Raw genomic sequence first — 57,671 nt, forward strand, 5'->3', positions numbered from 1 at the left:
GCCGGTTGTCGCACCTGATGAAAAAAAACTCCGCCGTTTCCTTTTTCAGCACCGTTTTGGCGCGGCTTACGGCTTTCAGGAACCGTTCGAAGGAAACGGGCTTCAGCAGGTAATCGAACACTTCCAGCTCAAAACTTTCCACGGCATAATCGGCGTACGCGGTGGTGAGTATCACCAGCGGCCGCTGCGGCAGGCTGCGCAGTAATTCCAGCCCGGTCATGCGCGGCATTTGTATGTCGAGGAACAGCAGGTCCACCTGTTCGTTATGCAAAAGTTCCACCGCTTTGAAGGCGGAATCGCATTCGCCGGCCAGCTCCAGGAAACTGACATCGGCAATATATTCCTTCAGCCCTTTGCGGGCCATCGGCTCGTCGTCTACCACAAGGCACCGGAGGTTCATACTTGCAAAGTTAAAGTGATGGAATAATCGGTTGGCCCCGGCTGGATTTCTAGGGAATGCCTGCCGTTGTACAGCAGTTCCAGCCGCCGTTTTACATTCGCCAGCCCGATACCGCCGTTTCCTGCCGCGGGCTTTGGCTCGCAGGTGTTGCGCACGCGGAAGCGGAAAGCGCCGTCGCTGCGTTCCATATCGATATGGATCGAATTGGCGGCGTGGTGCGACACGTGTTTGAAGGCGTTTTCCACGAAAGGCACCAGCAGCAGCGGCGCAATGCTGAAATCTTTCACGTCGGGCGCATGCCGGAACACGATATCGTACTGTTCGCCGTGCCGCAGCTTTTGGATGGCCACGTAGCTGCGCAGGTATTGAATTTCCTTCCCGATGTCTACCTGTTCCGTATTGCATTCGTACAGCTGGTAACGCAGCAGCTCGGAAAACTGCATGAGCGTGTCCCGCGCTGTGCGGTTCTCCTTATCGATCAGGAAATAAATGGTATTAAGCGAATTAAAAAGCGAATGCGGGTTGATCTGCGAACGGAGGAACTGCAGCTCGTTCTCCGCGCCGGCCCGCAATGCGCTTTGCAGGCGGTGCAGCGTACGCAGCTGATCGATATAAAATTTGATGCCTGCCGCCGCGCCCACCATAAAAAACAGCGGGATGTACACGTCGTACAGCTGTGCGTTGAGCGTGGCATTGGGCCAGTGGGTGATGGTGGAGGCGTAAGGGCTGAGGATCAGGTTCAGCACCTTGATGACGATAAAACCGGTAACGGCCACCAATGCGGCGAAACTGAAGAAAAATGCGACGTACCGTTTGGTATACAGGTATTTCGGGATCAGTACATAATTGGTGAAATATACGGCCCCGGCGAGGGACAGCACCTTGAGCAGCCCGGCCAGCACGGTAGGCGTAAGGTTCGGGTAATCGTCTATCCGCAGGGCGATCCACACCACGAAAAACGCGGCCCAGAACAGCACATGATGCAGCCGCCAGCTGTAGATCTTTTTCAGGAGGTTCATACCGTAATTTAAATGTACGGCATTTGCCGGATTCCTGTATTACATGAAAAGTTGGTTTGGCTTGACGAACGGGATGCCCGTAAAAACAAAAGGCCGCCGGGGCAGCCTTCTGAATGGGTAACACGAGGTGAGCGTACTAATTACTACTTACTGATTACTCATAAAGCGTTTTGAACAATTCAATGTCATAGAACTTTTCTGCAGTGCCGGAGCGGCCCCATTGGAGAATGCAGGTCATGAACTTGTACCGTGGCAACCCGTCTACGGAGCTGCCTGTGGAGGAAACGGGAGTGGAATAACCATCGGCGAAAAGCGGTTGCACCGGGTTTCTGAAGAGGATCGGCTGGATCACTTCTTTGGTGGCAGCATTGTACAGCTCGAACAGGAAGGAGGTGTTCCTGTCGTGGATGTTGGTCTGAAGCTCGATATAGGGAGAAAACCGGCCGCGTTTGATGACGATCTCGCCCAATGAGGGCTCGTCTTTTTTAAACGGCCTGACAGTTCGGTTGAGGGAATAGAATTTCATGATCACTGAATCGGGGAGGCGGGATTCCGAATAATAATACCTGAATTTCGCCTTGTTGCGGTCTGAAGGTTCCGGCTCGTTTTCATCGCCGCCGCCCGCCATGATCCGCGGCCGGTCGTCCGGCGCGATGGCCAGCAGCTCGAAAGCCGCCTTGCCTGAAACCATTACGGCGGTGTCGAGCGCCACCTTGTCTGTTTCTTCTTCTTTCAACACCAGCCTTTTCATGCCGTTGCTGCTGCCGGTGAACATTTTGCGGGAGAAGTTGTATCCCGGCAGACCGTAGCTCAGGCTGTCTACCAGCACCTGGCCGTCTATTTCGGCGGTGTAAACGGTTGCGCCGTTCGGGGTGTAGAACCATTTGAGCTGCACCTCGAAATATTCCGGATGCGTGATCTGTTCCCCTTCTTTCTGGCAGGAGAGCAGCATGATAAATGCAAGGAGCGTAAAGATCGATTTCTTCATGAGTGTATTTGTTTTTTAAAATCGGGAGCGGCTTACGGGCCGCTCCCGCCAGTTAATTCATCATGACGGGATGTAATTATTTCACGGTCACCCATGATTCAGCGAGCCAGTAGTTGCCGGCGGGATCAACCGCGCCGCCTTTCAGGTCGTTTGAATCGAAGGCGAAGGTGCATTTAACAGGACCGAGGCCGCAGAATTCGGTGCCGCCAACAGCCGGGGCGTTAGCAGGATATAACGGAATTGCGCCGCCGTTGAAATAGTCTGCGAAAGAAGCGGGCGTCGGGTCTACGAGCTCGATGAGCGCTTCGGTAGTGTACACGGTGCTGGAGTGCGGGGTCATGTTCACAAAAGCATTGGCGGAATTGCAGGTAGACACGATGTTGTCGAAGAAGAACGATTTGGTCGTGTCGGTTGAGCAATAGTTTGCATTGCTGTTGCTGAATGCGGCGATAGTGCCGGCATCGTCCAGCCTGATGCCGGTCGGGTAGTTCGCAAAAATGGAATTGCGTACTACAAAACGCGTGTCAACCCTGAAACGCGCAGCGTTCAGCAGCTGGTTGGCAGTGCTAACGGTGCAGTTTTCGGGGCCCATGATGGTGAAGTTAGACAGGAGGGGACGGGTGCGGAAGTTAGAAACCAGGCCGCCGTCGCACTCAATGCCGTTTGAATTGTTCGGAGCGTACACAACGCCGCGGTCGATGATGGCTACGGCAAATTGGATAGCGCCTTTGTAACCATAGTCGAAGTCGAACTGGTCGTCGTTGTTAGCTGCAGACAGTACGTATTTGATGTTTACGTTGCCGCCGAAGATCTCGAGGCCGTCGTCTGCGCCATACAGGATGGCCAGGTGGTCTATGGTAGTGCCGCAGCCAACGCCGCCCAGCGTGATGCCATTCAGCTCGTTGCCTTCTTCGATCACAGCGCCTGCGTATTCAACGCGAACGTACCGGAGAGAACCGGAATTGTCGCTGGCTGCAGCGCCGCCGTACAGGTAATCAACGCCGGCAGGCACGCCGAGGGGATCGATACCTTCGATCTGCGCTTCGCCTGAAGGCGTGCTGACGGGCGCATCGCCCATGATCACGAGGCCACCCCAGTCGCCGGGAGCGGGTACCGCCACGTTGGAAGTAAAGATGATCGGGCAGGAAGTAGTGCCCACAGCGTTGATGCTTGCGTCGCGGGTGATGATCAGTGCGGTGGCGTCAGCAGCGGTGGTTTTTTTGTTGCCTTTGATAACTGTACCGGGCTCGATGGTAAGGGTACCGTTTTTTACCCAGCATTTCTGGTCGAGAATGTAAATCGTGTCGTTGAACAGCGTACGGTTGCCGCTGATAACGGACGGCAGGAAGGCGGTAGCGGTGCCGGTGCAGGGGGTAACAACTGTGCCTGCGCTCAGTCCGCGGTCTTCCTGTGAAGGAGCATTGTCTTTTTTACATGCAGCAAAGAATCCGGCTGCCAGGGCGATCAACAAAACATGTTTTTTCATACGAGTTTTTTAAAGCAGTTAACTTGTCGGGTTTTTATCATGATGAATGAACTGTGGGTTAATCTCCCGGCTACAAGCGGTAGCTCAGGGTAAATGTGAACGAAGTGCCTTTTTTTGTGCGTTTCATGGTCCAGTCTGATGCAGAGTTATAGCCCATTCCTTTCGGGTCGTTTTCGTTGAAGACTTCGGAAGGCGAAGTGGGCGGGTTTCCATCCGGTATTTTGTTGAAATATTCGATGAAGTATTGGTTCAGCAGGTCGCTGATGTTGAAACGAAGCTCCATGCGCTGTTTCAGCAGCCTTGCGCTCAGCTGCAGGTCAATTACGTCGCGCGGGTTTTCGTAGATGTCGTCGTAGTCGTCCATGCCGGCGAACACTACACGGCGCCCAAAACGGTTGTACGTCACGTTCGCGCCGATCACGTCGCCCTGGTAAGAAAGACCGGTGTTGAGGATGTAGGGAGACAAACCCTGCAACGGACGGTTCCTCGTCGCCTGCGAATCGTCCACATCCGGCTGGGGCAGGCCCTGCGCGGCGTTGGACAGTTTTTTGTCGTAATAACGGATGCGGCTGTCCATCCAGCTGAAGTTCGCGCTCAGGAAAAGGTTTTTCCAGAACCCGGAGCGATGGTTGATGAAAGAGAACGAATGCCGGTAATCCACTTCAATGCCTTTGCTCACCGCGTCTTCCAGGTTAAAATAAAAAAGGCCGTAACGGTTGTCCGGGTAACGGTTGCTCACGGATTCAACGGGCTTGTCGTATTTTTTATAAAAAGCGGTGAAGGATATGATCTCCACCGGGCTGGGGTACCATTCAAAACGGATGTCCACATTATCCGCCCGGCTGTATTCCAGCCCATGTATGCCTTTCACTACCTGGCGGAGGCGGATGTCGTAATATTTAAAGGAAGAACGTTCCCTGAAATCGGGCCTTGCCAGCGTTCTGCTATACGCCGCGCGAATGTTGATGGCGGGCGTCAGGTTATAAATGACATTGATGGAAGGCAGCCAATCCTGTTCCTTGTAGGTTACGGTGGAATCCGTCGTTTTTGCGTTAGACGATACCCTGGTGGTGGAATGCACCGTCATGGTATTGTTCTCGTACCGCACGCCGGCTATCACGCGCAATTTTTCCAGCGGCATCAGGTCCAGCATAAGATAAGTAGCGTGCAGGCGCTGTTGGCCGTCATAAAAGTCCGCAGCGTCCAGCCCGTCCGCCGAGATCGGCCGGTAGTACAGGATGCCGGCGGCGAAATTTTCGGGGGTGAATATCTCGTAGTCTTCTTTGCCGTAACCGATGGAATCCACCCGTGTATCGCCGTTGTACGCCGTAGGGGCCAGCGAGACCTGTTTGTATTCCGCGTCGCGGAAGGTGCCCCAGTAACCCGCTTTTATTTTCTGTGTAAGTTCGTTAAGCTTAAAAGGAACGGTGAGGTCGCCGCCGATGTTCTGCTTTTTTTCCTCCAGGTTGTAGGCGAACAGGCCGCCGTCTTTGATGGTGGAACCGTCTATCCTGCTGTAATCGAAACGGCGGCGGGGTTTGCCGGTTTCCGGGTCGGTGCCGTCGAGAATGGCTACAGAATAACGGGTATCGGGCTGTTCTTTGGTAACGTTGGCGAGGTCGGCAAACCAGTTGAATTTAACGCCTTTACTGTTTAACTGGTGCTCGCCTTCAAGCCTGGTCTGGAACAGGTCGCCGGTTTCCAGCATCGACACATATTCCTGCTGCCGGCCGGCGCGGCTTTTATCTTCCGTTTCCTGTACGATATTGTCATGACTGAAGCGGCGGTTAAAAATATTGCGCCAGGCGAGCTTGGTTTTCGGCGACTGGTAAGCAATATTGCCCATTGCGCCTACCGCCGTGGTGAAAATGTATTCCCGCGCGTCTTTTACGATGGTAGGACTGGCGCGGAACCAGGCGTCATAATTTTCGATGTTCTCTTCGTGGCGGTAGATGCCGGAAAGGATGGCGCCAAGCGTTCTGCCGGGCTTCAGCTGGCGGCTGCCGCCCATGGAGAGCTGGTATTGCTGCAGGGGTTTGGCGGTGTATTTGTAAAGACCGTAATTGTTGGGAATGCGCGCGTTCATGGCGTTCATGCCGGCTACATCGTTGCTTTCGCGCATCTGCTGGTATTGCAGCGAGTTCCAGGAACGGTCCAGCCACTGGCGGTCTTTCCCCGGCGCGCCCCAATAGTCGCTGTTCAGGCGGCGGGTGCTGTAAAAATCGTTGCCGGTGCTGTTGTTGTTAAAACCGGTACCTGCCTGCAGCTGGATAAAATTTTCTCTCGGGATGTCTGTCGTGTTCACCTGCACCAGCCCGCCGGTAAATTCGCCCGGCATGTCTGGCGTGGCGGTTTTGTTCACCACCACGTTGTCGATCAGGTTGCTGGGAATGATGTCAAAGGAAAAGTTGCGGCGGTTGGGCTCGGTGCTGGGCAACGAAGAACCGTTCAGCAGCACGTTGTTGTACCGTTCGCTCATGCCGCGCACGACCACAAATTTGTTGTCCTGCACGGTGAGGCCGCTGATGCGTTTGAGCACCTGCGCCACGTTGTTGTCTGGCGTACGGCGGATCTGCTCGGCGCTGATGCCGTCGCTGAGGGCGGAGTTGTTTTTCTGACGGGCATACAGCGCGGAAAGGCTTTCGCGTTTGGCTGTACCTACCACTTCCACACCTTTAAGTGTGCCTTTGGCGACGGACAAAGTGAGGTGAAGCGTGGTCACTTTGCCGGCCTGCACGGCCACTTCCGTCACTTTCTTTTTATTGTAACCAACAGAGGTGATCTCAAGATTGTAAGTTCCGGCGGGAAGCTCGAGCACGTAAGCGCCCGTAACGTCGGTAACGGTGCCGCGGCTGCCGATGCGGATGGTGGCGCCGGGAATGGGCTCGCCGGTCTTTTCGTCTACCAGCACGCCGCTCACTTTGCCAGAAGCGCGTTGCGGCGTTTCCTGTTTTTTACGGACGATGATGGTGCGCCCTTCCACCCGGTAGCTGTAGCTGGTGGAAGACAGCGCCGCGCTGAGTATCTCGATGGCCGTGGCCTGTTTCATATGCAGGTCGATCTTTTTCTGCAGGTTCAGTTCGTCTTTGAAATAATTTACGGCATAACCGCTTTTCGATTCAACAAAAGCAAATACGTCGCGGAGCGGGGCCTGCGAAAAATCAACATCCATTTTTTTCCCGGGCTGCGCATAAGCATGGCCTGTAAACGGTGCTGCAAACACAAAACACACCAGGCAAAACAATGCCGTTGCCCTTTTCAGCAAGGGCTTTTGTAAAAATTGCTTCATTCGGACCATTTAAATTTTAGGGAGGTATTAATTTTTTATTTGTGAACGATAACCAGGGAATCTTTCATGGTGTATCTAAACTGTCCCATTAAAGACAGTATCCTTACGATCTCTTCCGGCTGCTGCTGCCTGAAAGTGGCTTTCACGGGCCTGTCCAGCATCCGTTTGTCTTCCACCTCGAATCGCAGCCCATACGTGTATTGCAGGTCGCGGAATACGTCGCGCAGGGGCGCATCGTCGAAATAGAACTCGCGTTTCGTCCAGCTGCCGGGTTTGCCCGCGTTTACCGCCATGGCCAGACTGTTCCGCTGTTTGTTGAAAATGCCTTTCCTGCCGGCCGCCAGTATCAACGCTTCGCCGGTCGCTTCCAGCTGCATGGCTACTTTTCCGGTTTGCACGCTTACGCTGGATTCCTGTTCGCCGGGATAATTGCGCAGGTTAAAGGAAGTGCCCAATACATTCACCTGCACAGCCCCCATCTGCGCAACGAACGGTTTGCCGGCGTCCTGGTGCACGACAAGGAAAGCTTCTCCTTTCAAAAGGCGCACTTCTCTTTTGCCTGCGTTGAATGTTGCGGGTATTTTCAGTTCCGATGCGCCATTGAGGTAAATGCGGCTCTGATCGGCCAGCGTGATCAGTTTGGTTTCGCCTTCGGCGGTGCTGAAAGTGTTCCAGGAAGCGGCTTCCGCCACCAGTTGCGCGCCGGGCTGCTGCGCGCGGTACGCCCGGTATAAAAACCCTGAAACAACGAGCGCCAGCACCGCACAGGCGGCGCGCCAGGCATACAGGTAACGCAGGGGCGTTCGCCGCGCGCCGGTTACTTTATGGTATGCTTTATCGAGCTCCCGCCGGCTGACGGATACAGGACGAACGTCCGCAAATTCAGACGCAGGATAGATCTCCTCCAGCTGCGCTTCCGTGGCAGATGCCAGGACTTCCAGCAAAAGGTCTTCTTTTTCCGGTTCCAGTTTTCCGGCAGCCATTTGCCGGAGATATTGCCTGATCTGGTGCGTTTCCATACCTATAACACGCATTGGAAGGCGGCAGACAGACAAATTTTATATTACCAAAATGTTAAGCCATGGAAACGCTTACCCGCAAAGGTTTTGCAGCGGCGTAGGCGATGCTCCTCAAACGTATTTGCATGAATGAATTGTGGGTTAACGGAGTTGAGGGGATCAGGAAAAGATCCGCAGCAGCAGGATCACGTACAGCGTACGCACGTCCAGCTTTGTACGGAGCACGGTTTTGATCTCTCGGATGTACCGTTCTACCGTTTTCACCGAAATGCCTTCCTGGTCGGCTATCTGGCGGTAGGTAAGACCAGCGTCCCAATGCAGCCGGAAACATCGTTGTTTCACGGTATGAAGCGTCTGAAGGGTTTGTTCGTAAATATGGAGATATTCTTTCTGCTGAAGTTTGTCTTCCGAATTGTTTTCCTGCCCGAGCTCCGCATCGTTTTCCGGCAGTATGGCGGTTTTCCGGTTTTTGGCGCTCCGGAAATGGGAGATAATGGTATGCCGCACGATGGTAAACAAGTATCCGTCGGGCGATGTGCTGTGATCGACGCGTTCCCAATTGTTCCACAATTTGATGTACACCTCCTGCGCAATATCGTCCACATGCAGGTTGGTATCCAGCACCGTGGACAGGTAAGCCTTTACCCGCGGGTAGGTGGCATTGAAGTACCGGCGGAAAGCAATGTCCTGTTCTGTAGGCGTCATAGTGGTTCAGGTTCAGATGAATGAATGATAACGGGCAAAGCATGCCTGGCCTGGTCTGCCGCGGCGTCATATATCAATTCAACGGGCGCGCGCCTGAGCTGTACCGGAGGGCCGGGAAGGTCCTGGCCGTAAATGATCCTTAGGGCCGCGGCCGTAAGCGGTTCTTCGGCGGTGCCAAGCGCTCCCAATGGCAGGCTGGCCAGCGCCTGCACCTGGTGCTGCGGAACGAGCCCCTTGCTGTAATTCCCTTCGTTGCCCGCGTTGAACAGTTTGTATACCGTTGGTTGTATCTGCCAGGGCCGCTGCTGCATCATAAACGCGGCTTCGTCTTTTCCCATCGTGGCTTCCCCGATCTGGATCACCTGCACATAAGGTTTCAGGTTGTTGATCACCAGTTCCGCGGCCGATACGGTGCCGCGGGTGGTGAGCACGAATATGCGCTGCAAACTGAGCTGTGCGTCCTTCAGTTGATTGTAATCTTTTCCTGCGGGACTGCCGGAGGTATTGAGCACGGCCTGCAACGTGCGCGGTGCTTTTCCCATGTTGCGGTTGCCCGCGTAAATAGCATAGTTGTCGCCCGGGTTGAGATCTGCCGCTATCAGCGCCGCCAGCTTCGCGCTGGACGCTACGCTGCCGCCCGCGTTATAACGCAGGTCGAGTATCAGTTCCGTTACACGTGCTCTCCGCAGTTTTGCAAATGCTGTCAGCAACCGGGAATCGTACGCTTCGTTAAAAGTGCTGTAATAAAGATAACCCGTCACTTTCCCGTTTTGGGTGAAGATGCGGTTGAACATTACCGCGTCTTCCGTTCCGAACCCATCGTTCAGGCTCCGTTCCGCACCCGGCGTCAGCACACCGTTGGCCCATTCCGCGCGCGTGATGCGCAAAGGACCGGCGGCATGACCGTTCATGCGCAAATTCACCGCAGCCATATTCTCCAATGTTACTGCGCCGCCGTCTACCTTAATAAAACAGCTCCCGCGCTGCAGCCCCGCCGCTTCCGCCGCACTGCCTTTGTTCACGAAGGTGCAAACGCCCACCAGTCCGTCTGTAAAGCCAGGTATGCTGATGAACGCATAATGGAACCCATACCGGAAATAAGTGCTGGTGGGAGGGAGCGCGGTGCGTTCGTCGCTGATCCAGGAAAACCGGTCGCTGCCGGAAAGCAGGCTCCGGAAAAACTCGGGAGGGGAAAGGCGGTAATCGGGATGCGGCGGTATCTCGTCCGTCCAGTAATAATATCTTTTCATACTGTCCAGCACCCATTTGTTCACTTTTCCAATGCTGTCTGTCGGCGTGAAGGGCGCATCATTCTTGTTGCAGGCGGAAAGCCCGGGCAGGAGCAGATAACAAGCAATGAGGTAAAAAACAAGCCGCTTCACGGGAGAAAAAATTTAGGTAAAAATTATCCGTTTTTGGAGGATTAACAACTTTAACGTGTTAAGTTAAAATTAAGAGTGGGGGAGGAATGACGGAAGTGGTTGAGGATGAGGGGGCTTTTGATGCGATGTTCATTTACAATATTCCTGTAAGGCTTCTGCGGCCTCCTGGCCCCCGAAATGCCGGGATTGTTGAAAGTTTTTGCAAGCGGACGCGGTTTGGCCGCTTTCCAAAAAAATATACCCGATGTAAAGATAACAATCTGCAACCCGGTAATTTCTTTCAAGCGCCGCGTGCATGTCGATATATGCCTGTCTGAAATGGCCCAGGCGATAATGGGCATCTCCCCGTTCGAAATATACCTGGCTGCCTTCGATATCAAATTCACCCGCCATTTTAATCCGGACAGACGCTGTTTCGCCGGTTACATCGCTATAGTCGCCTAAAGCCCGGCTGTAATACTTTATGGCGGTTTTATAATCACCCAACTGCTTGTAACTGTTACCGGAATTGAAGAGGGCCATCATATTGGAGGTATCTAAAGCCAGTACTTTCTGAAAGTCCGCAATCGCTCCGCGGTGGTCTTTCAGCTCCGATTTGTTTGCGCCGCGGTGGATATATGCGGCGATGTTTTGTCCGTCTTTCGCGATCGCCTTGTCCAATAAAAGATTAGATTCCCGGTATTTTCCCTGTGCTGAAAGTTTTTCGGCTTCCCGCAGATAGTGTCTGGCCGGTTTCAAATCGCATCCGGCAAACAAAACGAGCAGCGCCGGTAGTACGATCAGATAGTTCAGGGCTTTCATGGTACGGGGAATATTAGATAAGTTATATTTTTATTTTCTCCTCCAGCTCCATCACCTTTTCAAATATGCTTTCATAATCGCCATTCAGCTTTGCAAGATCGGCCGTCGTTTTTTTATACGCTTCTTCCGTTTTGCGGAATTTGTCTTTATCGGCGTAAATATCCGGCGCGGCCATTTCGTTTTCCAGCTGCCGGATCTTTTCTTTTAAACCATTGATCTGCTGCTCCAGCTGCTGCATCTGCCGCTGCTGCTTTTGCAATTCTTTCTGCGATTCTTTATCGATGGCGGTTTTGGGCGCCGGAGCGGGTTTGGCCTGCTGCTGAGGTGCGGGCGCGCTCTTCTTTTCTTTTTCCGGTTTGGGTGGTAAAGCTGCCAGCGCCTGGCGTTTTTTCCATTCTTCCCATTCGGCGTAAGTGCCTTTAAATTCCTTGATCTCCCCGTCTACGATCTCCCAGATCTTGTTGGCGGTTTTAGACACGAAATAACGGTCGTGCGATACCAGCACCAGGCTGCCTTCGTATTTGCCCAGCGCGTCGATCAGCATTTCCACGGAATTGATGTCCAGGTGGTTCGTGGGCTCATCCAGCATCAGGAAGTTCGCTTTGCCCACGATCACTTTCGCCAACGCTACGCGCGCTTTTTCACCACCGGAAAGGATGCGGATCTTTTTGAACACATCATCGCCCTGGAAAAGGAAACACCCGAGCAACCCGCGTAATTCCATTTCGGTAAGACCGCTGCCGCAGCCTTTCAACTCTTCGAGGATCTCGTTGTCGAGATGCAGCGATTCCAGCTGGTGCTGCGCGTAAAAGCTGGTCACCACGTTATGCCCCGGCACGCGTTCGCCGGTGATGGGCTCCGTGCCCGCGATCACGCGCAGCAGGGTGGATTTGCCCTTACCGTTCGCGCCGATGAGGGCTATTTTGTCGCCGCGGTTGATCTCCGCGGAAGCGTTCTTTAATATTTCCAGCTGGCCGAATGCTTTACCGACGCCGTTGAGCGTGCAAAGGATCTTGCCGGGCATTTTGTCTACGGAAAAGTTCATCCTGATCTTGGCCGGGCCGCCGTCTACCTGCTCCACGCGTTCCAGTTTGTCCAGCCTTTTGGCGATACTTTGCGCCTGTGCTGCTTTGGAGGCTTTCGCCTTGAACCGCTCGATAAACCTTTCCTGCTGGCGGATGTAATCCTGCTGGTTTTCGTAAGCGCGCTGCTGCAGTTCGCGGCGCATCACTTTTTCTTCTTCATAGTCGGTATAATTGCCGGCGTAATGGTGCAGTTCCTGTTGGTAAAGCTCTACCACCTTGTTCACCATTTTATCGAGGAAAAAACGGTCGTGGCTCACGATGATCACGGCGCCGTTGTAATTGCTGAGGTATTTTTCCAGCCATTCGATAGACGGAAGGTCGAGGTGGTTGGTCGGTTCGTCGAGCATCAGCACGTCCGGCTGCTGCAGGATGAGTTTGGCCAACAGCACGCGCATGCGCCAGCCGCCGGAGAACTCGCTGTAGGGGCGGTCGAGGTCGGCGGTGCTGAAACCGAGCCCTTCCAGCACGGTGGCCGTTTTGTGACGAATGTTATACCCGTCGAGGGTGTCGAACTCATGCAGTTTGTCCGCATATTCATGCAGCAGCGCATCGTCCTGCGAATGTTCCAGTTTGGCGGTCAGCTCTTCCAGCTCCTTTTCCACTTTCAAGGCCTGTTCGAAGGCCGTCATGCCCACGGACAACACGGAATTATCGGTTTCGAAGCTGAGCAGGTCCTGGTTAAAAAAACCGATGGACAGGCTTTTGCTTTTGTTGATGCTGCCTTTCGAAATGGTGTATTCCCCGTTGATGATGCGGAGAAGGGTGGATTTGCCGGTGCCGTTGAGGCCGATGAGGCCGACGCGGTCTCCGGGAACGATGTGCCAGGAAGAATCTTCTATGATGGTCCTTGCGCCAAATTCAAATGTTATGTCCTGCAGGGCGATGAGCATACTAAAATTGCTATTAAACCCGCAAAGATAGTATATTTTTGCACCTGTATCTGTATCAAAATGTATCGAATGAGAATAAAACCTTATTTATGGGCCCTCGCCGTTGGCGTGGCGCTCACCGCCTGCCAGCAGGGCGCGCGGCAGCAAAGCTCCGGAGATTCCGCCCTGGCCGCCGGCGCGCTCGGCGCCCCCTTCAGCGACGAATATTATGATTCATTGAAAACAGCCATGACGGCTTATTACCAGCTGAGCGGCGCATTGATAAAAGGCGATACGCTCGGGGCGGACGTTGCGGCGGCTTCGCTCAAAACCCACCTGGACAGCCTGCCCATCGCCCGCCTGGGCATAGACAGCAGCCGTGCGGCGAACCTGGCGGTAAGCACCGGCAATATTTCCGCCGAGCTGGCCGGGCTCCTGATCGAAAAAGGCGGGCTGGACGCGCGGCGGCTTTCCTTCCAGATGGTGAGCGACCAGCTGTACGACCTGCTGCAAACCACCGGATTTAAAGGACATGCCATTTACCGCCAACATTGCCCCATGGCATTCAATAACCGTGGTGCACACTGGCTGAGCGACACCACCGAAGTGGTGAACCCTTATTTCGGCGACGAAATGCTACATTGCGGTTCCGTAACGGATACCCTGCGATTCCAGTAATTTTACCGCGCAGCGCCGATAAAACGCCCGGGGCCCTGCGGATAGTGTACATTGAAAAACCAGAAGATGAAGTCTCGTGCCTTCCGGATCATACTTTTCGTATGTCCATGGCTGTTAATACAACCCGCCTTCGCCCAGCAAGGCTATACGGTAAGCGGCTACGTGCGCGACAGCACCACGGGCGAATCGCTCATCGGCGCCAGCATTGGCATTAAAGGCACTTCCAGCGGGGTGCAGACCAACGCCTACGGATTTTATGCCATTACCCTGCCCGCCGGTGAACATACGCTCGTTTTTACGTACATCGGTTACCAGACGCTGGAAAGGACCGTAGCGTCGGAATCCGCCCGTAGCGTTACCGCGCTGCTGGTGCCAAGGTCTTTCCAGGCAAAGGAGGTCGTGATCACCGACCGGCGTAAGGACCGCAACGTAAAAAACACCGAAATGAGCAAGGTGGAGGTAGGCGCCGAACAGATGAAAAAACTGCCGGCGCTGATGGGAGAAGTGGACCCGCTGAAAGTGCTCCAGCTGATGCCCGGCGTGCAATCGGCCGGCGAAGGCAACACCGGTTTTTACGTGAGGGGTGGCGGGCCGGACCAAAACCTTATCCTGCTGGACGAAGCGCCCGTCTACAACACAGGGCATCTTTTCGGGTTTTTCTCGGTATTTAACGCCGATGCGATCAAAAACGTCAGTCTCATCAAAGGCGGCATGCCGGCCAGTTACGGCGGCAGGCTCTCGTCTGTGGTAGATGTGACCATGAAAGACGGCAACAACCAGCAATGGCAGGCCGAAGGCGGCGTGGGCATCATCGCGTCGCGGCTGAACATCCAGGGGCCGCTGCAGAAAGACAAGTCCAGCTTTATGCTTTCGGCGCGCCGTACGTATGTAGACCTGCTCACCAAACCTTTCATGGGGAAAAACAGCTCCGGGTATTATTTTTATGATCTCAACGCGAAAGCGAATTACCAGTTTTCGGATAAAGACCGCGTTTTCCTCAGCGCATATCTCGGGCAGGACAAATTTCAATACCAGAACAAAGACAGGACCTTCGAAGCGAACATTCCTTGGGGCAACAGGACGGCCACGCTGCGCTGGAACCATGTGTTCAGCAAAAAACTGTTCGCCAACACTTCACTCATCTACAACGATTACGAATTTACCTTCCGGGCATCCAACGATGGTTTTGCGATCCGGCTCAATTCCGGCATCAGGGACTACAACGGCAAGCTCGACTTCGATTATTTCCTCAGCCTGAAACATCATATCAAATTCGGCGGCAATTACGTGTATCACCGGTTTACGCCCAGCTCCGTATCCGGCACGCAGGATACCACTACGTTCAGACCGGATAATGCGCTGCGTAAGTTCGCGCATGAAGCGGCCCTGTACATCCAGGACGACTGGGAGATCAGTCCGCGTTTGAAAGCCAATATCGGCCTGCGTTACAGCGGCTTCAGGCAGGTAGGGCCGTACACCCGGTTCGTGCGGGACGCGGTGGGCAACAAGCTGGACAGCACCGTGTACGGCAGCGGGAAAGAAGTGCGCAGTTACGGCGGCCCCGAGCCGCGACTGCTGCTGCGTTACGCCTGGAACGACCGGGAATCCGTAAAAGCGTCCGTATCAAAGAACAACCAATACATTCACCTGGTGAACAATGCGGGCAGCACCCTGCCACTGGACATCTGGGTGCCCAGCACCTACCTCGTGAAACCGCAGTACAGCTGGCAATACGCGGCGGGATATTTCCGCAATTTTGCGGACAACAACTGGGAAGCCTCGCTGGAAGCTTATTACAAAGACATGCGCAACCAGGTGGAATACCGCGAAGGGTACACGCCGTCGTTGAAAGATACTGAAGAGGAATTTGTTTTCGGTAAAGGATATGCTTACGGCACGGAATTATTCATTCACAAAATAAAAGGCAAGCTCACCGGCTGGGTCGGTTATACGCTGGCATGGACGTGGCGGCAGTTTCCCGACCTGAACGGCGGCAAACGTTTTCCCGCCAAATACGACCGCCGGCACGATCTTTCCGTGGTGGCGAGTTATGAATACAGTCCCCGGTGGACGTTTTCCACCGTATTTATTTACGGCTCGGGCAATACCACCACCTTACCCGAAAAATTCTATTTCCTCGACGGCGTGCTGATGCAGGAGTACGGCGCCGTAAACAGCTACCGGATGAAGGCTTATCACCGCCTCGACCTGTCCGCAGTTTACACCCCTAAAAAGAAAAATCCCGGCCGAAGGCTCACCAGCAGCTGGGCGTTTTCCATATACAACGTCTACAGCCGCCTGAACCCGTACTTCATTTATTTCGATCAAACCGGCAATGTACTGGACGGCAACCTGGAAATCAAAGCAAAACAGGTATCGCTGTTCCCGATCATTCCTTCCGTTACCTGGAACTTTAAATTCTAAATGTCCCTTCCTTCGGCGAAGGCCGCCAGGTATTTATCGATGTAATCCTGTTTCTTTTTGAGCTTGTATTGCATGATGAACCGCGGGTGCTCGAGGGGAATGATGCGGTCGAAGAATTTTTCCTTTCCGTTGAGGCGGAGGATGAAGTCTGCGTTTTTACCGGTGCCAAGACAATACCCTACGGTGCGGTCTATGCCGAATGCGGTTTGTTTGCGCAGGTTTTCCAGCATAAAATCATACACGGCATCGGTGAGGGCTTTACTGTCGTAATAATTATAGTTCACCACTTTCCCGCCGGGTTTGTCTACCGTAAAACCGAGCGGGCTCATCGCGCCGATGTAAAAATCTTTGTAGAACGCCGCGGGGCCGCCGTATGCGGCGATCATATCGTAAACGTACACGCTGCTTACTTCGTAGCTCGGCGGGCCGGGGAATTTTATGCCGCAGGGGTCTTCCAGTCTTTTCGAATCGGTAAAAGGCACACCGGTAAGCGCCGCGCCGAATCGCCCGGGGTTAATGCCGATGATCATGCGGCGTGCGTGCGTGTCGTTGTAAAACTTTTTATAGAATTGTTTCATTATGTCCACTACCACCGGCTGTTCCGCGAAAGGGTTCATGATATTAATGCCCTGGGGCAGTTTACCGGTGTAATGGAGATGGGTGTTGAAGTGGATGATCTTATCCGCGAATGTTTGCATACTTAAAAATACCGGATATTCCGGAATGCGGTAATTTGGATTTTCAATTTAAAAATGTACTTTAGGCACGGTGTAGATACCTGTGCTTGACCCGGTTGTGTATTCCAAGTTTCTATATTGCTGAATTTTCCGTTCCACGAGAATGTGTTCCTGACCAAACATCCCGGGTATGAAAACTGACAAGGCTTACCTGAATACTTTATGGCAAAATGTTTCCGCAAACGGCGACCAGCGATCGTTCGAGGAGCTTTTCCACAGCTGTTACCAGCGGCTGGTGCGGTTTTCCGTGGAATACGTGCAAAGTCATGAATCCGCCGAAGAGATCGTTTCCGATATTTTCCTGAAACTCTGGGCCGGCAGGGAAACATACAGCGAGGTGCAGAATATCGAAACCTATCTTTTCACCGCCGTCCGCAACCAATCCCTTAATTATCTCCGCAAATTTTCCGCTTTCCGCGTGGTAAGCACCGATCATCCCGAACAGTTCGGCATTGCGCGCAGTCATGACCCTTACAAAGCTTCCGAATGGAAAGAGCTGCTGGCCCGCCTCGACGCGGCCGTTGAAATGCTGCCGCCCAAACGGCGCAAGATTTTCCGGCTGGTGCGGGAAGAAGGTTTCCGGCCGCGCGAAGTGGCGGAGATCATGCATATTTCGCCGCGCACCGTGGAAACCCAGCTTTTTAAAGCGGTGAAAACCCTGCACGCCGTGCTCCGGCCTCACTTGTCCAACCGTCAGAAAACAGCCTCCACGGCGGCTGGCGAGGTATTGTTGCTCTCCCTGATCCTGGCCGCTTCGGCTATTTAAAAAAAAAATTATCGCCGGGTACGTAAAACGGGGCCGTTTAGGTGTCTTGTAATAAACAGGCGCGAACGCCGCTTTTATGCAAACGCAAGACGAACGGTATTTATGGCTGCTTTCCCGGAAACTTTCCGGCAGTATCACCGAAGACGAAAACAAGGAACTGGAATCGCTGGCCGGGGCCGAACCGCGGCTGCGGAAAGAATCCGAGGCCATGCAGGCGTTTTGGGCCCATGGCGCCGGCGGGCAGCACAACGATGGCACCCAGCAGGCCTTTGAGCAGCTCAAAGCCCGCATGTATGCCGAAGACCCGCAGCTATGGCCGGAAGAAGAAAAGCGCAGCGGCGGCGGCAAATGGCGCAGGCTGCTGTTGCGGTCTGCCGCGGCGGCAGTTTTGCTCGGCGGTGCTACATACCTGCTGGCAAAAACGGGCATCTTGCCCTGGCAGGACGGGCTGACGGCGGATTACAACGTTCGCGGCACCCGTTCGCACATCAAACTGGCCGACGGAACTTCCGTTTGGCTGAATTCAGACAGCGAATTAAAATACCCGCGCCGTTTCAAAGGAGGCAGCAGGGAAGTATACCTGAAGGGGGAAGCTTTTTTTGACGTGGCCAAAGACGCGGAAAAACCATTTGTCGTTCATACGGAAACCATGCATGTGAACGTACTGGGCACCAGTTTCAATATCAGGGCCTACCCGGAAGACAGCGTTTGCGAGGCTACGCTCATTACCGGCGAAGTGATGGTGGAACTGAAGAACAGCCCGGAAAAAAAGATCCGGCTGCGGCCCGCGGAAAAGCTCGTAGTGCCCAACCATGGCGATTCCGCGGTGAAATATCCCACCGGCCTCCAGCCTGTGATCATGAAACCGACCTATTCTTTGAAGGCAGACAGCGCCATTATTGAAACCGCCTGGGTAGACAACCGGCTCATTTTCCAGGACGAAACCTTTGCCACGCTTGCTTCCCGGATGGAACGCTGGTACAATGTATCCATCCGATTCGAGAACGCCGCCATCCAGCAATTGCGCTTTACCGGCATTTTCGGAAAGGAACAATTACCGCAGGCCCTCCAGGCATTGCAGCTCACAGAACATTTTAATTACAGCATAACAGACGACACCGTTACTATTTATTAAGTATCACCAAAATCATTAGCCTATAGCGCGGATGAAAAAGAAACGGGAAATGTTGAAGCCATTCCCCGTTCATTAGTCTCAATGGAAACAGTATCTGTTCAAGGAATGCTGCTTCCGGTTTTTTAATCAACTAATTCAGTACAAGTTATGAAAAAAAAGCATTTAGTGCGTGCTTGCAGTCCTCCGCATGCGCTAATAAAGGTATGCCTGATTATGAAACTAGCCTTTAGCCTTCTCCTGCTGTCGTTTTTGCATGTCTCCGGCGCCGTCCGCTCGCAGGAAAAAGTCTCTCTTAACGTTCAGTCTGCCGATCTGCGGAAAGTGCTGATGATGATTGAGGCGCAAACGAAGTACCATTTTCTTTTCAGTGAACGCAAACTCATCACCGAGAAAAAGATCGACCTGTCCGTAAAGGACGAAACTGTGTTCAAAGTACTGGAAACCGTGCTGCCGCTTGCCAATCTCGAGTATAAGCTGCTCGAAGGCAATCTTATCGCGATTACCACCAAAGGCGATCCGGAACAGCCCGTCGTGAAAAAAGACGTGCGCGGTACCGTGACCGACACCACGGGCATGCCATTGCCCGGCGTAACGATCGCCGTGAAAAGCGCGCCCAGCATAGGCACCACCACCGACCTCAACGGCAAGTACGTGCTGGATATCCCCGACGGCGCCACGGTGCTGGTGTACAGCATGATCGGGTACGACCGGCAGGAAATCCCCGTCAACAACCGCGACGTGATCGACGTGCAGCTCGCCATCGCGTCGAGCCAACTGGAAGAGACCGTGATCGTCGGTTTTGGCACGCAGAAAAAAAGGGAAGTGGTGGGCGCAGTTACCACCATCAATCCCAAAGAGCTGAAAGTGCCGTCCAGCAATCTTACCACGGCGCTGGCGGGCCGCCTTGCCGGCGTGATCGCTTACCAGCGCAGCGGCGAGCCGGGGGCGGACAATGCGGATTTTTTCATCCGCGGCGTAACCACTTTCGGGTATAAAAAAGACCCGCTGATCCTGATAGACGGCATCGAAACCACCACCACCGATCTTTCCCGGCTCAACGTAGACGATATCGCGAGTTTTTCCATTCTCAAAGACGCCACGTCCACCGCGCTTTACGGCGCCAGGGGCGCCAACGGCGTGATCCTCATCACCACCAAGGAAGGCGTGGAAGGCAAAGCCCGCGTGTCTGTCAGGATAGAAAACTCCAATTCGGCGCCCACGAAAAACGTAGCGCTGGCAGACCCGGTCACTTACATGCGCCTCGGCAACGAAGCCGTGCTCACCCGCGACCCGCTCGGCCAGCTGCCTTATTCCGAAGCGAAGATCGACAACACCGCCGCGGGCGGCAATCCTTACGTGTACCCGGCCACCAACTGGCGCGAAGAGCTGTTCAAAGAATCTACCATGAACCAGCGCGCCAACTTCAACGTGTCCGGCGGCGGCAAAGTAGCGCGTTATTACCTCGCCGCGGCCGCCAACCGCGATAACGGGAATCTGCGGGTAGACAAACGAAATAATTTCAACAACAACATCCGTCTCAATACGTATTCCCTCCGCACCAATGTTAATATCAACCTCACCAAAAGCACCGAAGTAGGCGTGCGCCTTTCCGGCGTGTTCGACGACTACAACGGCCCGCTCGACGGCGGCACCACCATGTACAAGAGAGTGGTGCAGTCCAACCCCGTGCGGTTCCCGGCGTATTTTCCCACAGACGATGCGCACGAATACGTGCAGCATATCATGTTCGGCAATTTCGGCACGGGGAATTACATCAATCCTTATGCGGACATGGTGAGAGGTTACAAGGAATATACCCGCTCCAAGCTGCAGGCGCAGTTCGAGCTGAAGCAGAACCTCGCTTTCATCACCGAAGGGCTTAACCTGCACGCGCTGTTTAATACTTCGCGTTCGTCTTATTTCGACGTTTCGCGGTTTTACAACCCGTTCTGGTACACCGTGGCGAACTACGACAAATACGTGGACGAATATTCGCTCACCATGCTGAACCCCAATACCGGCACGGAATACCTCAACTACAGCGAAGGCGACAAGATCATCAATTCCACCACCTACCTGCAGGCCACTGCGAATTATAACCGCACGTTCAACGACAAACACAACGTGAGCGGCATGCTGGTGTTCCTGATGAACAACCAGGTGGCGGCCAATGCGGGATCGCTGCAATTATCGTTACCAAGGAGGAATATCGGTTTGTCTGGCCGCCTTACTTACGCCTACGACCAGCGTTATTTCTTCGAGTATGATTTCGGGTACAACGGCACGGAAAGGTTTTACGAAGCCCAGCGTTTCGGTTTCTTCCCGTCTGTGGGCGCTGCGTGGCTGGTTTCCGCCGAGCCGTGGTTCAAACCTTACCAGAACGTGATCAGCAACCTCAAGCTGCGCGCCACTTACGGCCTGGTGGGCAACGATGCTATCGGCGACGAAAAATCCCGCTTCCTGTACCTGGCCGATGTGAATATGGCCGATGGGGGACGCGGCGTTTCTTTCGGAACGGACTTCAACTATTACCGCCCCGGCATCTTCATCAACCGCTACGGCAACAACGACATTACCTGGGAAACCGCCACCAAAACCAACTGGGGCGTGGAAGTAGGGCTGTTCAACAAAATGAACATCCTGCTGGACATCTACACGGAAAAACGGACGAACATCCTGATGAACAGGGCGTCTATCCCCGTTACCATGGGGCTGCTGAGCAACGCGGACGTGCAGGCCAACCTGGGCGAGGCTTCCGGCAAGGGTTTCGACCTGTCGATCGATTACAGTCACAGCTTCAACACCGATCTCTGGCTGCAGGCGCGCGGCAACTTCACTTACGCCACCAGCAAATTCAATGTATACGAAGAGCCCGATTACGTGGAAAAATATCTTTCGCATGTGGGTTATCCTTTGTCGCAGCAATGGGGTTACATCGCGGAGCGCCTTTTCGGCGACGATGCGGACGTGGCCAATTCGCCGTTGCAGGGCTTCGGCGAATACAAAGCAGGCGACATCAAATACCACGACGTGAACGGAGACGGGCAGATCACCACGCGCGACAAAGTGCCGATCGGTTATCCCACCACGCCGGAGATCGTGTATGGTTTCGGCTTTTCAATGGGCTACAAAAACTTCGACGTGTCCGCATTTTTCCAGGGCCTCGCGAGGGAATCGTTCTGGATCGATGCGGATTCCACCGCGCCGTTCGTGAACGAGCGCGCGCTGCTGCAGGTATATGCAGACGATCACTGGTCTGAAAGCGACCGCGATCTGTACGCCATCTGGCCGCGCCTCAGCACACGGCCCATTGCCAACAACCTGCAGCAAAGCACCTGGTTCATGCGCAACGGGGCTTTCCTGCGCCTGAAAACCGTGGAGCTGGGCTACAGCATTCCCCCCGCGGCGCTGCGCAGGTACAAGATCGACCGCATCCGCATTTACGCCAGCGGCATCAACCTGCTAACGTTCAGCAAATTCAAGATGTGGGACGTGGAAATGGGCGGCAATGGCCTGGGATACCCCGTGCAACGGGTCGTCAACATAGGCGCGCAGGTTTCTTTCTGATAAAAAAAGATGTTAAAAGTGCATCTGGTTGAAAACAAAAAACACAGACCGATGAAAATGTTCAAAAAGTGGCTGATCGCATTATTCGGGCCTTTATTATTTTCCTGTAACTATCTCGATATCGTGCCGGACAACGTGGCCACGGTAGATCATATATTCCGCATGCGCAACACCACGGAGCAGTACCTGTTCACGATCTACAGCTACCTGCCCAATTATGCGGACCCGTACAACTATCATGTATTTCTTGGCGGCGACGAATTGTGGGCCAACGATTTTAATACCGGGCAGCCCGTGCCGGCCTGGCAGATCGCAAAAGGTTTCCAGAACGTGGTGAATCCCTATTCCAACTACTGGGGCGGCACCAACGGCGGCCGCGGCATGTTCGTGGCCATCCGCGACTGCAACACCTTTCTCGACAATATCTTCAAGGTGCCGGATATGGACGATTATGAAAAGAACCGCTGGGCGGCGGAAGCCACGTTCCTCAAAGCGTATTTTCATTTTTATCTTTTCCGCATGTACGGTCCCATTCCGCTGATCGATAAAAACCTGCCCGTTACCAGCAATACAGAAACAGTGAAGGTGAGCCAGATGCCCATAGATTCCTGCGTGAATTTCATCGCGCGGCTGCTGGACGAAGCGGTGGTGAACCTGCCGGACAGGATACAGAACGAATCCACCGAAAACGGCCGTCTTACCAAAGCCGCGGCCAGGGCGCTGAAAGCGCGGTTGCTGGTGACCGCGGCCAGCCCGTTGTTCAACGGTAGCCCTGATTACGCGGCATATACCGGGAAAAACGGCGAAAAACTCTTTCCTTCCGCCTACGATGAAAAAAAATGGGAACGCGCCGTGACCGCATGCCGTGAAGCAATAGAAGAATGCCATGCGGCGGGCCACCAGCTGTATTATTTTAATCCGGCGTTCCTGCCGTTCCCCGGCTCGCCCGAAACCATCACGGAAATGAGCATCCGGAACGCGCTGTGCGAAAAGTTCAATACGGAAGCTATCTGGACCAGCACGAACAACCGCGCGTCTGCCTTGCAGCGCGAAAATCTTCCCAGGCTATATTCCACCGACAAACAAAGCGCCACGCTGTCGTCTTTCGGCGTGCCGATGAAAGTGGTGGAACAATTCTATACCAAAAACGGCGTGCCGATCTCGGAAGACGTTTCCTGGAACTACAACGGCCGCTACACCACGCGCACCGCCGTTACCGCGGAAAAGCTGCGCCTCAAGCCCAATTACGTTACCGCCAACCTCAACTTCGACCGCGAGACGCGATATTACGCCAATCTTGGTTTCGACGGCAGCCGCTGGTTCGGCCAGGGCCGTTTTAACGACGACGAGAGCATTTACGTGGAATCCAAGCTGGGGCAGATCGCCAACAACCACGCCTGGGCGTATTCAATGACCGGCTATTGGGCGAAGAAACTGGTGAACCCCCAATCCGTTTCCTCCGCCACGGAAGTAACGATCCAGTCATATCCCTGGCCGGTTATCAGGCTGGCGGACCTTTACCTGCTGTATTCAGAAGCGCTCAACGAATGGCAGGGGCCCGGCGCGGAAACGTTCAAATGGATCGACCTGGTGAGAGCGAGAGCGGGCCTGCAAGGCGTGGAAACATCCTGGCAGCAGTTCTCCAAAAATCCCGGCGCGCCCGCCACCAAAACCGGCCTGCGCAAGATCATCCACCAGGAAAGGCTGATCGAGCTGGCGTTTGAAGGCCAGCGTTTCTGGGACCTGCGGCGCTGGAAAGAAGCCGAAGCGGTGCTGAACCAGCCCGTTACCGGCTGGAATGTATTCGGCAAAACAGCGGCCGATTATTACCAGGTAAAATATCTCTACAACCAGGTATTCCGCAAAAAAGATTACCTGTGGCCGGTTCGCGAGGAAGATCTCATCGAGAACAAAAACCTGGTACAAAGCCCCGGCTGGTAAGCACATCCACTGACATTCAAAAAAGCACAACATGCGAATCGTTTATCTCTCCATAATTGTTTTTCTTTTTGCGTCAGGCTGCAAGGAAGAAAAACTCGGGCCGCTCACCAAAGGCGGAAATGCGCCGGGCCTGGTAACCAATGTGAGCTCGGAATCGCTGCCCGGCAAAGTGCGGCTCCGTTACGACATTCCTCATGATCCCGAATTGCTCTATGTAAAAGCCGTGTACGAAACGCGGCCGGGCAATACGATGGAAACCATCGCCACTTTTTACAACACCGGCATGGTGCTCGAAGGGTTCGGCAATACGGACGAAAGAGAAGTGAAACTGTATTCCGTAAGCCGCTCGGAAGTAAGTTCCGAACCGGTAACCGTAAAGGTGCGCCCGCTTACGCCGCCGGTGCAGTCCGTTTTTGCATCACTGGATTTTAACGGCGACTTCGGCGGCATTACCGCGAGGTTCAAAAACGAAGATTCCGCCAACGTAGCCATCGGCGTGGTATCCAGGGATGCCAACGGTAATCCTGTTCCCGCCGATATGTATTATACCAACCAGGAAGAAGGTGAATTTTCCGTGCGCGGGTTCGACGCTACCGAACAATGGTTCGGCCTGTACGTGCGCGACAGATGGCTGAATTATTCGGATACGGTCTGGAAAAAACTCACGCCCTTGTTTGAGCAGCAGCTGGACAAAAAACTCTTCCGCGCCATGAAACTCCCGACAGACGCAAATACCTTCGGCTCCGGCCCGCTGGCGAACCTCTGGAACGACAAGATCGCGGGAGGCTCCAGTTCCAACAACACCTGGTTCCGCTCCGCCAACGGCTCCGGCGTACCGCATTGGGTAACGTTCGACCTGGGCGTAACCGCTAAGCTCAGCCGGTTTTCAGAAGTTCCGCGCGGCGCAACGGACGAGCTTACGCTGCTGTACAGCGCCGGCGATCCGCAGCTGTACGAGATCTGGGGAACGGATAATTACAATCCCGACGGGAGCTTCAACGGCTGGACCAAACTGATGGACTGCGAAGTGGTCAAACCTTCGGGCCTGCCGGTAGGCGTTAATTCCAACGAAGACCTGCTGCGCGCCGCGGAAGGCCACCAGTTCAAATTTCCCGCGGGCCTGCCTGCCGTGCGGTACCTGCGTATCAAGCTCGTACAAACCTTCGGCAACGCGGATTATTTTTGGATGGCGGAAATGACCTTCTTCGGGGAAATACAGTGATCACATGAAAAACGTAAACATGAAACAATTGATCTATACAGGTCTGTTGCTGGCTGCGGCGATGGTCGCGGCCTGCAATAAGGCCGATGAGGACTATAAAGACTTTGCGCCCGGCGGCGAAAACGTATATCCCGGCAAAGCCACGGAACTGACGGCCAGCCCCGGCAAAAACCGCATCATGCTGCAATGGCTGCTGGCCACCGATCCGCGCATCGTTACATGCAGGATCTACTGGAACCGCGGAAAAGATTCCATGGACGTGAACGTGCAGCGCACCCACGGCGTAGATACCATCAGCGCCGTGCTCGGCAATATGACCGAAGGGCCGTATCTTTTTGAAGTGTATACTTACAATGCACAGGGAAACCGGTCTATCAAAACGGAAATAAACGGCGATGTATACGGCGAATTTTATGAAAGCAACCTGCTGAACCGCACGCTGAAAAAAGCGGAGATCGTGAACGGAAAGGCACGGCTGGAGTGGGACGAAGCAGACCCGCGCTCGCCCGGCGTAAGGCTCACTTTCACCGACGCAGGCGGCACGCCGTACAGCATCCTGGCGCCTTCGTCGGAGAATGTTACCATATTGGACGTGCTGCCGGAAACCGGCACATTGGAATTTAAAACTTTGTATCTTCCTGCGGCTAATGCTATCGACACTTTTGCGGCGCCTGCGGTGAAAGTGAATTTGTAAACGGAACAACAGCGACCATGCAACGCAGAACTTTTCTTTATACGACCGCGCTGGGCGCGCTTGCCGGTGTGGCTGGCATCCCGGCGCTTTCAAATACGCCGCGGCAGGACTATCTTGTGATCAATGCGGGCATCGGCGGCAACAATACGGTCGATCTGCTGAAACGGATCGATAAGGATTGCCTGGCCCATTCGCCCGCGCTCACCGTGCTGATGATCGGCACGAACGACATGAACAGCATGAAATACGTGCCGCTGGAACAATTCGGCGCCAATCTTTCCACGATCATCGAAAAGATCCAGGCGAAAAACAGCCGGGTATTGCTGATGACCATCTGCCCGTTTATCGAACAATTCCTGCTTACCCGCCACAAACGGGAGCATTACGGGGAAGAAGGACCTTCCGGCAGGAGGCTGGCCGTGAACGATACGATCCGTGAACTGGCCGCAAAACACAACACCTCGCTGCTTGACCTGGGCGCGTTGTTCGACAAAGCGGGGAAAGTGGGAACGGGAAAAGATTCGCTGATCCAGAACCCGGAAAACTCCGGGAGAACGGACGGGGTGCATCCCACCGTGGAAGGGTACCGCTTTATCGGCCTTGCCGTGCGCGACTTTATCGTGTACAACGGGCTGCCGCAGCAGCGGATCGTTTGTTTTGGCGACAGCATTACGGCGGGAGACGGCGGCACGGAAAAAAACAGTTACCCGGCCGTGCTGAAAAGATTATTGGCCGGCGCCTGAACATCATCCTAACATTCAACCAACAGATATTATTCATGAAGACGAGCAACATCATCAGTGTCATCCTGCTGTCCTTTTGCCTGCAAACGGCAACGGCGCAGCATAAAGTGGACGTTTGTGTCTTCGGCGGAAGTTCCGCCGGCGTGATCGCCGCATATACGGCAAAAAAGGCGGGGCGTTCCGTACTGCTGGTAGAGCCGGGAAAATACCTCGGCGGGCTTACCACCGGCGGCCTCGGGTATACGGACATTGGCAACAAATACGCCATCCGCGGCCTGTCGCTGGAATTTTACAGGCAAATGGGGCGACACTATGGAAAATTCGAGCAATGGGTATTTGAACCGCATGTGGCGGACAGTATTTACAAGGATTATGTCAAAAAAGGCGGTTTCGAAGTACTGTTCAACCACCGCCTCAGCGGCGCCAGCAAAGAAAACGGCGCGATCAGGGAAATACAGCTCAGCTCCGGCGGCGCCACGGTAACCGTTGCCGCGAAAATGTTCATCGACTGCACCTACGAAGGTGACCTGATGGCAAAAGCAGGCGTAAGTTATACCGTAGGCCGCGAAGGCAACGAAGTGTACAACGAAACCTGGAACGGCGTACAGCTGCTCGACGGCCACCAGTTCCCCGACGGCATCGATCCGTACAAAGTGCCGGGCGACCCGTCCAGCGGGCTGTTGTGGGGCATCAGTCCCGCGCCGCTGGGGCCAAAAGGCAGCGGCAACAAGATGGTGCAGGCGTACAATTACCGCATTTGCCTTACCAGCGATCCCGCCAACATGATCCCCATCACGCAGCCCGACAACTACGATCCATCGCGGTACGAGCTGCTGGTGCGGCTGATGAAGGCCTGGCCTGAAAGAACGAGGCTCAACGATTATTTCATTTGGAGCGGCATGCCGAATAAAAAAACCGACATCAACAACCGGAACGGTTTTTCCACGGACATGATCGGCATGAACTACGATTATCCTGAGGCAAGCTACGAGCAGCGCGAGACGATCGTTCAGCAGCACATCGACTATACAAAAGGATTGTTGTATTTCTGCTCTTCAGACCCGCGCGTGCCGGCGGCTATGCGGGAAGAGATCAAAAAATGGGGCTACCCGAAAGATGAATACGTCAACAACGGTCATTGGAGCCCGCAATTGTACGTGCGCGAAGCACGCCGCATGATCGGCGCCTACGTGATGACGCAGGCCAACTGCACCGGCAAGGAAGTAGTGCCCGACGGCATCGGCATGGCTGCGTATACGATGGATTCCCACAATACGCAACGCATCGTGGTGCGCAAGAACGGGAAAGACATGGTGAAAAACGAAGGGAATGTGGAAGTGCACGGTTTCCCGCCTTACCCGGTTTCTTACAGGGCGCTGATCCCGAAAGAAAATGAATGCAGCAACCTGCTGGTGCCGGTTTGTCTTTCCGCGAGCCACATCGCATACGGTTCCATCCGCATGGAGCCGGTGTTCATGGCTTTGGCGCAGGCTTCCGCCGTGGCGGCGGACCTTGCCATTGATAAAAACATCCCGGTGCAAAAGGTAGACGCCGCGCAGGTGAGCAATAGGCTTGCGGAAAACCCGCTGGCAGACGGCAGGCTGGGAGACATCCTGGTTGACAATGCCGCGGCGGACGTGAAAAAAGAAGGCGAATGGAAAACCGTGAAAGGCCATGGAAGTTACGGGCCGGACATGCTCACCGCGGAAAAAGATGCGAAAGTAACTTTTGCGCCGGCGGTTCGTAAGAAAGGCCGTTACGCGATATACATGTATTATCCGCGCCTGAAGAATAACGCGGCCGTAACGAATGTAAAAGTGACCAGCGGCAAACATGAAGAACTGGTGACCGTAAAAGCAGAAGACGTGAAAGTAGTGGGCCAGACTTCCGGCGAATGGGTGAAACTGGGCACATTCGACATCCGCAAAGGCAATTCCACTTACGTGGAAATATCCGCTGCGAACAATACGGAAGGCGTTGTAGTGGCGGATGCGGTGATATTCGTGCCGGAAAAAAGATAATGCTTTAAAAAAAAATAAAATCATAAGAAGCTCCCGTACACACGGGGGCTTCTTTTTTTGTATTAAAACCCCGCATCCGTTAACCCGATCTTTGCATCCGTTAATCCGGCGGTTCGTCCGGCGTTGATGCGCCGCATCTTTGCTCCGTAATAATTATTCAACCGTATTTTATAACCCATCCCCAAAACACATCCAATGGAAAAGATCAAAACCCCGGAGGCCGTGCAGGCCACCGAAATGATTTTCATGCCGCCCTCAAACGGCTTGCAGCAGCTAATTACAGGCAACAGGATCTCCCCCGAAAGGATCAAAGCGGCGAGAACGCTGCAACAGCAATTCGAAACGAAGCTCGGCAATAAGGGCATCGTAACGGTAGAGCCCGATCCGGAAGTGGGCCGCGAGTTGCTGGAGCCCGTGAAGCAGCTGCTGAAAGACCTTGGCATTGAAAAACTCAGCGAGCTGGAAGGCATCCGGTTCGACAAACCGCAGCGCATCGAAAAAGACAAAATGCTGATCGCGCCCGCAAAAAAGAAAAACAAACCGGTAGACTGGAACGACGTAGTAAAGGATTTCAAAACACAAACCAATCCCACGCACAAAAAAGAGCAATTGCAGCGCTACCTGCCCAATCTCAACGGCGGCGCGGTAAAAACGGCCAGGCTGGTGAACATCAAACCGCAGTCGCTGCCCGCACTGTCGCAACCGCCGCAGGCCGTGAGAATGAAAAAACTCCCCGTCGGCACTTCCGTGATCATTGCCAACGAGCTGGACCTTACCAACACCACGCTGGAAATTCATCCTGATGTGGACACGCTGATTATCATTGCCGAAAAGATCAAATGCGGCAGCAAAGCCCTCATCACCTGGAAAGCGCCCGGCGGCTCCACGCCTCCACGGGCCGACAATCCCGATCTGAACGGCATCGGCTACAGCGGCGTTCAATTAAAACCGGGCACCGGCAACGGGCGCGATGGCGAAAATGGCCTTCCCGGCGGAAACGGCATCAAAGGCGCCGATGGCAGGCGGGCGCCTTCGATCGAGATCTGGGTGAAAGACCTTTCCAACATCCCCAGCATTTCGCTCAACGGCGAAAACGGCATCAAAGGCGGTACCGGTCAGCGCGGCGGTCGCGGTGGCCGTGGCGCGGAAGGCAGGGGCGGCAAATACAACCCGCTGACCAATAACTGCATGAAACGCCACCCTGCCGGCAATGGCGGTCACGGCGGCGACGGAGGCCGCGGCGGTGATGGTGGAAGAGGTGGTAACGGCGGCGACGGAGGCCATATCCTGATCGGCGTGCTGGAAGGATCGGTGGAAAAAACATTGGCTGCAGGCGACTTCAAAATGAGCAACAACGGCGGTTTGCCCGGCCCTGGCGGAAACGGCGGCGAAGGTGGCAACGGCGGAGCGCCCGGTCCCAGCGGCAACGGCACCTATTGCAAAAACGGCAGTCCCGGCAAAGCAGGCGCCAAAGGCCAGCCTGGCTCCACCGGCAAAGACGGCATGCAAAGCGGCGCACAGCAAGCCATCGCTATTTTCCCTTTCAGCGAAAACGTGTGGGACGAACTGCTCACCCGCCCATACATCACGGAAATACAACCCTCCATGGTTTTCCCCGGCGGAAAGATCATTATCAGCGGCACAAAATTCGTGAAAACCGACACGGTAGTAATCCCCGGCATCGGCAACTTTAAACCCGTTGAAAACGCCGATGAGAGCATTACCGTGACCATCCCCGCAAAATCCGCCGGCGGCACGTACAAAGTATACGTAAAACGCGCGTCGGACAATACGGAAAGCAATCATTCCTCCATACGCGTAAAACCCCAGCTGGACACGGTGCCTGACGCACTGGCTTACGGTACCGCCTACACGCTTACCGGAAAAGCCTTTAATCCGGGCGCTGCCGTGCTGGTAGACGGCGAAGCGATCCCCGCCACGAAAGTGACGGCCACGAAGATCACCTTCACCATGCCCGGAACCGGCGGCAACGGCAGTTCCAACGGTTCGCGCGCGATACAGGTGCGCAATGCGGACGGCCTGGTGAGCAATACCCGTTACACGGAAGTAGCCGGCGTACTTGAAATACCTTTTAAATACGGCGTGCACAACTTCGCGTTCGTTAACCCGGACGATGGCGTGCCCGACTGGAAAGCTTACGAACAAACCTTCGGGAAAGCGGAGATCTGGTACGAGTTGATCCTTGGCCACAGAGTTTACACCCTCGGTTATTTCGGGTTTTATAAAAAATACCTGAAAGGCACGAAAAAAGGCGGCCTGGCCACAGGTTTCTGCACGGCTATGAGCAGCCTGGTGGCAGACAAGTTCTGGAAAGGAGAGAATAATGCTTTCACCACCACCAAAGCGCAGGTACATCACCAGCTTACGTCCGTGCACGGTCGCTTGCTGAGCAGGGAAAGCCTGATCCATTTCCACGATCAGAGCAGGGAAGGGCTGCCGTGCATAGAGCGCACCGCGCGGGAGATCGAAACCGTATTCCTGAAAGGCTGCGACCGTCATCATGCGCCGCTGCTGTTCTTTATCCCCGCCGGCGCGCTGTGGGATGCAGGGTATACGGACAAGATCAAGAACACCCACTGCATCATGCCCTACAAATTCGAATACCCGCCCAAACATACTGGCGCCAAACTGTCCGCCAACGGCGAAACCACCATCAACAGCCTCGACGGGGTGAAGATGTATTGCTGGGACTGCAATTATCCCACCAACCCGAAATGCTGGCTGGAATTTAAAAAGAAAGGCGATGTGCTGCACTTCGATTATTATGTGGATGGTGTGGGCAAACGCGTCAGCAGCGCGGACAATATCACGCTCGGCCACATCCGCAACGGCGATTACCTGCTGGCAGACCAGGACCTGCCGTTCAATGGGCCTTTCGGGCTTACGAGCTTCGTGATCGACTTCCTGCTGAGCCCGGCAGACATGCAGATCACCGACGAAAAAGGCAATAAGGTCGGTCTATTCAACAACAAGATCTACGCGGAAGTGCCGGACGCGCATCCCGTATGGCTGGCTCCCGGCGCATACCTGCTTCCCGCGGGCAAAAACTTCACGCGCAAGATCGTCGGCAACGGCAAAGGCGTGTACACGTACAACAGCATTACGCCGGACGGCACTACGGTAGTGCTGGAGAACGTGCAAACGCAGCCCGGCCAGGAAGACACGCTGATCATGAATGCGGACGCCTCGCAGGTACGTTTTGTGCCACAGGTGGAACGCTCGTTCACGCTTACATTTTCCAGGCTGGTAGGGGAGCAGCTGCGTTCCTTGTCTGTAACCGGCATCAGCAGCGGTCCCGGGAAGGAATGCGACATCACGGTAAGCCCGGACCTGGGCATGTTCAGGCTGGGCAACAAAGGATCGATGAAGAATGTACAGGTAAAGGCGTTTTCGATAGACAAAACGGCGTATACACCTGCGAATAAGCAGGTATCGCTGCAGTTGCCGAAAGATCACGACCTGGTGGTATCGGTGGCGGACTGGAAAAAACTGGACGTAAAAGCGGAAACGCTGGCGTTCTGATAACGGGAACGATGATACGAAGAATGGCCGCACGATTGATTTGTGCGGCCTTTTTTTGCGGGTCAACGTACGATGAATGAAACACGCTTTAAGGGGTCTTTCAATTCAAGTATAGCGTGGTTTCCTTTTAACGTTATGTCGATCTATCCAAATTTCCTTTTACCGATGCAAAGATATTGTTGAGGGAAACGGGGGACAAGAGAAGTGGTACTGCGAATTTCTTTTGCGTAGAACTACGCGGGATGTGCGTAGATGCCTCGGTGGTGTGCGCTGGCAAGACGTATGACAGACGAGATAGATGACTATATAAACGTGAGAGAAATTGTTAGTGGGAAAAATATCTGAAAAGAGTTTTTATCTTCACCACATGCGCCTCACCCACCACCAACACTTCCCCGGCATCCCCAGCGCCAGCGGCCTCGCTTACCACGACGGTCACTATTACGTCGTGGGCGACGATGCCACCAAACTGTTCATCCTCAACGCCGATCTCACGCCCGCTGAGCAAATTCCTTTACCCAACGCCGATCAAAAACAAACCCGTATTCCCAAGCCCGTCAAAAATGATTGGGAAAGCCTCAGCACGATCGTCATCAACAATCAAACCGCCTTGCTCGCGCTTGGCTCTGGTTCTCTCAGCCCGCACCGCAATGCGGCTTTGCTGTATTTTCCCGGTACAGGGCACATCGAAATAAAAGACCTCAGCAATTTCTACAAACAGATCGGTGATAATATCGAACTCAACATCGAAGCCGCTACCGAAATAGGAGAGCATCTCCTCATCGGCAACCGCGGCCACCTCGGCAGGCCCGAAAACCTGCTGGTCCGCTGCGAAAAACAGGATATCTGGAACTCACCGGTAAAAACGCACACCACCCAACTCATTCTCCCGAAAGAACCGGCATTCTCCGGCATTTCCGGCCTGGCCTGGCATCCCGAAAAAGATTGGCTTTATTTCACCACCTCCACAGAAGAAACCGCCAGCACGTACGACGACGGCAAGATAGGAGAGAGCCGAATCGGCATTATAAAAAATGCGACCAATGCCCTGCAACAGCCAACGGTCAGCCCGGACGAATGGTTTCTTTTAGAAAAAATCCACCCCGTTTTCAAAGGCCAGAAAATAGAATCCATTTGCCTGCGGGAATTAAACGACGGACTGGAAATCACGCTGGTAGCAGACAACGACGATGGCGGCAGTCACCTTTTCCGGCTGGCGGCGGAGTAGATCGGCTACAATACTTTCACATCCTTAAACATGAACGTATTATCACTGACCCTTAGCTTTTTCCCGGAGGTTGTTTTTACATCTTCGAGTGTGACCGCTTTGGTTTTCACGTAAGGAAACTTCTCCTGGTACGATTCGTCTTTCATTTTGGGATTAAAATCCGAAAAAATAGCAGGGCCGTTATAATCCTTCGGAATATTGGAATCGTCGATCTCCAGGTTTTTAATGGTAATATGTTCGGGCATATAACAAACATACCCAAAATCATGCATGCCCGTATAGCTCCCGGTAATGAGCGATATGCCGGAAAGCTTTTTGGAAGCGGGTTTGAGAACGCAGTTCCGGATGATAAGATTACCCTGCCATGTACTGCCATAATCCGGCCGCAGGTTGATGATGCTTCTGCCGAGGAAAGTGCAGTTTTCTATTGTGAAGGTGCCGGAGCCGATGGCGTTGATGCTCATGTGGCCGAGCGTGGAGTTGCGAACGGTAGCGTTGGCCACTCCCTGGTGAGCGTCGAACCGGGAGAAGGTACACCCGTCATACAAAAGATTTTTGCTGAAATTAGAGCCCATGATGCCCCAATAGGTAGCATCGGTGATATCGTTGGTCTGGCGGCAGTTGATGAACGAAACGTTGAGCGCACGATTGACGGAGATGTCGTAGGTGCCCATAGATACGGGTTTGCCTGCCGCGCCGATGGTGGAATAAGTTTTGTGCCCGGTAAGAACAGTGTTTTTTACTGTCACGTAGGAACAGTTGCCGGCTTCGATGAACCCGCCATAGGGCGCTCCATGGTCTCCCTCGCCGGTAATTTTATGCACAAGCCCGTCTACCGTTACATTTGAACGGCGGATCGAGATATTACGGCTGTAATAGGTGTATTTTGAAGGCGCCTGATTGGCGATAGTGGTAAAGATCCCGCCGGTAATTTTCAGCGGCGTTTCGTCGATAGGGAGCGCCGTGATATCGGTGATCTGGTCAAAATCCCAGATGATGGGCGCATTCATATCCACATTCCCGTTTTTGTCTACCACAAAAATGTCCGTCTGTGACGAGCCGTTGTTTTGGTTCAAACCAAAGCGGATATAATGTTTAACGTTGGTATTGGTAACGGTGATAAGACAGGTGGCGGGAAACGTCTGATCGAGTTTCGCCTGGTTCTTTTTAAGCGATGTGATCCCTTCCGGTTTAAATGGCTTTAGCCCGGAGCTTATCGTAAAAACCGATGCGTTCCTGTTCTCAACGTCGGTATCGTCGATGATAAAGGAGGCTTTTCCGAAATCGGTATCGGTTTTAATGATAGCCGTACGTTTTTTCCCGCTGATATAATAGGTCGCTTTATCATCCGCTTTCACGGTCAGCCCATGGATATTGGCGAATGCATGGGTGGCGGCGATGGCATCCATATCGTCCGTTTTCCCGTCGCCTTTCGCGCCGAAGTCGTTATACCGCACCCGGCCGGTTGCCTTGAATTTACGTACGTTTTCGGGCGGTACATTGATATGTAATTGTTTGTTTTCATCAACACGTACCTGTATTTTCCCTTTTTCAGAGGTGATCGTAACATCGTCCTGGGCCCGACCGGTAATCGTAAAGCCCAGAAAGCAGAGTAGTAGCCAGTATTTCATAAATCGTGGATTGAGTTGGAGACAAAATAATAAATTAATCCCGTGATTCACAGGGTTGATCAATACTTTCCGGTATTCCAGCACCGTTAATGACTGAACTCCTTCCTGATCTTCACCAAAAAATCCCTTACGGGGAAAAATACATTCCTTTTTCCCTGCGTGCGCGTTCCCATCAATCCCTGCTCCACCAATCCCATAAGGTCCGGCCTGGCCGTTTGGTTGCTGACGCCGTAACGGTTCTGTATTTGCTGCACCGAAAAAAATACATCCTGGTCCTGGATAAGCTCCTGCACGATCAGTATCTGCCGCTCATTAAAAGTGGTTTCCCGCAGCAATACCAACGCGTTTTTCTTTTCCTCCGCTTTGCGCGAGAGATATTTTTTCAGGTCCTCCAGCGCGGCGGCCATGGATTTGAGATTGTACAGGACGAAATAAGTAAGATCGTTGTCGTCGGTTTCCGTATGCAGGTATGCCTTTGCGTATTGGGCTTTGGAATGGAGGATGATGCGCGACAATGGCATGTATTCGATCAGCCAGTAACCTTTTCTCACCAGGTACCAGTAAAAGACCGTTCTTGCCGTGCGCCCGTTGCCGTCTGAGAAAGGATGGATGAACCCGAGCATAAAATGCAGGAAAATTCCTTTTACGATGGGATGGATAAAAAATGCCTGTTTGTCCTGGTCGTTCGCAAACCGGCAAAGGTCTTCCATCAGCTGTTCCAGCAGCGGGTATGCGGGTGGAGTGTACACGGTGCGCCCCGTTTGTACGTCTACCACGTTCACCTCGTTGTCTTTCCTGAAGGCGCCTTCTTCTTCCGCCTGGGGTAAGGTATCGTGCGTAATAATGGCGTGCAGCGAACGGATGGAGGCAGGGGTGAAAGCTTCGTCTTTGTTGGCCAGTATCCACTTCATGGCTTCGTAGTTGTTGAGGATCATCTGCTCCGAAATGTTACGGGGTTTCCGGTTATTCTCCAGCATCTCTTTCGCCACTTTCCGGGTGGTCACAGAGCCCTCCAGCTGACTGGAAGCGATCGCCTCTTCCATCAGCGAACTGGCCAGGTATCGCGCGCGGTCTTCCGTGGAAATAATGGTTTCGCCCCGCAAAGCGAGGTCGAAATCATGCAGGTATTGCTGCACAACCGAAGGCGTGCCTAACTGGAACATAAAACCCTCCAGTTTCGAGAACCTGATCCGTTTGTTGCTCACCCGCAACGATTTTACCGCCGTCCAAAGGCGTTTGTCTTCCATGCCCCAGTCTTTGGCGGCGTATTTCCATTTGTCCCAATAAGGATATTTGTTGTCGTTGAGGTCGAGAAAACGCTGGAAAAGCCCGTTCTCCGCCAGTTCATCCAATATGCTGCGGTAATTGTACTTCCCGGAAATGTGAGGCGGCCGTCCAGGTGTTTTCATATTTGCTCCTAATTTCTATAAAATCAGGAGTTATTTGGAACAAAAAACAAAAGGCCGGCGCAAAAACGCCAGCCTTTTCCTTGTACTACTCTTTCTCAGATTGCCGGATCATCCGGTGTAGACGGATTGTTATCCCTTTCTATCAACGGGTACGGGTAAAAATTGCGGTTCCGTTCCTCGTTCGGCTGATTAGGCCCGGGGCGGCCGAAACGGCGGCTGTCTTCCAGCTCCTGGCCGCTGAGGAACATTTCCAGCCTTCTTTGTTTGTAAATGTCGGTCAGCAGCGCCGCCTGCGTCATGGGGCCACTGTACGCAGGTTGCGCGGCGCCAATGCCGTAGATGTCCGTTGTTTTGGTACGCACTGCGTCCAGCGCGGTTTTGGCCTGAACGAACTGGTTCTGCCGCGCATAATTTTCCGCGATGATCAGGTCCATTTCCCCGGGCAGGTATACCGGGTACACCGCGGTGGTATTCAGCGCAAAGGCCTTCAGCGGGTAAGTGGTGGGGCCGGTTTGACTGATGTAAAATCCCACCCGCGGGTCCGATGCGGCGGGCACCGGGGCAAGACCGTTGCGCAGGCCCAGCGTGGAATCGATCGCACCGAATACGTTCACGGTAAAGTTCCATTCGCCGAGCGGATTGGTGGTAACGGTGGAAAACCGGAACTCCGATTTGATCAGCCGGCTGGCAGCGGTAGCATATGTAATGGCTTTGTTGCCCGAAGTGGCGTCGTAGGTGCCGGAGATCATGCTTTGTATGTTGTAATATCTCGCCAGCAAGGCTTTCACCGTATTCTTCGCGTCGATGCCGGGCGGCACTTTGCTCAGGAATTTCGTGCTGGGCGCCGTAGCTGCAAGGTCTGCGTCCGCGCTTTCAAGCATGGAGATCGCCCTTTTCAGCGCCTCCGCGCGGGGGCTGAATGTGGCGTTGTTCTCTGTTTCCAGCGGGATCTGCTCATAAAATTGCGCCAGCGTGCCCATGCTTAAAGCGTAAAAAATGCTGGCATATGCTTTCAGCCCTACTTTGTCGCCCGCTTCGGTGGCAACGTTGAGGTTGTCCAGCACGGTTTCCGCTTCGGTGCGCGTAAGCAGGCATTGCGTCCACATCTGGGTCACCACCGAGTTGATCAGCGTAATGGCGCCTTTGCCGGTTTCCAGCTCTTTTTCGGTGGTGTTGCCGATATTCAGCGTATACAACGCATACACGCCGTAGCTGCCTCCAATGGGCGCACAATACAACGGGCTCTGGCGGCCGATGGTAAAACGCCGCTGCAGGCCGGCGCAAAGGTTCATCAGCGCGTCCGGGCTGCTCGTTACGCTGGGCACGGAAGCCGCGCTGGGATTGATGTATTCTTTATTGCACGATACTACTGGAAACATGCCTGCCAGCAAAAGCAATAAAGCGGTTCGTTTTATCTTTTGATTTTTCATGATGTTGCGTTTTGAGATTAGAAACTGGCCCTGAAAGTGAACTGGTATGTTCTCGGGATCGGCACGTTCCCGAAATCCACGCCTCTCAGCACGGAGCTGTTGCCGCCGGCGTTCGTTTCGGGGTCGTACCCGTCGTAATCGTCAAAGCTCAGCAGGTTGCGGCCTACCAGCGACAGGGATGACGAGCGGATGAACTTGGCGAACTGCGGCAGCTCGTAAGTAAGCGCCACTTCGCGGAGTTTTACGTAAGAAGCGTCTTCCACGCGCCATTCTTCCGTGTTGTAGATGGAGAAAATGTAACCCCGGGGTAATTCTCCTTTGATCTCCCTTTCGGAATAATCGCCGATGCCAACGCCCTGGCGTGTTCTCCTGTCCGCATTAAACACATCCTGTCCCAAAGCACCGTCTATCAAAAAGCTGAAGCTGAGTTTTTTGTACGTAAGCATGCTGTTGAAGCTCAGCAGCCAGTCGGGGTTAGGATCGCCGATCACTTTGCGGAGCAGCACTTTTTTATCGTCGATGGCGGCGATGGGCCGGCCTTCGCTGTCGAGGGCGATGCCTTTGCCGTCCCGCTCAAAATAGTTGCCGTAAAAAACGCCCACCGGCTCGCCCGCGATGATCACAGAGGGCGATCCCGCGGCGTTGGCCAGCGTGATCGGCGTTACCTGGCTGGATGCCGTTACTTTGTTTTTGTTCCGGCTCAGCGATCCGCCTACGTTCCAGCTGAAATTTTTAGTGCTTACCGGCAGGGCGGTGATGCCCAGTTCCCATCCTTTGTTGGTAAGGTCGCCCACGTTCTCGATGCGGGAGCTGCCGCCGGAAGACGGCGCCAGCACACGGTCTACCAGCAATGAATTGCCGACGATCTTTTTGTTGTATGCAGTAAATACCACGCCCAGCCGGTTGTTCAGGAAGGAGAGGTCCGTCCCGAACTCAAATTCGCTGGACCTTTCCGGTTCTACGAATTCATTGCCGAGGCTGGCGTCGAGATTATACGTGGCAAGACCGTTCAGGCTGCCTGACGAGTAGTTGGAAAACCGCTGGTAGGTGCCGATGCCGGTCAGGTTGCCCGCAAGGCCCCACGAAGCCCTCAGGCGCGCAGCGTTGAACCAGTTGCCGCCAAAATCTTTCCAGAAGCCCATCTCGCTGATGTTCCACGACGCGCTTACTTTGGGGTAAAAGTATGTGCGCGTGTCTTTCGGGAAAGAGGTGCTGCCGTCTATGCGCCCTGCGGCGGTCAGGAAAACGATGTTTTTATACCCGAACGTTTCCTGCACGAAACCGCCGAACACCTGGCGCTGGTCGTAGGTGTAACTCGGGTCCAGCCGGGTGGCGGCGCCGTTGATGGTGGTAATGCCGTTCAGCAGGTCGCGGCCCTGGTTAAAAAGACCGGTGATCTTCTGGTACTGGTGATTGAAGCCCGCGGTTGTAAGGGAAGAAAAGTCTCCCAGCTGCGCGTTGTAGGAAACGTTGAAGTCGTTGTTGATCAGGAAAGAATTGACGAGCGCGCTGGATACATAACCGAGGCCTTCCTGCGCGGAAATGTACGGGTATCGTTTGATCAGGTTATTACCTTCCTGGCTGAAGTTGTCGATGCCGAGAATGTAATCGATGCTGAGCCCTTTCGCCGGCGTGAGCTTTACCTGGAAGTCGGTGATGGTCCTGCTTACGGCCTGCGTCAGCTGCATGTCTTCTATCACGCTCAGCGGGTTTACGCGGGTTGGTTCCACGCCTTTGAGATTGCCGGCCGCATCACGCTCCTCGATGTTATAGAGATTGTTCGTGATGTTCACCGAGTTGATAGGGCTCCAGAACACGTTGCCGTTGGGCTTTTCATGCGAAAAGCTGTTGGTGTAGGCCACGCCGCCGCTCAGGGTGATGTAGTCGTTGATCACCTGCTGTATCCTTGTTTTGAAATTGAACCGCCTGAAATCCGTGTTGCGGATAATGCCTTCGTTCTTATAATATCCGCCCGAAAAATAGTATTTCGTTTTTTCCGTGCCGCCGCTGAGCGACAGGTAATTGTCCGTGCCCAGGCCCGTCTGGAAGATCTGGTCCTGGTAATCGTACCGCGTAACGTCCACCAGGTCCGTGGAAAGCGTTCTCACCTGCCCGTCTCCGCGGGTGTAGGTAATCGTATTGCCGGGGCCGTTGCTGATATTGCCCAGGCGCAGGGCGGCGGAGCCGAACTGTTTGCCGTAAGTGGAGATATACACTTTTTTGCGGAGCTGGTTCAGCATGATGCCCGTGCTGAAGTCGATAGACAGCCGCCCGGCCTTGCCAGCTTTCGTGGTGATGAGCACCACGCCATTGCTGGCCCTGGAACCATAGATGGCGGAAGCGGACGCGCCCGGTATCACGTCTATTTTTTCAATATCGTTCGGGTTGATGTCTGCCATGCGGTTGGTGCCCACTTCATTCGGGCCGCCGCCAACATTCAGGTTGGTCACGTTCGTGGTGGCGTTGCTCACGATCACGCCGTCTATCACATACAGCGGTTCCGATGAGCCTTTGATGGTGCTTGTTCCGCGCATCCTGACGGAAATGCCGCCGGACGGGTCGCCGGAGGTTTGCGTGATCTGCGCGCCGGGCACTTTGCCCTGCAATGCCGCGCCGATATTGCCCGAGCCGGTGTTGACCAGCTGTTTGGAACTGACCGAATTGACGGTGTTGCCCAGCTGTTTCCTCGACTGCCGCAGGGAAGAACCGATCACCACGATCTCGTCCATGTTCAGCACGTCTTCTTCCATCACCGCGTCTGCGGAAACGGTTGCACCGCTGACGGAAATGTTTTTGTGGACGGTTTTGAAACCGATACCGGTGAACTCCAGCGTATAGTTGCCCGGCTGGATGTTAGCGTTAAAACTATACTGCCCGTTGGCGTCGGAACTGGCGCCGGTGCTTGAATTGCGGAGCTGCACGGTAACGCCGGGCACGGGTGAACCGTCGTTTCCCGTTACCTTTCCGCTGATGCGCACCTGCGCCAGCGCCAGCGTGGCTGCCAGCTGCAACAGCAGGAGCAGCGGAAGCGTTTTCCATCTTCCATGTTGCTTTTTGAGTGGATTTGTCATAACGAATAAATTTTGGCGTTCTGAAAAAGAAAGTAAAAATCAACGTACAGGGGGAGCGGAACAAGGCGTGCCACAGGTTTGCGGCAGCCGTTGCTTATTATTCACATCGTTTTTGTCGGCGTTATCTAATGCATTCTTACAGCACTTCCATACCCGCGGCGCGGTAAGGTTTCAAAAGCATATCGTCAGGGTCGAGCTCCGTAATGAGTGTATCTATATCCGTTGCGTCGCAAACTTTCAGCCGCTGGGAAGTGTTCACTTTTTCTGAAATAGACAGGGAAACCACCCTGGATGAGGATTCCACCATTGCTTTTTTGATCTGCACCACGTCGAGATCGTTGTCTGTAAGCCCGGCATGGATGTCGATGGCATTGGTGCCCAGGAAACACAGATCGGCCTTTACCTGGCGTATCTGCGCGATAGCCGCGCCGCCTACGGTGATCCTGGAATTTTTGGAGAGCCTGTCGCCGATCAGTATCACGTCTATATGCGGATGCTCCACGTATTCGAAAGCCGCGGGAAGACTGCCGGTGAAAAAAGTGGCGCGCAGGTTTTCGGGCAGCATCCTGGCCATTTCAAGAATGGTGGTGCCGCCGGTGGTGAATACGAACATGCCGTCCTGTATGAGGTGAACGGCTTTGCGGGCAATCGCTTTTTTTTCGGCGAGTGAATAAATGTCGGTACTGTTGAAAGAATTGTGGAACGAGCGCGACAATGCGCCGCCATGCACTTTGATGATCCTGCCGGCTTCTGCCAGCTCGTTGAGGTCGCGGCGGATCGTGTCTTCAGACACGCCGAGCTTTTCCACCAGGTAAGTGGTCAGCACTTTGTTGTGAACGTTGACTTCGTGGAGGATAAAGTTCTGTCGTTCTTCCTTCAGCATATAGCAGGCTTATGTGCATGAATATACGGAAAAAATACAGAATCCGGCAAAAAAATGCATTATCCTGTTCTGGTTCAGGCAAAATCCTGCAACACATATGCATGTTTTTGCATTTATTGGAAAAGATTATCTTTCCCACCGCCGTGGGGCGTCAGTCAGATTACCTTATTTCACCATCCGTAAATCCCGGCAATTGTGATATCATTTTTGTAATTTCGCATGCATTTTATTTACGAACAGGATTTATGATCAATATTACATTCCCGGATGGCGCAGTCAGGCAGTACGAGCAAGGTATTACGGCACTGGACATTGCCAAATCCATCAGCGAAGGCCTCGCCCGCAAAGTATTGGCGGCAAAAGTAAACGGACAAGTGATCGACGCTACGCGCCCCATCACTCAAGACGGCACCCTCCAGCTTCTTACCTGGACGGACGCAGACGGTAAAGCCACCATGTGGCACTCTTCCGCCCACCTGATGGCCGAGGCGCTGGAAGCCCTGTACCCGGGAGTGAAGTTTGGCTACGGCCCCCCGCTCGAGAACGGCGGTTTTTTCTACGACGTGGACCTCGACGGCCGCGCCATCTCCGACGAGGAGCTGCGCAAGCTGGAAGCCAAAATGACCGAACTGGCGAAGCTGAACAGTGTGTACGTCCGCAAAGACGTGCCCAAGGCCGAGGCCATCAAATATTTCACTGAAAAAGGCGATCCTTACAAGATAGACCTCCTCCAGAAGCTGGAAGACGGCTCCATCACCTTTTATACCCAGGGCAATTTCACCGATCTCTGCCGCGGGCCGCACATCCCGAGCACCGGTTTCATCAAGGCGGTAAAACTTACGAATATCGCCGGGGCGTACTGGATGGGCAACGAAAACAATAAAATGCTCACCCGCATTTACGGCATTACGTTCCCTTCCCAGAAAGAGCTGGACGAATACCTGGCCCTCATCGAAGAAGCCAAAAAACGCGACCACCGCAAGCTGGGCAAAGAACTGGAACTGTTCGCCTTTTCCGAAAAAGTAGGCCTGGGCCTGCCGCTGTGGCTGCCCAAAGGCGCCATGCTGCGCGAGCGCCTGCAGAATTTCCTGCAAAAAGCGCAGATCGAAAGCGGGTACCTGCCCGTGATAACCCCGCATATCGGGGGCAAACAGCTGTACGTCACCAGCGGGCACTACGAAAAATACGGTAAAGACAGCTTCCAGCCGATCCATACGCCGGAAGAAGGAGAGGTGTTCATGCTTAAGCCGATGAACTGCCCGCATCACTGCGAGATCTACAAAACTTCCCCCAAATCGTATAAAGACCTCCCCGTCCGTTTCGCGGAGTTCGGCACCGTGTACCGCTACGAGCAGCACGGCGAATTGCACGGGCTTACCCGTGTGCGCGGCTTTACGCAGGACGATGCGCACCTGTTCTGCCGGCCGGACCAGGTAAAGGAAGAGTTCGAAAAAGTGATCGACCTGGTGCTGTACGTGTTCGAAAGCCTCAGCTTTACCGATTACACGGCACAGATTTCGCTGAGAGACCAGGAAGACCGCAGCAAATACATCGGTTCCGAGGAAAACTGGAAAATAGCCGAACAGGCCATTATCGATTCCGCGGCGGAAAAAGGACTGAAAACCGTGGTGGAATACGGCGAGGCGGCGTTTTACGGCCCCAAGCTGGACTTCATGGTGAAAGACGCGCTCGGCCGTAAATGGCAGCTGGGAACGATCCAGGTGGATTACAACCTGCCGGAGCGTTTTGAACTGGAATATATCGGGGCGGACAATAAACCGCACCGCCCGGTGATGATCCACCGCGCGCCGTTCGGCAGCATGGAGCGGTTCATAGCCGTTCTGATCGAGCATTGCGCCGGGAAATTCCCGCTTTGGCTCACGCCCACGCAGGTGAAAATCCTGCCGATCAGCGACAAGTTCCTGCCCTATACAGAAAAAGTGGCAGAATTGCTAAAAAAAGCGGAAATTCGCGCTGAAATTGATGACAGGAACGAAAAGATCGGTAAAAAGATCCGTGAGGCGGAACTGGCGAAAATTCCATACATGCTGGTGGTAGGAGAAAAAGAAGAAGCCGAAGGAAAAGTATCCGTGCGCAGGCAGGCGAAAGGCGACCTGGGCGCGATGAGCATAGCGGATTTCACCAACATCGTGAACGAGGAAGTGATCAATCGCAAACCTTTTGAATGATCCGCTTGTTTTTCATAAAACAATTTTAACCATTGCAATGGCTTGCCGGTTTAAAGTAAAACAGTCCACCGTCAGCGCCATTATTTTTATCTAACAATTCAACATTTTAATGCAACAAGGACCAAGACCAAACTTTAACCGGGGCAGAAACCCCAATTTCAGAAGAGAACAACAACAGGAGCATCGTACCAACCGTATGATCCGTGTACCCGAGGTGAGGCTGGTGGGCGATAACGTGGAACCCGGCGTTTACAGGACCGACGAAGCGTTGCGCATGGCGGAAGACCAGGCGCTGGACCTGGTGGAAATTTCCCCGAATGCAGCCCCTCCCGTTTGCCGGATCATCGACTATAATAAATTCCTTTACGAGAAAAAGAAGAAGGAAAAGGAAATGAAGGCCAACGCTCACAAGAGCGAGGTGAAAGAGATCCGTTTTACGCCTAATACAGACGATCACGACTTTGATTTCAAAGCCAAACACGCCGAAAAATTCCTCAAAGAAGGTAATAAGGTAAAAACATACGTGCAGTTCAAAGGCCGCGCCATCATGTTCAAGGAACGCGGTGAGCTGATCCTCCTGAAATTCGCAGAACGCCTTGCGGAAGTAGGCGCCCTCGAAGGGATGCCGCTGATGGAAGGCAAACGTATGATCGCGATCTTCGCGCCCAAATCCGCCAAAAAGAAACCGGCAGGCCCCAAAGAGCCCAAGGAAGTCGGAGAGCGCCCCGAACGCCCGGAAGGACAGGCTCCGGCCCCACGCCCCCAGCAGTCCGGCGACCAGCCGCAGGCGGCGCCCGTACGCAGGCCCATCGAGATCAAATACGCGAAACCGCCCGCACCGAAAGCCCCCGCAGCCGACGATAAACCCGCCGGCGAAGGCAACAACTAAGCGTAAGTGTTATTTCGAAATAGATTTGAAAAGCCCCGGACGTTTTCGGGGCTTTTCTCATGTGACGTTTCCAGTTATTTTCCCGTCTTTTTCAACGCCCCCAATTCTTTCAGCGTTTTGATCCCGCGGCTCCTGATGCCCGGCGTAGCGCCTTCCCGCAAGTGATCTTCTATCAGCATCACGATCTCGTTCCGTATGTCCGGGTAAATTTTAGCCAGGCGGCCGAGTATAGCCATGGAAAAGGCTTTCACGGCAACCGTCTCTTTCGGGTCTTCCAAAAATTGAAAACAGAAATGCATCACCGGCCCCTGCAGCGTTTCCGGCACGGGCATATCGCGTAATATGCGCACGACGTTGCGTTTTACGGCAACCGGTATGCCGGGGTGGCCCATTCTGTCCACCATCACGGCCAGGTGCGGCTGTATCAGCTCAGGGTGTTTGTCGCTCACATAGCTTAAGATCCACGCGGCGCGCTGCACCACACGGTATTCGCCGTGCAGGAAAAGGTCCACCAGCTGCGCGATGCGTTCGGGGTTGTCGCCCGCCCAGGCCACCACCGCCATGGTGTTCGCTTTTGAGCTTTCGCGTAATATTTCGTCGCGCAGTTCCATGTTACGAAGATAAAAAAGGGCGGCCACAAAAGCCGCCCTCCGATGGGGATATCAGATATGGAAGAATTACTGTACGATGAGCGCGGAAACATTCGGCGCACGGGTACCCGTAGTGCCTTTGAAACCGCGCGAAAAAAACGTATAGATGCGCTGGTTGCCCGTTGCGATGCTGCGCGAGGCAAGCACTGTACCGGTAGGCCCGCTGCCCGCTTCGCGGATGTAAAACGTATAAGTGCCGTTGGGAATGTCCGTGTATTCGGTCACCTGTTTATATCCCACGTTCGCGGCTATCAGCGTAGTGCCCTGGTAAAAGTCCACCGCGGCCACGTTAGGCATCAGGTGCAGGCATTTTATGCGCGCCAGGCTGTCCGGCGCTTCGGTGTCGTCTTCCACCATCACGCCGGTAGCATTGGGCACGGAATCGGTTACGAACAGGGTATACCGTTTGTTCGCCTCGAGCACCTGCGAAAATGTGATCATATCCACAGAATCCACGTCCTTTCCCACTTTCGGGGTATTCACGTTGATGTTGGTCTCGCCGGTTGGTACGTTCAGGTAATCGCTGTTGTTGGAGCCGCCGGTGTTCAAATGGTAAAAGGAAGAGGAATAAACGTCTCATCATTTTGACAGAGATTTTTTTGGTGGTTGGTGATTATTGCATAAAAGGCGGTACACAATATGCCGGCACATCCCGGCGAAACCGGGATAAACTGGGGATGAACGCCATAACATTTGGTTCTTTCTCTTCTGTCGGCTTTGGAGCTGTCGAATTTAGATCTTGACTGTCAGCGAAATTGTTAAAAAAGGGTGTCTGTCAAACATGTATTCCAATTTAATCATTTTAAACGGAATAAAAAACCCTTCCCGGCTGGCATTCTCGCGCATTTTATCTTTTCTTTGCTCCTGTTACCAACAGAACTGAACTTGATCAGAAAAGAACTCCGGATCATCCTGCTGTCCCTGGGGATCAGCCTGCTTTTGACGGCGGCCAAATTCACGGCGTATTTTTTCACGCATTCGGTGGCTATCCTGTCCGACGCGCTGGAATCCATCATCAACGTGGTGGCCGGCGGTTTTGCCTGTTACAGCATTTATCTCACGGGCAAACCGAAAGACGAGAACCATCCTTACGGCCACGGCAAGGTGGAATTTTTCTCCATTGGTTTCGAAGGCGCCATGATCTTCATTGCCGGTGTTCTCATCCTTTTCAAAGCCGGCCAATACTTCATTTTACAACCCGAACTGGAAAAAATAGGCCAGGGCATCTGGCTCATCACCGGCACTTCCATCGCCAACCTGCTGCTGGGCCTGTACCTCGTGCACAGCGGCCGGAGGCTCAGGTCTATCACCCTCGGCGGCAACGGCCAGCACCTGCTTACGGATGCATACAGCTCCGTGGCCCTCATCGCCGCATTGATCGTGATCCATTATACCGGCCTGCGCTGGCTGGACCCCGCCGTGTCAGCCATTATGGGGCTGCTTATTCTCCGCAAGGGTTACCAGCTCATGCGGCAGTCTATTTCCGGGCTGATGGACGAAACGGACATGAAAGCCGTAGACCAGGTGATCGCCATCCTCAACCGGCACCGCCACGAGCATCCCAACTGGATAGACGTGCACAATATGCGCGTACAGCAGTACGGCAATAATTATCATATCGACTGCCACATCACGCTGCCGTATTATCTCGAACTCACCCTCGTGCACGAAGAGATCAAAGCGCTGGAAGAGCTGGTAAACAAGGAACTCGAGGGGCATGAAGTGGAATTTTTCATCCATACGGACCCTTGCATCCCCAGCAGCTGCCCGCACTGCACCCTCATGGAATGCCCCGTGCGCCAGCATCCTTACGAACATACCATCGGCTGGACCCGCGAGAACGTGCTCCCCAACCGAAAACATACCGGGTAACGCCCATCCTTATAAACAGACAAACTGGATACCCGTAGCCGTTATGCCCCCGGGATATTTTTATCCATTTTTTCCTAGCTTAGCAGATTATGCAAAGAATCCTGATCGTGGAAGACGAAGTGAAAGTGGCCAACGCGGTCAAAATGGGACTGGAAGAAAACGGCTTCGAGGTGGAAGTGGCGTACGACGGCCGCATCGGCAAAGGTCTGGCCGCCAGCCAGGATTACGACCTCGTGATCCTCGACCTCAACCTGCCGCATCACAACGGCTACGAGATCTGCGAAACGATCCGCCGCCGCAACAACAAAGTGCCCGTGATCATGCTTACCGCGCTCGGCGGGATGGACGATAAAATGCAGGCGTTCGAGCTGGGGGCAGACGATTACCTCGTAAAACCCTTCGATTTCAGGGAACTGCTCGCGCGCATCCGCGTGTTCCTCAAACGCGCCGGCGCCGAAGTGCCCGCCGCGCAACGTTACAAGATCGTGATCGCCGACCTGGAGATCGACCGGGAAAGAAAGGAAGTGAACCGCGCCGGCAAAAAGATCACCCTCACCGCAAAAGAATTCCAGCTGCTGGAACTGCTCGCCATGCACAAAGGAAAGGTCATTTCCAAACTCGCCATCGCCGAAAAGGTCTGGAATATCGATTTTGATACGGGCACCAACGTGATCGAAGTGTATATGAATTTCCTCCGTAAAAAGATCGACAAGGATTTCGAGCTGAAGCTGCTGCATACCAAAACGGGGATGGGGTATTATATTTCGGAAGACCAATAACGCGCGGCATTGAACATCAAATATAAAATAGCCGTTTATTACACGCTGTCCGCCGCGTTCCTGCTGATCGCGTTCGCCGGGCTGTCTTATTACTTCTCGGCCGAAAGCCGCCGCGCGGAGTACCAGGACAGGCTGGAATACCGCGCCCGCTCCATCGGCAGCGTCATCATCGAAAACGATCATGTGCAGATCAGCCTGCTGCGCAAACTGGATAAAACCACTTTCCAGGACCTTTACCGCGAGACCATCCTGGTGTACAACCAAAACTACGACCTTCTTTACACCAACATGCGCGATACCGCGGTGCGCACGCCGCGTTACCTGCTCGATTACATCAAAGAACACAAATCCTACATCAAAAACGACGAAAACGGCGAAACGGCGGGCATTTATTACACGGAAGACAATGTATCGGTGCTCGTGATCGTCTCTTCTTTCGACAAATACGGTTTCCAGAACCTGCAGAACCTGCGCCGCATCCTGCTGATAGAGCTGCTCGTGGCCGTGCTGCTGCTGGTGGGGGTGGGGTACTTCTTCGCCAAAAAAATGGTGCAGCCGATAGACAGCCTCGTGCAGCAGGTGGATTCCATCAACGCCAACAACCTGCAGGACGTAAAGGTAGACGTTCACGGGAAAGACGAGATCGCGCAGCTGGGCGCGAACTTCAACACCATGCTGCAACGCCTCAGTCATAGTTTCGACCTGCAAAAAAGTTTCGTGAGCAATGCCTCCCACGAGCTGAGAACTCCACTGGCAGCCATTATCAGCCAGCTGCAGGTAACACTCGCCAAAGACAGGACCGGCGCGGAATACGCCATGGTGCTGCATTCCGTGCTGGAAGACGCGCAAAGCCTGTCCGACCTTTCCAACGGTCTGCTGCAGCTGGCACAATCTGAACTGAACCGCCAGGAATTTGAGTTTACGCCTGTGCGGGTAGACGAATTGCTGTGGGAAACCAGCGAACAGGCGCGCGGGAAAAGAAAACCCGGCGGGAAAGTGGAGATCCAGTTCCTGCGCGAGCCGGAGCTGGACACGTATCTCACCGCCAACGGCAACGAAACCCTGCTGAAAGTACTTTTCCTGAACCTCGTGGACAACGCCTGCAAATTTTCCGAAGACCAGTCCGCCAAAATCACGATCGATTTCAACGACAAATACATCATCGTTCACGTAAAAGACCATGGGGCGGGCATTCCACCGGAAGAGCAAAACCGTGTGTTCGAGCCTTTTTTCAGGGGCAGCAACGGGCAGATGGCGCGCGGTCACGGCCTGGGCCTGTCTATCTGCAAAAAGATCACCGAGCTGCACGAAGGGCGGCTGAGCCTGTTTTCCATACCGGGCGAGGGCTCTACCTTCACGGTGCAGTTGCCCCATGTGTAAAAGATCAATGATTCCCCAGAATAAGCCCCGCTTTTTTAATCTCTTTTTAAGCCGCCTTAAAGCCCCCTTTAATTCCCGATGCGGAGCTTTGTTTTCAAATGAAACAGCTCGGGGCCATCACCATTCTTCTCCTTTTTTTCTCCGCGAAAGCGAAGGCGCAGGACGCGCAGCCGCTGACGCTCCCCGAAGCGGAAAAACAGTTCCTGCGGAACAATTTGCTGCTGCTGGCGCAGCGGTACCATATAGATGCGGACAAAGCGCTGGCAGACCAGGCGCGCAAATGGAACAATCCTTCATTTTCGGCCACACTGGGCTTTGGCACGCTCGACAAAGTGCAGCCCTTCAATATAGGCAGCGGCGGACAGTTCGAAGGCAATATCGACCAGCTGATCTTACTGGCAGGCAAAAGGAACAAACAAGTACAACTGGCACAATGGAACGTTGCTTCGTCCGCCGCCGCCTTTGATGAACTGATGCGCACGCTGCGGCTGCAGCTTCGCAGCAGTTATTACGAGCTGTATTTCCTGAAGGAAACCGAAAAAACGCTCCGCGAACAGCTCAGCAATCTCCAGAAAATACTCGATGCCTACCGCGAAGCCGATGCGAGGGGCAGCGTGGCCCATGCAGACGTGATCCGTTTGCAGGCATTGCAGGTAGGCATCGCCAACGACTATACGGACCTGCGGCAGCAGGAACTCGCCGCATCGCTCCGGCTGCAGACATTATTGGGAAGTTCGCTTCCCGTTACGCCAGTGGTGGCCGGTGATGTGCTACGGCAATATTCACTAGGGTCATACACATTGCAGGCGCTCACCGACACCGCCCTGGCTAACCGGCCGGACCTTGCGCTGGCAAACAGCCAGCTGCAGCAGGCCAACCTCAATTATCAACTACAAAAAGCGCTCGCCGTGCCCGATCTGCATGTGGGCGCCACTTACGACAAAAACGGCAGCTACGCCGCCAATTTCGTGGGCCTTACCCTCGGCATCGACCTGCCGCTGTGGAACCGCAACAAAGGCAACATCCGCTCCGCGGCCGGCGAAGCCAAAGCGCAGGACGCGCTGTACCGGCAGCATCAGGTGAACGTTGGCGCCGAAGTGGCCACCGCGCTGAAAAAGATCGAGTTCCTCGAAAACGGCTCCGGCTGGCCGGACCTGCAGTCTTTCAACACCGAATACGACCGGCTGATCGCCGAAGTGGCAGCGAATTTCCGCAAGGGAAATATTTCCCTGCTGCAGTTCATCGACTACTTCAACAGTTACAGCGATCATGTACGGCATACCAACAAGTTCATGAACGACCGCGTGCTGGCGTACGAAGAACTGAATTACAGCACCGGCGCACAATTATTCAACACGGCCAATTAATCTTACCGGAGATGAAAAGATATGCACTTCCCATTGCGCTCGTCGCCGCCCTCGCCGTTTGGACGGGCTGCAAACACTCGCAGGCGGAAGGCACGGAAGCAACCACCTTCGTGCTGAGCGATACCATGATGGCTTCCATTACGATAGATACCACCGTGATCAAACCCGTCGAAAACGAACTGCGCCTTTCCGGCAAAGTAACGCCAGACATGGGCAAGGTGCTGAAGCTGTACCCGCTGGTGAGCGGTTATGTAAAAGACATCAAAGTGCAGCTGGGCGATTACGTAAAAAAAGGGCAGGTGCTGGCCGTGATCCAAAGCGGGGAGATCGCCGATTACGACAAACAGCTTTCGCAGGCGCAATCTGATCTCGCCGTAGCCGAAAAAGGGCTGAAAGTAGCGCAGGACCTCTACAAAAGCCAGCTTGCCACGGAAAAAGACGTGGTGAACGCCGAAGGCGAAGCCAGCAAAGCCAAAGCCGAGATCGGGCGCATCAACGAACTGCTGCAGATCTACCGCAAAGGCAGCGGCTCCACTTCCATCGTTACCGCGCCCATCAGCGGGTACGTCATAGAAAAGAACATCAACAACGGCATGGAGCTGCGGTCAGACAACAGTTCGCATATGTTCACCATCTCTGAGCTGGACGATGTGTGGATCATGGCGAATGTGTTTGAAACAGACATCTCCCGTGTAAAAGAAGGGTACCCGGCGGATATTTCCACCATCAGTTATCCGGATAAAATATTTCACGGGCGGATAGACAAAGTTTACAACGTGCTGGACCCGGACACCAAAACGATGCAGGTGCGCATCCGGCTGGACAATGAAGGCATGCTGCTCAAGCCGGAGATGTTCGCCAGCGTGCTGCTGCGATACCGCGAAGGCATGGAAATGCCCGCCATTCCAAGTTCCGCTGTCATTTTCGACAAAGGGAAAAACTTCGTGATGGTGTTCCGCGACAAATTCAATATCGACACCAGGGAAATAAAAGTGGCCAAAGCGCTGAACGAAACATCATACATCAGCCGCGGCCTGCAGCCGGGGGAAAAGATCATTTCCCGGAACCAGCTGCTGATCTATGACGCGTTGAACGACTAACGGCACATGAACAGGTTCATCAGAAATATTGTAGGGTTTTCGCTCAGGAACAGGTTCTTCGTGTTTTTTATGCTGGCGGTGCTCAGCATCGGCGGGGTAGTGGCCTTTCTCCATACGCCCATCGAAGCATTCCCCGACGTGACCAACACACAGATCGTGATCGTCACGGAATGGAACGGGCGCAGCGCGGAAGAAGTGGAACGTTTCGTGACCACGCCCATCGAAATATCGATGAACGGGGTACAGCGCAAAACCAGCGTACGGTCTATTTCAATGTTCGGTTTATCTGTGATCAAGATCATTTTTGAAGACGATGTGGAAGACTTTTTCGCGCGGCAGCAAGTGAACAACATGCTGCGCAACGTGAGCCTGCCTGAATCGGTAGAGCCGGAAGTACAGCCGCCGTACGGGCCCACCGGCGAAGTGTTCCGCTACTGGCTTAAAAGCGAACACAGAGACAGCCGGGGACTGCTCACGTACCAGAACTGGGTGATCGACCGCCAGCTGCGCAGCGTGCCCGGCGTGGCAGACGTGGTGGCCTTCGGCGGGCAGGAAAAGATCTACGAGATTACGGCGGACCCTGTGCGCCTCGCGAAATACAACATTACGCCGCTGGAACTTTACGAAGCCGCCAGCAAAAGCAATATCAACGTTGGCGGCGATGTGATCGAAAAGAACGGGCAGGCGTATGTTGTGCGGGGCATCGGGCTGCTGGACAATATCAGGGACATCGAGAACATCATCGTGCAGAATATAGACGGCACGCCCATACTCGTCAAAAACGTGGCGGACGTGCGGGAAACGTCCGCGCCCAGGGTAGGGCAGGCGGGGCTGAACGAAATGGACGATATCGTGGAAGGAATTGTAGTGATGCGCAAAGGCGAAAACCCCACCGAAGTGCTGGCGCGCATCAAAGGCAAAGTGGCGGAGCTGAACGAAAAAGTATTGCCGTCAGACATCAAAATGGTCACCTTTTACGACCGCGATGTGCTGATGAGTTATTGCACCAGGACAGTCATGCATAACCTGCTCGAAGGGATCGTTTTTGTGACCGTGATCGTCTTCCTGTTTATGGCAGACTGGAGAACCACGCTGATCGTGGGCATCATCATCCCGTTATCGTTGCTGTTCGCCTTCATTTGCCTGAAGTTGAAAGGAATGAGCGCCAACCTGCTGTCTATGGGCGCCATCGATTTCGGGATCATCATCGACGGTGCGGTGGTGATGGTGGAGGGGATCTTCGTAATGCTCGACCACAAAGCGAAACATTACGGGATGGAACGCTTTAACCGGCTCGCCAAGTTGGGTTGGATCAAAAAGACGGGCGGCGAGCTGGGTAAAGCGGTGTTTTTCTCCAAACTGATCATCATCATTTCATTGCTGCCCATCTTCTCGTTCCAGAAAGTGGAAGGAAAAATGTTCTCGCCCCTGGCCTGGACGCTGGGCTTTGCGCTGCTGGGCGCATTGCTGTTCACCTTAACGCTGGTGCCGGTGCTCACCTCTATTTTATTAAAGAAAAACGTGCGTGAAAAACATAACCCGGTCGTTGTTTTTTTTCACCGCATCGTAATGAAAGGATTTAACTGGACATATGCGCGGAAAAGGCTCAGTCTGCTCATGGCCGTTTTATTCATGGGGATCAGTTTTGCTTCCGCCCGCTTTCTCGGCTCGGAATTTTTGCCTCAGCTGAACGAGGGGGCGTTATGGGTGGAAGCGAAACTTCCTATGAGCATGAGCCTCAACGAAACGGTGAAATTCGTGCACAAGTTCAGGAAAGAGCTGATGAGTTTCCCCGAAGTGAACGGCGTGCTGTCGCAAACGGGCCGCTCCAACGACGGCACCGATCCTTCCGGCTTCTATTACGTGCAATGCCAGGTGAACCTGAAACCGAAAGAAGAATGGAAACGAAAAATTACGATGGACCAGTTGGTGGAAAAAATGGACAAACGCCTGAAACAATACCAGGGCGTGGGTTACAACTATTCCCAGCCGATCATCGACAACGTGGCGGAAGCCGTGGCCGGCATTAATGCCAGCAATGCGGTGAAGATATTTGGGGACGATCTCGGCGAGCTGGACAAACTCGCCAACCAGGTGATAGAACGCATCCAGGGCGTGCCCGGCATCAAAGACGTGGGCATTCTCCGCAACATCGGCCAGCCTGAAATGAGCGTGCACCTCGACGAACAGAAAATGGCGCTGTACGGCGTGAAAACAGCGGACGCGCAGGCCGTGATAGAAATGGCGATCGGCGGCAAAACCGCCACACAGCTGTACGAAGGCGAACGCAAGTTCGACGTGCGCATCCGTTACGATCAAAGCTCACGCCAGGATGAAGAAGACCTGCGCAACCTGATGGTGCCCGCGATGAACGGCAACCGCATTCCGCTGAAAGAGATCGCGAACGTGGAAACACTCACCGGCCCGGCGTTTATTTACCGGGACGATACCAAACGTTTCATCGGCGTAAAATTCTCCGTGCGCGACCGCGACCTGGGCAGCGCCATCGCCGAAGCGCAGGCCAAAGTAAAACAGGGTGTAAAACTGCCAAAGGGTTATTCCATCGGCTGGACGGGCGAGTTCGAAAACCAGGTGCGCGCCACGCAAAGGCTGGGGCAGGTGGTGCCGGTAAGCCTGGTCGCGATCTTCATCATCCTGTTCATCATGATGGGCAGCGTGAAAGACGCGGGGCTGATATTGCTGAACGTGCCCTTTGCGCTGATAGGAGGCATCCTTGCGCTGCACGCCACAGGCATCAACTTCGGCATTTCCGCGGGCGTGGGTTTTATCGCCCTCTTCGGGATCTGTATCCAGAACGGCGTGATCCTGATCTCGGTGTTCCACAAAAACCTGCAGCTGAAAATGCCGCTGAACGATGCGATCAGGCTGGGCGTGGAGGAACGTATCCGGCCGGTGGTAATGACCGCGCTGATGGCCGCTATCGGGCTGATACCGGCTGCGGTGAGCAGCGGCATCGGTTCCGAAACGCAGAAGCCGCTGGCAGTAGTGGTGATAGGAGGGCTGGTCACGGCTACCGTGCTCACGCTGCTCATTTTCCCGCTCATCTTTTACAGCGCGTATAAAAACAAATCGAAGAAGCTAATACTTACCAATAACAATTAAAACAAATTACAATGAGACCGTAAGGTCCCATCGTATTCCTAAAAATTAAAAACGATTAACGATGAAACCGTAAGGTTCCATTTTATCCTTTAAAAATTAAAACGATTAAAAAATGAAAAAGATCATGTTTCTGATGGCCGCCGCAATGATCACCGTTGGTGGCATCTCCGTAGCAAATGCACAGGCGAAACCCGCTGCAAAAACAGAACAGAAAGCTGAGAAAAAAGAACACAAACCCGAAAAGAAAACAGAACACCATCACACCGCGAAAAAACACGGGGCTAAAAAAGAAACCCCGGCAAAACAATAGTATACAAGGTTACAGGTTTTAGTTCGCATAAATAGGTTGATAGAATGATCATGGAACACCTCGTTTCATGCATTAAATCCTCTCCGCCCTGCCGTAAAAGAGAAAACGCAGGGCGGATTTTTTTTACGAAACGGATGGCCAGGGCTTCTCCAATCCCAGGCTTTCCGCCGCCCACGCGAGCTCTATTGCAATCAGCCTTTTAAATACATTTTTCAGCCAACCCGGCATGGCGCCATCTGCATCGTGCGACAATAAAAAAGCCGGTCCGAAAACGATCGGCCGGCCTTTTTTTATGAAGGGTTTCAGGTATTTATTCTTCTCCCGCTTCTTCGCCGTCGCTGTGCCCGATGATCTCGCGCAGCGGTTTCACGGCCTGGTAAATGCCGCGGTTGTAACGGTTGCCGAGGATGATCACGGTGGCGGAATCTTTCACAAAGCGGTAAAAAACGGTGTTGTTGCCATGCCACCAGCCGTTGTGGTAGATGATCTTCTGCGTACTGTCCGGGTACACCAGCAAACGCCAGCCGAGGCCGTAGTTGCGGATGCCGGGTTTTTCGTTGCTGTAGGGCGTGAAGGCTTCTTTTAACGTTTCCGGCTTGAAGAGTTTGCCGGAATACAGGGCTTGGTCCCACTTGAGCATGTCCTGCGCGGTGCTGTAAATGCCTTTGTCGCCCACGGCGCCGTCGAAACTGTTGTCCGGCTCCGGCCGCCAGCTGGAAAGATGGCTGATGGTCTGGTGCGGGCGCGGCGCCTGCGTGGGGTCCGCCACGAAGGTATTGTTCATTTCCAGCGGGGTGAAGAAGGTTTCGCGCAGGTAATCCGCGTATTTCTGGCCGCTCACTTTTTCGATAATGGCGCCCAGGATGAGGTAATTGGTGTTGCAGTAATTAAAATGCCGGTCCGGCTGGTATTGCACGGCCGGTTTGTGCACCGTCATCAGGCTGATCACTTCTTCGTTGGTAAGGAAGTGCGATTTGTCTTTGATGAGGCTGTCGCAGAAATAAAGATAATTGGGCAGGCCGCTGCGGTGGTTCAGCAGCATACGGATGGTGATGCCGGGGTACGGGAAATCCGGGTAATAATGCTGAAGGGAATCTTCCAGCCCCAGCTTCCCTTTTTCCACCAGGCTCAATACGGCCATACCCGTAAAGGTTTTGGAGACTGAAGCCAGCTGGAAGGCGGAGCTGTCGGTCACCGGCGTTTTGGTAGCATGATTTTCCATGCCCTGGTAATATTCGTACAGGATCACGCCCTTTTTAGCCACCAGCACGGCGCCGCTGAAATGGGAAGCGGAAAGCCGGGTGCGCACCAGTTCGGCTACTTCACGGCTGATGCGTTTATTGACGGGATCTTTCAGCACGGCGGCCTTTTCGGCTTCGCTAAGCCCGAGCGTATAAATGGAAGCTGAATGGGTGGAAGAAGCGTTTTTTTCTTTGTTCCGGTTAGCAGAGCTGCTATTACACGCGGAATAGATGATGGTACCGGCGGATATGGCCAGCAATACAATTGCCTTCGAACGGTTCATTAGTTAGTGCTGCGGATATATTAAAAAGTGATTATTAGCAATTTTCATGCCCTTTACGGGCCGAAGGGTGGAAATTATTCAAAAAAGTATAAAGAACGCCTATCTTTTTTCACCAATCTCTAATTTGCCGGGACAGTTATTTGATTTCTCCTCAAACTCCGCTAGGTTTGCGGTGACTTTTGACGACCGGAACACGACCCAAACTGTCAAGTTATTGTCATTCTCAGTAATATAACCAGCACCATGAGCCAAAGAAAATTAACGAGTTATCCGAAAGAGAAGATCAACATCCTTTTATTGGAGAACATTAGTGATGCCGCG

The 57,671-nt window shown here is 53.8% G+C and carries 41 protein-coding genes (2 of these 41 cut by a window edge); 22 read left to right on the forward strand and 19 right to left on the reverse strand.

Features of this window, described 5'->3' with window-relative positions; all coding sequences use genetic code 11:
• From J7I43_RS18645 to J7I43_RS18690, 10 genes are all read right to left on the reverse strand, one after another.
• Window positions 1–400, reverse strand: partial view of a LytR/AlgR family response regulator transcription factor gene (locus tag J7I43_RS18645; RefSeq protein ID WP_209147370.1) — the 5' portion only. 293 nt of this gene lie to the left of the window's left edge; 400 of the gene's 693 nt are visible here — the first part of the coding sequence; it begins with the start codon at window positions 398–400; the stop codon falls past the left edge of the window.
• Entirely contained in the window at window positions 397–1,419 is a 1,023-nt protein-coding gene (locus J7I43_RS18650; protein WP_209147371.1) for a sensor histidine kinase, read from the reverse strand. The genes J7I43_RS18645 and J7I43_RS18650 overlap by 4 nt, the downstream gene beginning before the upstream one ends.
• A 154-nt stretch (window positions 1,420–1,573) precedes the next feature.
• Entirely contained in the window at window positions 1,574–2,407 is an 834-nt protein-coding gene (locus J7I43_RS18655; protein ID WP_209147372.1) for a hypothetical protein, read from the reverse strand.
• Between the two features lie 76 nt (window positions 2,408–2,483).
• Window positions 2,484–3,893 carry a hypothetical protein gene (locus tag J7I43_RS18660; RefSeq protein ID WP_209147373.1) on the reverse strand — a complete coding sequence of 470 codons (1,410 nt, stop codon included), beginning with the start codon at window positions 3,891–3,893 and terminating at the stop codon, window positions 2,484–2,486.
• A gap of 70 nt (window positions 3,894–3,963) precedes the next feature.
• Window positions 3,964–7,182, reverse strand: a complete 3,219-nt coding sequence (locus tag J7I43_RS18665; RefSeq protein WP_209147374.1) for a TonB-dependent receptor domain-containing protein — start codon at window positions 7,180–7,182, stop codon at window positions 3,964–3,966.
• 35 nt (window positions 7,183–7,217) lie between these two features.
• Window positions 7,218–8,201, reverse strand: a complete 984-nt coding sequence (locus J7I43_RS18670; protein WP_209147375.1) for a FecR family protein — start codon at window positions 8,199–8,201, stop codon at window positions 7,218–7,220.
• Window positions 8,202–8,360: 159 nt separating this feature from the next.
• Complete coding sequence (locus tag J7I43_RS18675) at window positions 8,361–8,906, reverse strand: RNA polymerase sigma factor (RefSeq protein ID WP_209147376.1); 546 nt, start codon at window positions 8,904–8,906, stop codon at window positions 8,361–8,363.
• The gene (locus tag J7I43_RS18680; protein WP_209147377.1) at window positions 8,903–10,288 is read right to left on the reverse strand and encodes a S41 family peptidase; all 1,386 of its coding nucleotides are present in this window, start codon (window positions 10,286–10,288) and stop codon (window positions 8,903–8,905) included. Before J7I43_RS18680 ends, J7I43_RS18675 begins: the two co-directional genes overlap by 4 nt.
• A gap of 129 nt (window positions 10,289–10,417) precedes the next feature.
• Complete coding sequence (locus J7I43_RS18685) at window positions 10,418–11,089, reverse strand: tetratricopeptide repeat protein (RefSeq protein WP_209147378.1); 672 nt, start codon at window positions 11,087–11,089, stop codon at window positions 10,418–10,420.
• Window positions 11,090–11,111: 22 nt separating this feature from the next.
• Window positions 11,112–13,064 (reverse strand): ABC-F family ATP-binding cassette domain-containing protein, encoded by a 1,953-nt coding sequence (locus J7I43_RS18690; RefSeq protein ID WP_209147379.1) that lies wholly within the window; start codon window positions 13,062–13,064, stop codon window positions 11,112–11,114.
• A gap of 69 nt (window positions 13,065–13,133) precedes the next feature.
• On the opposite strand from J7I43_RS18690, the gene J7I43_RS18695 reads away from it, so the two are divergent.
• A complete protein-coding gene (locus J7I43_RS18695; RefSeq protein ID WP_209147380.1) occupies window positions 13,134–13,721 on the forward strand; it encodes a DUF3347 domain-containing protein in 588 nt (195 codons plus the stop codon).
• Between the two features lie 66 nt (window positions 13,722–13,787).
• A complete protein-coding gene (locus J7I43_RS18700; RefSeq protein ID WP_209147381.1) occupies window positions 13,788–16,145 on the forward strand; it encodes a TonB-dependent receptor in 2,358 nt (785 codons plus the stop codon).
• Here the strand turns inward: J7I43_RS18700 and J7I43_RS18705 are convergent.
• Complete coding sequence (locus J7I43_RS18705; protein ID WP_209147382.1) at window positions 16,142–16,843, reverse strand: uracil-DNA glycosylase family protein; 702 nt, start codon at window positions 16,841–16,843, stop codon at window positions 16,142–16,144. The genes J7I43_RS18700 and J7I43_RS18705 overlap by 4 nt on opposite strands.
• A 169-nt stretch (window positions 16,844–17,012) precedes the next feature.
• Here J7I43_RS18705 and J7I43_RS18710 point away from each other — a divergent pair, with 169 nt between their 5' ends.
• From J7I43_RS18710 to J7I43_RS18755, 10 genes are all read left to right on the forward strand, one after another.
• Complete coding sequence (locus J7I43_RS18710; protein ID WP_209147383.1) at window positions 17,013–17,648, forward strand: RNA polymerase sigma-70 factor; 636 nt, start codon at window positions 17,013–17,015, stop codon at window positions 17,646–17,648.
• Between the two features lie 76 nt (window positions 17,649–17,724).
• Window positions 17,725–18,783 (forward strand): FecR family protein, encoded by a 1,059-nt coding sequence (locus J7I43_RS18715; protein ID WP_209147384.1) that lies wholly within the window; start codon window positions 17,725–17,727, stop codon window positions 18,781–18,783.
• Window positions 18,784–18,996: 213 nt separating this feature from the next.
• A complete protein-coding gene (locus tag J7I43_RS18720; protein WP_209147385.1) occupies window positions 18,997–22,350 on the forward strand; it encodes a SusC/RagA family TonB-linked outer membrane protein in 3,354 nt (1,117 codons plus the stop codon).
• Window positions 22,351–22,401: 51 nt separating this feature from the next.
• On the forward strand, window positions 22,402–24,291 hold the full coding sequence (locus tag J7I43_RS18725) for a RagB/SusD family nutrient uptake outer membrane protein (protein WP_209147386.1): 1,890 nt from the start codon (window positions 22,402–22,404) through the stop codon (window positions 24,289–24,291).
• Between the two features lie 31 nt (window positions 24,292–24,322).
• Window positions 24,323–25,513 (forward strand): DUF5000 domain-containing lipoprotein, encoded by a 1,191-nt coding sequence (locus J7I43_RS18730; RefSeq protein ID WP_209147387.1) that lies wholly within the window; start codon window positions 24,323–24,325, stop codon window positions 25,511–25,513.
• A gap of 19 nt (window positions 25,514–25,532) precedes the next feature.
• Window positions 25,533–26,207 carry a DUF4998 domain-containing protein gene (locus tag J7I43_RS18735; RefSeq protein WP_209147388.1) on the forward strand — a complete coding sequence of 225 codons (675 nt, stop codon included), beginning with the start codon at window positions 25,533–25,535 and terminating at the stop codon, window positions 26,205–26,207.
• Between the two features lie 17 nt (window positions 26,208–26,224).
• The gene (locus J7I43_RS18740; protein WP_209147389.1) at window positions 26,225–26,950 is read left to right on the forward strand and encodes an SGNH/GDSL hydrolase family protein; all 726 of its coding nucleotides are present in this window, start codon (window positions 26,225–26,227) and stop codon (window positions 26,948–26,950) included.
• A gap of 35 nt (window positions 26,951–26,985) precedes the next feature.
• Window positions 26,986–28,971, forward strand: coding sequence for an FAD-dependent oxidoreductase (locus J7I43_RS18745; protein ID WP_209147390.1), 1,986 nt, complete (start codon window positions 26,986–26,988; stop codon window positions 28,969–28,971).
• A 195-nt stretch (window positions 28,972–29,166) separates the two neighbouring features.
• Complete coding sequence (locus J7I43_RS24875) at window positions 29,167–32,514, forward strand: IPT/TIG domain-containing protein (protein WP_209147391.1); 3,348 nt, start codon at window positions 29,167–29,169, stop codon at window positions 32,512–32,514.
• Between the two features lie 367 nt (window positions 32,515–32,881).
• Window positions 32,882–33,742: a DUF6929 family protein gene (locus J7I43_RS18755; RefSeq protein ID WP_209147392.1), complete on the forward strand. Its 861-nt coding sequence runs from the start codon at window positions 32,882–32,884 to the stop codon at window positions 33,740–33,742.
• A gap of 5 nt (window positions 33,743–33,747) precedes the next feature.
• Here the strand turns inward: J7I43_RS18755 and J7I43_RS18760 are convergent, their stop codons facing one another.
• From J7I43_RS18760 to J7I43_RS18780, 5 genes are all read right to left on the reverse strand, one after another.
• Window positions 33,748–35,373 carry a hypothetical protein gene (locus J7I43_RS18760; RefSeq protein ID WP_209147393.1) on the reverse strand — a complete coding sequence of 542 codons (1,626 nt, stop codon included), beginning with the start codon at window positions 35,371–35,373 and terminating at the stop codon, window positions 33,748–33,750.
• An 86-nt stretch (window positions 35,374–35,459) separates the two neighbouring features.
• The gene (locus J7I43_RS18765) at window positions 35,460–36,782 is read right to left on the reverse strand and encodes a Fic family protein (protein ID WP_209147394.1); all 1,323 of its coding nucleotides are present in this window, start codon (window positions 36,780–36,782) and stop codon (window positions 35,460–35,462) included.
• A 95-nt stretch (window positions 36,783–36,877) separates the two neighbouring features.
• Entirely contained in the window at window positions 36,878–38,212 is a 1,335-nt protein-coding gene (locus tag J7I43_RS18770) for a RagB/SusD family nutrient uptake outer membrane protein (protein ID WP_209147395.1), read from the reverse strand.
• Between the two features lie 17 nt (window positions 38,213–38,229).
• Complete coding sequence (locus J7I43_RS18775; protein WP_209147396.1) at window positions 38,230–41,283, reverse strand: SusC/RagA family TonB-linked outer membrane protein; 3,054 nt, start codon at window positions 41,281–41,283, stop codon at window positions 38,230–38,232.
• 136 nt (window positions 41,284–41,419) lie between these two features.
• The gene (locus tag J7I43_RS18780; RefSeq protein ID WP_209147397.1) at window positions 41,420–42,166 is read right to left on the reverse strand and encodes a DeoR/GlpR family DNA-binding transcription regulator; all 747 of its coding nucleotides are present in this window, start codon (window positions 42,164–42,166) and stop codon (window positions 41,420–41,422) included.
• A 245-nt stretch (window positions 42,167–42,411) separates the two neighbouring features.
• Here J7I43_RS18780 and thrS point away from each other — a divergent pair, with 245 nt between their 5' ends.
• Both thrS and infC read left to right on the forward strand, forming a co-directional pair.
• Window positions 42,412–44,355, forward strand: coding sequence for a threonine--tRNA ligase (gene thrS, locus J7I43_RS18785; protein WP_209147398.1), 1,944 nt, complete (start codon window positions 42,412–42,414; stop codon window positions 44,353–44,355).
• A gap of 109 nt (window positions 44,356–44,464) precedes the next feature.
• Window positions 44,465–45,244: a translation initiation factor IF-3 gene (gene infC, locus J7I43_RS18790; protein WP_262898782.1), complete on the forward strand. Its 780-nt coding sequence runs from the start codon at window positions 44,465–44,467 to the stop codon at window positions 45,242–45,244.
• A 74-nt stretch (window positions 45,245–45,318) separates the two neighbouring features.
• Here infC and J7I43_RS18795 read toward each other — a convergent pair whose 3' ends face one another.
• Both J7I43_RS18795 and J7I43_RS18800 read right to left on the reverse strand, forming a co-directional pair.
• Window positions 45,319–45,855, reverse strand: coding sequence for a hypothetical protein (locus tag J7I43_RS18795; protein WP_209147400.1), 537 nt, complete (start codon window positions 45,853–45,855; stop codon window positions 45,319–45,321).
• A 66-nt stretch (window positions 45,856–45,921) separates the two neighbouring features.
• Window positions 45,922–46,443: a DUF4397 domain-containing protein gene (locus J7I43_RS18800; protein WP_209147401.1), complete on the reverse strand. Its 522-nt coding sequence runs from the start codon at window positions 46,441–46,443 to the stop codon at window positions 45,922–45,924.
• 336 nt (window positions 46,444–46,779) lie between these two features.
• On the opposite strand from J7I43_RS18800, the gene J7I43_RS18805 reads away from it, so the two are divergent.
• The 7 genes from J7I43_RS18805 (at window position 46,780) to J7I43_RS18835 (ending at window position 55,825) form a co-directional block, all read left to right on the forward strand.
• Window positions 46,780–47,766 (forward strand): cation diffusion facilitator family transporter, encoded by a 987-nt coding sequence (locus tag J7I43_RS18805; RefSeq protein WP_209147402.1) that lies wholly within the window; start codon window positions 46,780–46,782, stop codon window positions 47,764–47,766.
• Between the two features lie 89 nt (window positions 47,767–47,855).
• On the forward strand, window positions 47,856–48,545 hold the full coding sequence (locus tag J7I43_RS18810; protein ID WP_209147403.1) for a response regulator: 690 nt from the start codon (window positions 47,856–47,858) through the stop codon (window positions 48,543–48,545).
• Between the two features lie 9 nt (window positions 48,546–48,554).
• Window positions 48,555–49,925, forward strand: a complete 1,371-nt coding sequence (locus J7I43_RS18815) for a sensor histidine kinase (protein ID WP_209147404.1) — start codon at window positions 48,555–48,557, stop codon at window positions 49,923–49,925.
• A gap of 98 nt (window positions 49,926–50,023) precedes the next feature.
• Entirely contained in the window at window positions 50,024–51,292 is a 1,269-nt protein-coding gene (locus tag J7I43_RS18820) for a TolC family protein (RefSeq protein WP_209147405.1), read from the forward strand.
• An 11-nt stretch (window positions 51,293–51,303) separates the two neighbouring features.
• Complete coding sequence (locus J7I43_RS18825) at window positions 51,304–52,392, forward strand: efflux RND transporter periplasmic adaptor subunit (protein ID WP_209147406.1); 1,089 nt, start codon at window positions 51,304–51,306, stop codon at window positions 52,390–52,392.
• Between the two features lie 6 nt (window positions 52,393–52,398).
• Complete coding sequence (locus J7I43_RS18830) at window positions 52,399–55,515, forward strand: efflux RND transporter permease subunit (RefSeq protein ID WP_209147407.1); 3,117 nt, start codon at window positions 52,399–52,401, stop codon at window positions 55,513–55,515.
• Window positions 55,516–55,627: 112 nt separating this feature from the next.
• Entirely contained in the window at window positions 55,628–55,825 is a 198-nt protein-coding gene (locus tag J7I43_RS18835; protein WP_209147408.1) for a hypothetical protein, read from the forward strand.
• Between the two features lie 310 nt (window positions 55,826–56,135).
• Here J7I43_RS18835 and J7I43_RS18840 read toward each other — a convergent pair whose 3' ends face one another.
• Window positions 56,136–57,350 carry a serine hydrolase domain-containing protein gene (locus tag J7I43_RS18840; protein ID WP_209147409.1) on the reverse strand — a complete coding sequence of 405 codons (1,215 nt, stop codon included), beginning with the start codon at window positions 57,348–57,350 and terminating at the stop codon, window positions 56,136–56,138.
• Window positions 57,351–57,593: 243 nt separating this feature from the next.
• Between J7I43_RS18840 and serA the strand changes: the two genes are divergently transcribed.
• A protein-coding gene (gene serA, locus J7I43_RS18845; RefSeq protein ID WP_209147410.1) for a phosphoglycerate dehydrogenase crosses the window boundary here: on the forward strand, window positions 57,594–57,671 show its 5' end (the start). Its footprint extends 1,161 nt past the window's final position; the window shows 78 of its 1,239 coding nt (coding positions 1–78); its start codon is at window positions 57,594–57,596; its stop codon lies off the right edge, out of view.

The organism is Chitinophaga chungangae, assembly GCF_017742215.1.
GTDB classification, from domain to species: Bacteria; Bacteroidota; Bacteroidia; order Chitinophagales; family Chitinophagaceae; genus Chitinophaga; species Chitinophaga chungangae.

Bases quoted from the DNA above. Each gene is read 5' to 3' on its own strand.
- J7I43_RS18675 (WP_209147376.1), bottom strand. From the start codon at position 8,906: ATGACGCCTACAGAACAGGACATTGCTTTCCGCCGGTACTTCAATGCC.
- J7I43_RS18690 (WP_209147379.1), bottom strand. From the start codon at position 13,064: ATGCTCATCGCCCTGCAGGACATAACATTTGAATTTGGCGCAAGGACC.
- J7I43_RS18705 (WP_209147382.1), bottom strand. From the start codon at position 16,843: ATGCAAACATTCGCGGATAAGATCATCCACTTCAACACCCATCTCCAT.
- J7I43_RS18795 (WP_209147400.1), bottom strand. From the start codon at position 45,855: ATGGAACTGCGCGACGAAATATTACGCGAAAGCTCAAAAGCGAACACC.
- J7I43_RS18655 (WP_209147372.1), bottom strand. From the start codon at position 2,407: ATGAAGAAATCGATCTTTACGCTCCTTGCATTTATCATGCTGCTCTCC.
- J7I43_RS18745 (WP_209147390.1), top strand. From the start codon at position 26,986: ATGAAGACGAGCAACATCATCAGTGTCATCCTGCTGTCCTTTTGCCTG.
- J7I43_RS18715 (WP_209147384.1), top strand. From the start codon at position 17,725: ATGCAAACGCAAGACGAACGGTATTTATGGCTGCTTTCCCGGAAACTT.
- J7I43_RS24875 (WP_209147391.1), top strand. From the start codon at position 29,167: ATGGAAAAGATCAAAACCCCGGAGGCCGTGCAGGCCACCGAAATGATT.
- J7I43_RS18770 (WP_209147395.1), bottom strand. From the start codon at position 38,212: ATGAAAAATCAAAAGATAAAACGAACCGCTTTATTGCTTTTGCTGGCA.
- J7I43_RS18810 (WP_209147403.1), top strand. From the start codon at position 47,856: ATGCAAAGAATCCTGATCGTGGAAGACGAAGTGAAAGTGGCCAACGCG.
- J7I43_RS18740 (WP_209147389.1), top strand. From the start codon at position 26,225: ATGCAACGCAGAACTTTTCTTTATACGACCGCGCTGGGCGCGCTTGCC.
- J7I43_RS18780 (WP_209147397.1), bottom strand. From the start codon at position 42,166: ATGCTGAAGGAAGAACGACAGAACTTTATCCTCCACGAAGTCAACGTT.
- J7I43_RS18760 (WP_209147393.1), bottom strand. From the start codon at position 35,373: ATGAAATACTGGCTACTACTCTGCTTTCTGGGCTTTACGATTACCGGT.
- J7I43_RS18665 (WP_209147374.1), bottom strand. From the start codon at position 7,182: ATGAAGCAATTTTTACAAAAGCCCTTGCTGAAAAGGGCAACGGCATTG.
- J7I43_RS18695 (WP_209147380.1), top strand. From the start codon at position 13,134: ATGAGAATAAAACCTTATTTATGGGCCCTCGCCGTTGGCGTGGCGCTC.
- J7I43_RS18830 (WP_209147407.1), top strand. From the start codon at position 52,399: ATGAACAGGTTCATCAGAAATATTGTAGGGTTTTCGCTCAGGAACAGG.
- J7I43_RS18650 (WP_209147371.1), bottom strand. From the start codon at position 1,419: ATGAACCTCCTGAAAAAGATCTACAGCTGGCGGCTGCATCATGTGCTG.
- J7I43_RS18660 (WP_209147373.1), bottom strand. From the start codon at position 3,893: ATGAAAAAACATGTTTTGTTGATCGCCCTGGCAGCCGGATTCTTTGCT.
- J7I43_RS18720 (WP_209147385.1), top strand. From the start codon at position 18,997: ATGAAACTAGCCTTTAGCCTTCTCCTGCTGTCGTTTTTGCATGTCTCC.
- J7I43_RS18710 (WP_209147383.1), top strand. From the start codon at position 17,013: ATGAAAACTGACAAGGCTTACCTGAATACTTTATGGCAAAATGTTTCC.
- J7I43_RS18735 (WP_209147388.1), top strand. From the start codon at position 25,533: ATGAAACAATTGATCTATACAGGTCTGTTGCTGGCTGCGGCGATGGTC.
- J7I43_RS18840 (WP_209147409.1), bottom strand. From the start codon at position 57,350: ATGAACCGTTCGAAGGCAATTGTATTGCTGGCCATATCCGCCGGTACC.
- J7I43_RS18700 (WP_209147381.1), top strand. From the start codon at position 13,788: ATGAAGTCTCGTGCCTTCCGGATCATACTTTTCGTATGTCCATGGCTG.
- thrS (WP_209147398.1), top strand. From the start codon at position 42,412: ATGATCAATATTACATTCCCGGATGGCGCAGTCAGGCAGTACGAGCAA.
- J7I43_RS18670 (WP_209147375.1), bottom strand. From the start codon at position 8,201: ATGGAAACGCACCAGATCAGGCAATATCTCCGGCAAATGGCTGCCGGA.
- J7I43_RS18730 (WP_209147387.1), top strand. From the start codon at position 24,323: ATGCGAATCGTTTATCTCTCCATAATTGTTTTTCTTTTTGCGTCAGGC.
- J7I43_RS18775 (WP_209147396.1), bottom strand. From the start codon at position 41,283: ATGACAAATCCACTCAAAAAGCAACATGGAAGATGGAAAACGCTTCCG.
- J7I43_RS18755 (WP_209147392.1), top strand. From the start codon at position 32,882: ATGCGCCTCACCCACCACCAACACTTCCCCGGCATCCCCAGCGCCAGC.
- J7I43_RS18825 (WP_209147406.1), top strand. From the start codon at position 51,304: ATGAAAAGATATGCACTTCCCATTGCGCTCGTCGCCGCCCTCGCCGTT.
- J7I43_RS18820 (WP_209147405.1), top strand. From the start codon at position 50,024: ATGAAACAGCTCGGGGCCATCACCATTCTTCTCCTTTTTTTCTCCGCG.
- J7I43_RS18725 (WP_209147386.1), top strand. From the start codon at position 22,402: ATGAAAATGTTCAAAAAGTGGCTGATCGCATTATTCGGGCCTTTATTA.
- J7I43_RS18685 (WP_209147378.1), bottom strand. From the start codon at position 11,089: ATGAAAGCCCTGAACTATCTGATCGTACTACCGGCGCTGCTCGTTTTG.
- J7I43_RS18835 (WP_209147408.1), top strand. From the start codon at position 55,628: ATGAAAAAGATCATGTTTCTGATGGCCGCCGCAATGATCACCGTTGGT.
- infC (WP_262898782.1), top strand. From the start codon at position 44,465: ATGCAACAAGGACCAAGACCAAACTTTAACCGGGGCAGAAACCCCAAT.
- J7I43_RS18765 (WP_209147394.1), bottom strand. From the start codon at position 36,782: ATGAAAACACCTGGACGGCCGCCTCACATTTCCGGGAAGTACAATTAC.